Origin of the sequence: [Clostridium] ammoniilyticum, assembly GCF_025566905.1 — a bacterium.
Lineage (GTDB): Bacteria > Bacillota_I > Bacilli_A > Erysipelotrichales > Coprobacillaceae > Faecalibacillus > Faecalibacillus intestinalis.
Genome location: NZ_JAOQJR010000015.1, coordinates 1 through 56,243 on the forward strand (window position 1 = coordinate 1; position 56,243 = coordinate 56,243).

Annotated in this window: 55 protein-coding genes, 10 tRNA genes and 3 pseudogenes; 14 read left to right on the forward strand and 54 right to left on the reverse strand. The window is 33.0% G+C overall.

The window, feature by feature from the left end; all coding sequences use genetic code 11:
• Nucleotides 1–3 precede the first annotated feature (3 nt).
• Nucleotides 4–79, reverse strand: a tRNA-Val gene (locus OCV55_RS11750).
• A gap of 185 nt (nt 80–264) precedes the next feature.
• On the opposite strand from OCV55_RS11750, the gene galE reads away from it, so the two are divergent.
• A complete protein-coding gene (gene galE / locus OCV55_RS11755; RefSeq protein WP_032089669.1) occupies nt 265–1,266 on the forward strand; it encodes a UDP-glucose 4-epimerase GalE in 1,002 nt (333 codons plus the stop codon).
• Between the two features lie 74 nt (nt 1,267–1,340).
• Nucleotides 1,341–1,760 carry a hypothetical protein gene (locus OCV55_RS11760; protein ID WP_032089668.1) on the forward strand — a complete coding sequence of 140 codons (420 nt, stop codon included), beginning with the start codon at nt 1,341–1,343 and terminating at the stop codon, nt 1,758–1,760.
• Nucleotides 1,761–1,788: 28 nt separating this feature from the next.
• Here the strand turns inward: OCV55_RS11760 and alr are convergent, their stop codons facing one another.
• Nucleotides 1,789–2,889: an alanine racemase gene (gene alr, locus OCV55_RS11765; protein ID WP_147580715.1), complete on the reverse strand. Its 1,101-nt coding sequence runs from the start codon at nt 2,887–2,889 to the stop codon at nt 1,789–1,791.
• A gap of 60 nt (nt 2,890–2,949) precedes the next feature.
• Nucleotides 2,950–3,930, reverse strand: coding sequence for a LolA family protein (locus OCV55_RS11770; RefSeq protein WP_147580716.1), 981 nt, complete (start codon nt 3,928–3,930; stop codon nt 2,950–2,952).
• A gap of 94 nt (nt 3,931–4,024) precedes the next feature.
• On the opposite strand from OCV55_RS11770, the gene OCV55_RS11775 reads away from it, so the two are divergent.
• Nucleotides 4,025–4,228, forward strand: a complete 204-nt coding sequence (locus OCV55_RS11775; RefSeq protein WP_032089665.1) for a DUF378 domain-containing protein — start codon at nt 4,025–4,027, stop codon at nt 4,226–4,228.
• Between the two features lie 5 nt (nt 4,229–4,233).
• On the opposite strand, the gene OCV55_RS11780 is transcribed toward OCV55_RS11775, so the two are convergent.
• The 3 genes from OCV55_RS11780 to OCV55_RS11790 all read right to left on the reverse strand — a co-directional run bounded on the left by OCV55_RS11780 (nt 4,234) and on the right by OCV55_RS11790 (nt 6,082).
• Nucleotides 4,234–4,854 carry an HAD family hydrolase gene (locus OCV55_RS11780; RefSeq protein ID WP_147580717.1) on the reverse strand — a complete coding sequence of 207 codons (621 nt, stop codon included), beginning with the start codon at nt 4,852–4,854 and terminating at the stop codon, nt 4,234–4,236.
• Complete coding sequence (deoD, locus tag OCV55_RS11785) at nt 4,855–5,553, reverse strand: purine-nucleoside phosphorylase (RefSeq protein WP_032089663.1); 699 nt, start codon at nt 5,551–5,553, stop codon at nt 4,855–4,857.
• Between the two features lie 64 nt (nt 5,554–5,617).
• Nucleotides 5,618–6,082: a hypothetical protein gene (locus OCV55_RS11790; RefSeq protein WP_032089662.1), complete on the reverse strand. Its 465-nt coding sequence runs from the start codon at nt 6,080–6,082 to the stop codon at nt 5,618–5,620.
• Nucleotides 6,083–6,246: 164 nt separating this feature from the next.
• On the opposite strand from OCV55_RS11790, the gene OCV55_RS11795 reads away from it, so the two are divergent.
• The 4 genes from OCV55_RS11795 to asnB all read left to right on the forward strand — a co-directional run bounded on the left by OCV55_RS11795 (nt 6,247) and on the right by asnB (nt 9,865).
• Nucleotides 6,247–6,612, forward strand: coding sequence for a hypothetical protein (locus OCV55_RS11795; protein ID WP_022002286.1), 366 nt, complete (start codon nt 6,247–6,249; stop codon nt 6,610–6,612).
• A gap of 14 nt (nt 6,613–6,626) precedes the next feature.
• Nucleotides 6,627–7,055, forward strand: coding sequence for an NfeD family protein (locus tag OCV55_RS11800; protein ID WP_022002287.1), 429 nt, complete (start codon nt 6,627–6,629; stop codon nt 7,053–7,055).
• A 12-nt stretch (nt 7,056–7,067) separates the two neighbouring features.
• Complete coding sequence (locus tag OCV55_RS11805) at nt 7,068–7,979, forward strand: SPFH domain-containing protein (protein WP_032089661.1); 912 nt, start codon at nt 7,068–7,070, stop codon at nt 7,977–7,979.
• Nucleotides 7,980–8,050: 71 nt separating this feature from the next.
• Nucleotides 8,051–9,865 carry an asparagine synthase (glutamine-hydrolyzing) gene (gene asnB / locus OCV55_RS11810; protein ID WP_032089660.1) on the forward strand — a complete coding sequence of 605 codons (1,815 nt, stop codon included), beginning with the start codon at nt 8,051–8,053 and terminating at the stop codon, nt 9,863–9,865.
• Here asnB and OCV55_RS11815 read toward each other — a convergent pair.
• The 12 genes from OCV55_RS11815 to OCV55_RS11870 form a co-directional block, all read right to left on the reverse strand.
• Entirely contained in the window at nt 9,862–10,236 is a 375-nt protein-coding gene (locus OCV55_RS11815) for a hypothetical protein (RefSeq protein ID WP_147580718.1), read from the reverse strand. The genes asnB and OCV55_RS11815 overlap by 4 nt on opposite strands.
• A gap of 40 nt (nt 10,237–10,276) precedes the next feature.
• Complete coding sequence (aroD, locus tag OCV55_RS11820) at nt 10,277–11,044, reverse strand: type I 3-dehydroquinate dehydratase (RefSeq protein WP_032089658.1); 768 nt, start codon at nt 11,042–11,044, stop codon at nt 10,277–10,279.
• A 107-nt stretch (nt 11,045–11,151) separates the two neighbouring features.
• Entirely contained in the window at nt 11,152–11,760 is a 609-nt protein-coding gene (locus OCV55_RS11825; RefSeq protein WP_022002292.1) for a V-type ATP synthase subunit D, read from the reverse strand.
• A gap of 2 nt (nt 11,761–11,762) precedes the next feature.
• A complete protein-coding gene (locus OCV55_RS11830) occupies nt 11,763–13,205 on the reverse strand; it encodes a V-type ATP synthase subunit B (protein WP_117850885.1) in 1,443 nt (480 codons plus the stop codon).
• Between the two features lie 12 nt (nt 13,206–13,217).
• Nucleotides 13,218–14,969, reverse strand: a complete 1,752-nt coding sequence (locus OCV55_RS11835) for a V-type ATP synthase subunit A (RefSeq protein ID WP_147580719.1) — start codon at nt 14,967–14,969, stop codon at nt 13,218–13,220.
• Nucleotides 14,970–14,980: 11 nt separating this feature from the next.
• Complete coding sequence (locus OCV55_RS11840) at nt 14,981–15,577, reverse strand: V-type ATP synthase subunit E (protein WP_022002295.1); 597 nt, start codon at nt 15,575–15,577, stop codon at nt 14,981–14,983.
• Between the two features lie 11 nt (nt 15,578–15,588).
• Nucleotides 15,589–15,897 (reverse strand): V-type ATP synthase subunit F, encoded by a 309-nt coding sequence (locus OCV55_RS11845; protein WP_022002296.1) that lies wholly within the window; start codon nt 15,895–15,897, stop codon nt 15,589–15,591.
• An 18-nt stretch (nt 15,898–15,915) separates the two neighbouring features.
• The gene (locus OCV55_RS11850) at nt 15,916–16,350 is read right to left on the reverse strand and encodes an ATP synthase subunit C (RefSeq protein ID WP_022002297.1); all 435 of its coding nucleotides are present in this window, start codon (nt 16,348–16,350) and stop codon (nt 15,916–15,918) included.
• A gap of 20 nt (nt 16,351–16,370) precedes the next feature.
• On the reverse strand, nt 16,371–18,278 hold the full coding sequence (locus OCV55_RS11855; protein WP_147580720.1) for a V-type ATP synthase subunit I: 1,908 nt from the start codon (nt 18,276–18,278) through the stop codon (nt 16,371–16,373).
• Nucleotides 18,269–19,633 (reverse strand): V-type ATP synthase subunit I domain-containing protein, encoded by a 1,365-nt coding sequence (locus tag OCV55_RS11860; protein ID WP_147580721.1) that lies wholly within the window; start codon nt 19,631–19,633, stop codon nt 18,269–18,271. The genes OCV55_RS11855 and OCV55_RS11860 overlap by 10 nt, the downstream gene beginning before the upstream one ends.
• A gap of 11 nt (nt 19,634–19,644) precedes the next feature.
• Nucleotides 19,645–20,676: a V0D/AC39 family V-type ATPase subunit gene (locus OCV55_RS11865; RefSeq protein WP_048924892.1), complete on the reverse strand. Its 1,032-nt coding sequence runs from the start codon at nt 20,674–20,676 to the stop codon at nt 19,645–19,647.
• Between the two features lie 11 nt (nt 20,677–20,687).
• Complete coding sequence (locus OCV55_RS11870) at nt 20,688–20,996, reverse strand: hypothetical protein (protein ID WP_022002301.1); 309 nt, start codon at nt 20,994–20,996, stop codon at nt 20,688–20,690.
• Nucleotides 20,997–21,415: 419 nt separating this feature from the next.
• Here OCV55_RS11870 and OCV55_RS11875 point away from each other — a divergent pair, with 419 nt between their 5' ends.
• Together OCV55_RS11875 and OCV55_RS11880 are read left to right on the forward strand one after the other, a co-directional pair.
• Nucleotides 21,416–23,158 (forward strand): M24B family metallopeptidase, encoded by a 1,743-nt coding sequence (locus tag OCV55_RS11875; RefSeq protein WP_147580722.1) that lies wholly within the window; start codon nt 21,416–21,418, stop codon nt 23,156–23,158.
• A gap of 127 nt (nt 23,159–23,285) precedes the next feature.
• Nucleotides 23,286–24,392, forward strand: coding sequence for a 5-methyltetrahydropteroyltriglutamate--homocysteine S-methyltransferase (locus OCV55_RS11880; protein WP_147580723.1), 1,107 nt, complete (start codon nt 23,286–23,288; stop codon nt 24,390–24,392).
• Between the two features lie 25 nt (nt 24,393–24,417).
• On the opposite strand, the gene OCV55_RS11885 is transcribed toward OCV55_RS11880, so the two are convergent.
• Genes OCV55_RS11885 through OCV55_RS11910 form a run of 6 tightly spaced genes read right to left on the reverse strand, consistent with a single transcriptional unit; the run spans nt 24,418 to nt 30,183 of the window.
• The gene (locus OCV55_RS11885; protein ID WP_022002304.1) at nt 24,418–24,936 is read right to left on the reverse strand and encodes an ATP cone domain-containing protein; all 519 of its coding nucleotides are present in this window, start codon (nt 24,934–24,936) and stop codon (nt 24,418–24,420) included.
• Between the two features lie 50 nt (nt 24,937–24,986).
• The gene (locus tag OCV55_RS11890; protein ID WP_147580724.1) at nt 24,987–26,609 is read right to left on the reverse strand and encodes a B12-binding domain-containing radical SAM protein; all 1,623 of its coding nucleotides are present in this window, start codon (nt 26,607–26,609) and stop codon (nt 24,987–24,989) included.
• A gap of 39 nt (nt 26,610–26,648) precedes the next feature.
• Entirely contained in the window at nt 26,649–27,905 is a 1,257-nt protein-coding gene (locus OCV55_RS11895) for a M15 family metallopeptidase (RefSeq protein WP_147580725.1), read from the reverse strand.
• A gap of 50 nt (nt 27,906–27,955) precedes the next feature.
• Nucleotides 27,956–28,513 carry a Fe-S-containing hydro-lyase gene (locus OCV55_RS11900; protein WP_022002307.1) on the reverse strand — a complete coding sequence of 186 codons (558 nt, stop codon included), beginning with the start codon at nt 28,511–28,513 and terminating at the stop codon, nt 27,956–27,958.
• Nucleotides 28,510–29,355 carry a fumarate hydratase gene (locus OCV55_RS11905; protein WP_032089649.1) on the reverse strand — a complete coding sequence of 282 codons (846 nt, stop codon included), beginning with the start codon at nt 29,353–29,355 and terminating at the stop codon, nt 28,510–28,512. The genes OCV55_RS11900 and OCV55_RS11905 overlap by 4 nt, the downstream gene beginning before the upstream one ends.
• A gap of 9 nt (nt 29,356–29,364) precedes the next feature.
• Nucleotides 29,365–30,183 carry a MurR/RpiR family transcriptional regulator gene (locus OCV55_RS11910; protein ID WP_147580726.1) on the reverse strand — a complete coding sequence of 273 codons (819 nt, stop codon included), beginning with the start codon at nt 30,181–30,183 and terminating at the stop codon, nt 29,365–29,367.
• 277 nt (nt 30,184–30,460) lie between these two features.
• Between OCV55_RS11910 and mscL the strand changes: the two genes are divergently transcribed.
• The gene (gene mscL / locus OCV55_RS11915; protein WP_147580727.1) at nt 30,461–30,904 is read left to right on the forward strand and encodes a large conductance mechanosensitive channel protein MscL; all 444 of its coding nucleotides are present in this window, start codon (nt 30,461–30,463) and stop codon (nt 30,902–30,904) included.
• Nucleotides 30,905–30,952: 48 nt separating this feature from the next.
• On the opposite strand, the gene OCV55_RS11920 is transcribed toward mscL, so the two are convergent.
• The 7 genes from OCV55_RS11920 to OCV55_RS11950 all read right to left on the reverse strand — a co-directional run bounded on the left by OCV55_RS11920 (nt 30,953) and on the right by OCV55_RS11950 (nt 31,970).
• Nucleotides 30,953–31,390 (reverse strand): hypothetical protein, encoded by a 438-nt coding sequence (locus tag OCV55_RS11920; RefSeq protein ID WP_147580728.1) that lies wholly within the window; start codon nt 31,388–31,390, stop codon nt 30,953–30,955.
• Nucleotides 31,391–31,474: 84 nt separating this feature from the next.
• Nucleotides 31,475–31,558: transfer RNA gene (locus OCV55_RS11925), tRNA-Leu, on the reverse strand.
• Between the two features lie 7 nt (nt 31,559–31,565).
• Nucleotides 31,566–31,641 (reverse strand) — tRNA-Lys (locus OCV55_RS11930).
• A 6-nt stretch (nt 31,642–31,647) separates the two neighbouring features.
• Nucleotides 31,648–31,723, reverse strand: a tRNA-Thr gene (locus OCV55_RS11935).
• Nucleotides 31,724–31,734: 11 nt separating this feature from the next.
• Nucleotides 31,735–31,810 (reverse strand) — tRNA-Val (locus tag OCV55_RS11940).
• Between the two features lie 5 nt (nt 31,811–31,815).
• Nucleotides 31,816–31,891, reverse strand: a tRNA-Glu gene (locus OCV55_RS11945).
• A gap of 3 nt (nt 31,892–31,894) precedes the next feature.
• Nucleotides 31,895–31,970, reverse strand: a tRNA-Asn gene (locus tag OCV55_RS11950).
• Nucleotides 31,971–32,147: 177 nt separating this feature from the next.
• Here OCV55_RS11950 and OCV55_RS11955 point away from each other — a divergent pair.
• The 4 genes from OCV55_RS11955 to OCV55_RS11970 all read left to right on the forward strand — a co-directional run bounded on the left by OCV55_RS11955 (nt 32,148) and on the right by OCV55_RS11970 (nt 37,538).
• On the forward strand, nt 32,148–32,402 hold the full coding sequence (locus tag OCV55_RS11955; RefSeq protein WP_147580729.1) for a hypothetical protein: 255 nt from the start codon (nt 32,148–32,150) through the stop codon (nt 32,400–32,402).
• An 11-nt stretch (nt 32,403–32,413) separates the two neighbouring features.
• Complete coding sequence (locus OCV55_RS11960) at nt 32,414–33,268, forward strand: DegV family protein (protein ID WP_147580730.1); 855 nt, start codon at nt 32,414–32,416, stop codon at nt 33,266–33,268.
• A gap of 13 nt (nt 33,269–33,281) precedes the next feature.
• The gene (locus tag OCV55_RS11965; protein ID WP_147580739.1) at nt 33,282–34,268 is read left to right on the forward strand and encodes a dipeptidase; all 987 of its coding nucleotides are present in this window, start codon (nt 33,282–33,284) and stop codon (nt 34,266–34,268) included.
• Between the two features lie 102 nt (nt 34,269–34,370).
• Nucleotides 34,371–37,538 carry a DEAD/DEAH box helicase gene (locus OCV55_RS11970; protein ID WP_147580731.1) on the forward strand — a complete coding sequence of 1,056 codons (3,168 nt, stop codon included), beginning with the start codon at nt 34,371–34,373 and terminating at the stop codon, nt 37,536–37,538.
• Nucleotides 37,539–37,550: 12 nt separating this feature from the next.
• On the opposite strand, the gene OCV55_RS11975 is transcribed toward OCV55_RS11970, so the two are convergent.
• From OCV55_RS11975 to OCV55_RS12085, 23 genes and pseudogenes are all read right to left on the reverse strand, one after another.
• Nucleotides 37,551–38,555, reverse strand: a complete 1,005-nt coding sequence (locus OCV55_RS11975) for a PTS transporter subunit IIC (RefSeq protein ID WP_147580732.1) — start codon at nt 38,553–38,555, stop codon at nt 37,551–37,553.
• 80 nt (nt 38,556–38,635) lie between these two features.
• Nucleotides 38,636–38,711 (reverse strand) — tRNA-Ala (locus OCV55_RS11980).
• Between the two features lie 40 nt (nt 38,712–38,751).
• A tRNA-Ile gene (locus OCV55_RS11985) sits at nt 38,752–38,828 on the reverse strand.
• 25 nt (nt 38,829–38,853) lie between these two features.
• Nucleotides 38,854–38,930 (reverse strand) — tRNA-Ile (locus OCV55_RS11990).
• 116 nt (nt 38,931–39,046) lie between these two features.
• Nucleotides 39,047–39,646 carry an N-acetylmuramoyl-L-alanine amidase family protein gene (locus OCV55_RS11995; RefSeq protein WP_267309930.1) on the reverse strand — a complete coding sequence of 200 codons (600 nt, stop codon included), beginning with the start codon at nt 39,644–39,646 and terminating at the stop codon, nt 39,047–39,049.
• A gap of 51 nt (nt 39,647–39,697) precedes the next feature.
• The gene (locus OCV55_RS12000) at nt 39,698–41,326 is read right to left on the reverse strand and encodes a recombinase family protein (RefSeq protein WP_147580734.1); all 1,629 of its coding nucleotides are present in this window, start codon (nt 41,324–41,326) and stop codon (nt 39,698–39,700) included.
• A 79-nt stretch (nt 41,327–41,405) separates the two neighbouring features.
• Nucleotides 41,406–41,528: a hypothetical protein gene (locus OCV55_RS12005; protein WP_267309931.1), complete on the reverse strand. Its 123-nt coding sequence runs from the start codon at nt 41,526–41,528 to the stop codon at nt 41,406–41,408.
• 421 nt (nt 41,529–41,949) lie between these two features.
• Complete coding sequence (locus OCV55_RS12010) at nt 41,950–42,192, reverse strand: helix-turn-helix domain-containing protein (protein WP_082426297.1); 243 nt, start codon at nt 42,190–42,192, stop codon at nt 41,950–41,952.
• On the reverse strand, nt 42,182–42,460 hold the full coding sequence (locus OCV55_RS12015) for a sigma factor-like helix-turn-helix DNA-binding protein (RefSeq protein WP_437127971.1): 279 nt from the start codon (nt 42,458–42,460) through the stop codon (nt 42,182–42,184). The genes OCV55_RS12010 and OCV55_RS12015 overlap by 11 nt, the downstream gene beginning before the upstream one ends.
• A gap of 85 nt (nt 42,461–42,545) precedes the next feature.
• A pseudogene (locus OCV55_RS12020) lies at nt 42,546–44,042 on the reverse strand (CD3337/EF1877 family mobilome membrane protein); the annotation flags it as partial.
• On the reverse strand, nt 44,042–46,492 hold the full coding sequence (tcpF, locus tag OCV55_RS12025; protein ID WP_055268451.1) for a conjugal transfer ATPase TcpF: 2,451 nt from the start codon (nt 46,490–46,492) through the stop codon (nt 44,042–44,044). The pseudogene OCV55_RS12020 and the gene tcpF, both read right to left, overlap by 1 nt.
• The gene (locus OCV55_RS12030) at nt 46,470–46,868 is read right to left on the reverse strand and encodes a conjugal transfer protein (protein WP_147580736.1); all 399 of its coding nucleotides are present in this window, start codon (nt 46,866–46,868) and stop codon (nt 46,470–46,472) included. The genes tcpF and OCV55_RS12030 overlap by 23 nt, the downstream gene beginning before the upstream one ends.
• 109 nt (nt 46,869–46,977) lie before the next feature.
• The gene (locus OCV55_RS12035; protein ID WP_021379649.1) at nt 46,978–47,481 is read right to left on the reverse strand and encodes an antirestriction protein ArdA; all 504 of its coding nucleotides are present in this window, start codon (nt 47,479–47,481) and stop codon (nt 46,978–46,980) included.
• Nucleotides 47,482–47,498: 17 nt separating this feature from the next.
• Nucleotides 47,499–47,744, reverse strand: a pseudogene (locus OCV55_RS12040) (antirestriction protein ArdA); the annotation flags it as partial.
• A pseudogene (locus tag OCV55_RS12045) lies at nt 47,744–48,628 on the reverse strand (replication initiation factor domain-containing protein); the annotation flags it as partial. The pseudogenes OCV55_RS12040 and OCV55_RS12045, both read right to left, overlap by 1 nt.
• A gap of 183 nt (nt 48,629–48,811) precedes the next feature.
• Nucleotides 48,812–50,206 carry an FtsK/SpoIIIE domain-containing protein gene (locus tag OCV55_RS12050; RefSeq protein ID WP_055268345.1) on the reverse strand — a complete coding sequence of 465 codons (1,395 nt, stop codon included), beginning with the start codon at nt 50,204–50,206 and terminating at the stop codon, nt 48,812–48,814.
• 68 nt (nt 50,207–50,274) lie between these two features.
• On the reverse strand, nt 50,275–50,478 hold the full coding sequence (locus tag OCV55_RS12055) for a helix-turn-helix transcriptional regulator (protein WP_008787613.1): 204 nt from the start codon (nt 50,476–50,478) through the stop codon (nt 50,275–50,277).
• A 3-nt stretch (nt 50,479–50,481) separates the two neighbouring features.
• Nucleotides 50,482–51,123, reverse strand: a complete 642-nt coding sequence (locus OCV55_RS12060; RefSeq protein ID WP_055171228.1) for a DUF3796 domain-containing protein — start codon at nt 51,121–51,123, stop codon at nt 50,482–50,484.
• Between the two features lie 102 nt (nt 51,124–51,225).
• Entirely contained in the window at nt 51,226–51,609 is a 384-nt protein-coding gene (locus OCV55_RS12065) for a YdcP family protein (RefSeq protein WP_027089108.1), read from the reverse strand.
• A 15-nt stretch (nt 51,610–51,624) separates the two neighbouring features.
• Nucleotides 51,625–51,951, reverse strand: coding sequence for a YdcP family protein (locus OCV55_RS12070; RefSeq protein ID WP_027089109.1), 327 nt, complete (start codon nt 51,949–51,951; stop codon nt 51,625–51,627).
• 238 nt (nt 51,952–52,189) lie between these two features.
• Nucleotides 52,190–55,234, reverse strand: coding sequence for an SrtB-anchored collagen-binding adhesin (locus OCV55_RS12075; RefSeq protein WP_055171230.1), 3,045 nt, complete (start codon nt 55,232–55,234; stop codon nt 52,190–52,192).
• 154 nt (nt 55,235–55,388) lie between these two features.
• Entirely contained in the window at nt 55,389–55,517 is a 129-nt protein-coding gene (locus OCV55_RS12080; RefSeq protein WP_267309932.1) for a hypothetical protein, read from the reverse strand.
• A gap of 55 nt (nt 55,518–55,572) precedes the next feature.
• Nucleotides 55,573–56,243: LytR/AlgR family response regulator transcription factor (locus OCV55_RS12085; RefSeq protein ID WP_267309933.1), on the reverse strand; the 671-nt coding region annotated here is incomplete at its 5' end.

A 56,243-nucleotide genomic window follows, 5' to 3' on the forward strand; every position in this document is an offset into this window, starting at 1 on the left:
TAATGGTGGAGGCTAACGGGCTCGAACCGCTGACCCTCTGCTTGTAAGGCAGATGCTCTCCCAACTGAGCTAAGCCTCCTTGACTAGTGCCCATTTATAATAACATCTCTATACCTTTACGTCAACAGTTTTTTGTAATTTTTTTTATTTTTTTGTTAAATTTATTTTTTTACCTATTCTATTTTCTTTTTTCACCTTTTTATTATGTTATTATTTGTTATAATAGAATCGTAAAATAAGCAAGATGCTATGGAGGATATAAAAATGAAAGTACTCGTTGCTGGTGGTGCTGGTTATATTGGTAGCCACATTTGTGTAGAGTTATTACAAGCAAATCACGAAGTTGTAGTGATTGATGATTTCTCTAACTCAAAACCAGAAGTCTTAGGATATATTAAAGATATTACTGGAAAAGAAGTAAAGTTTTATGAATTCAATATTTTAGATGAAAAGAAAACAGAAGAAGTTTTTAAAGAAAATGATTTAGATGCTGTTATTCACTGTGCTGCTTTTAAAGCAGTTGGAGAATCTGTTGAAAAACCTATTGAATATTATACAAACAATTTAACAACAACTTTAATTGTTGCTAAAATGATGAAAAAATATCATGTCAACAATATTGTTTTTTCATCAAGTGCTACAGTTTATGGAGATCCTGAAGTGGTTCCTCTTACTGAAGATTGTAAATTAGGTGAAACAACAAATCCATATGGAGCAAGTAAAGCAATGATGGAAAGAATTTTAACAGATGTACAACATGCTTGTCCTGAAATGTCAGTTACTTTATTACGCTACTTCAATCCAATTGGTGCCCATGAATCTGGATTACTTGGAGAAGATCCAAAAGGTATTCCAAATAACTTAATGCCTTATATTATGAAAGTAGCTGCTGGAGAGCTTCCTTGTTTAGGTGTCTTTGGTGATGATTATGATACACCTGATGGTACAGGTGTACGTGATTATATCCATGTTGTTGACCTTGCTAAAGGACATGTTCTAGCAATTGAAAAATACAACAAACCTGGATTACATATTTGTAACTTAGGAACTGGTCAAGGATATAGTGTTTTAGAACTTGTTCATGCTTTTGAAAGAGTAAATGGTGTTAAAGTAAAATACGAAATCAAACCTCGTCGTGCCGGAGACATTGCTACATGTTATGCAGATCCTACAAGAGCTAAAGAAGAACTTGGTTGGGTTGCTACTAGAGGCATTGATGAAATGTGTAGAGATACATGGAACTTTGCTAAAACAAGAATGAAATAGCCTCTGGCTATTTTTTTTATTGTTTATATAGGTGAAATTTGATATTATAGAAAAGTATAAAAGGAGGAACTTCTATGGATTTTTTTAAAAAAATCGGGAAAGAAGTGAGCGTCTTTGGGCTTGTATTTGTAGTTTTTATTGCATTATTTGCTTATAGACAAGCAACACATGTTGAACTTTCAACAATTTCCCAAGATAAATTAGAAGAAAAAATCAAAGATAAAGATAGTTTTGTAGTCGTTGTAGGTAGTGATAAGGATAATACGACATTAAACTACAAAAATGTTTGCTTAAAATATTTAGAAAAAAATCATAGTGATAAAATTTATTATGTAAATTTAGCTAAAGAAAATAATGCAACAACATACATTCAAAAAACTTTTAAAACAGATGACGGAACAATTCCTTCAACATTCGTTATGAAAAACGGAAAAGTAAAAGTTCAAAAATCTGGTTCTTTATCATATTATAGAATTGCTGAATTATTTAAATAAAAAGCGAACTCATATTTGAGTTCGTTTTTTATAACAATTCTTTTACTTGTCCATCTTGAACATAGACCCTTGGTACACGTTTAGAAATCAAACATAAAACTTCATAAGAAATCGTATCTAGATCTTTCGCCATACTTTCAAGAGAAATATGTTCACCAAAAATTTCCACTCGATCTCCTATTTTTACATGTTCATCTACTCTAACCATCATTTGATCCATACATACACGTCCTACAATTTCATAATACTTACCATTGATATATACTTTACGCCCTTGATTTTTTCTAATAAAACCATCTGCATAACCAATTGGTAATGTTGCAATGTATTCATCTTCTTTAGCCGTATATGTTAAACCATATCCCACTTGATCTCCTGCTGGTATTTTTTTAATCATTGCTACTTTTGTATAAAGTGACATTACTTGTTTGAATTTTGTTTCTTCTTCACCATTTGGTGAACATCCATACATAGTAATTCCTAATCTTCCCATATTTGATTTTTCATCATGATGATAGGTCATTGCTGCTGAATTACAACAATGAATATATTTGAATTTACAATTACCTATCATTTCATAAAATAAACTTCTTTGTTTTTCAAAAGCAACATCATCTCCATCAGCTGTCGCAAAGTGTGTAAAGATTCCTTCTACATTAAATTTATCAGGATCAACTAGTTTTAATAAAGTTGATAATTCTTCTTTAGACATTAAACCAATACGATGCATTCCTGTATCTAATTTAATATGCACTTTTAATGTTTGTCCCTTATCAATTAAATGATCCAATAATTTTAAATAAGCAACTGAAACCATTGTTAAAGAAATATCATATTTAATAGCTAAATCAATATCTTCTTTACTTGTTGGAATAGCTCCTAAAATCAATATCCCTTTATTAATTCCTAATTCTCTTAACTCAATTGCTTCTTGAAGTGTTGCAACAGCAAACATTTCAATATAATCAATATCCTTTAAAAAACTAGCAACTTCTTTATACCCATGACCATAAGCATCCGCTTTAATCACAGCCATCAACGGTCTTTTAAATTCACTATGTGCTAATTCAACATTATATTTTAAATGGTCTAAATCTACAATTGCATACGTGTCACGCTTTAAATTCATAAAGACACCTCCAAACAATAGTATAATCCAACCCATTTCATAATTCAATTTGAAATCTCTTTATTTTGTCGATGAAGTTTGCATACTTGTCATGACTGAAAGCATTTCTTCTTTCGTTAAATCTTGTGAATATAAAGAACACATCATTCCATGATACATCATCGATAATTTTCCAGGTTGATAATATGCAAACCCATCTATTAAATCGATCACTTCATCATTAGAAAACTGCATTACTTGTTGATCATTTACTTGTGTTTCTACCATTGTAAAACTTTTATCACCACTAAATTTTAAAATATGATTTTTATCCCCTTCTATTGAAGACACTGTTTCACTTTCTAATTTAGCTCCTAATAGAGAAACTGGATATAAAACATCATTATTTGCGGATGTTTTGACATCCCTTTTTGATTCTTTCAATGCTTGATTTTGATTAAAATGTTTCTCTTTAAAATTTTTATTTTTATGAAATTCATTTACTTTACAAGTAACAATTTCTGTCTCATCTTGATCTAGACATAAAACAATCAATGGTTTTAATTTTTTATCAAAAATAACTTCTTGTTTAACAATTCTTGTATCATTAGGGTATTTCACCTTTGCTTCTACTTGATATCCTTTTTCAATCTTTTTAACTTTATTATTTTCTAATAATTGAATTAAATAATGATAAATATATGGTTTTGGACTATTTTCAGGCCAATCACTTTGAAATTTAAACATTTGATTAAGTGTTGGTGTTAAAACATAGACTCCTTTTTTATTTTTTATAATGATTTGTGATTGATTTAAACTTTTATCATAAAGTTCTACTCGATAATATTTTTGTTTATCTTTTTTTAAATAATCTACTTTTACTTCATAACTTTTAAGTTCATCATTTTGTGTCATTTCCATATCACATACAAGTTGATAAGAATTCATACTTTTAGCTTCTTTTAACGTTTCATCCAATGAATTATTTTTAAATTTAAAAAAAACAACAATACCTATTGCACAAATGACTAAACCTATAATGACAATATATAATTTTTTCAAATCTATCCCTCCATTATAAAAATATTCTTTATTTATTTTTATATGTATAAAATACAAATTTACGGGATAGACTCTATTTAAGGAGGTTAAGAAAATGAATGCATTACAAAAAACAGCACTTGTTTTTACTGTGATTGGTGCTATTAATTGGGGTCTTATTGGCTTATTTAATTTTAATTTGGTAGATAGTTTATTTGGTCAAAATAGTTTTTTATCAATGCTCATTTATATTGTTGTAGGAATAGCTGGACTCATTAATATTATGCTTTTCTTTACGGACTTAAATATAAAAGAGTAGCTAAGCTACTCTATTTCAAATGTGGACATATGTCCATCTTTAGTATCAATTTTAATACGATTTTTTACCATTTTTAACATTGGAATATCATGTAAAGAATCCGAATAGGCATAAGATAAGTCATAATCTATTTCTAGATTATGATTTTTTATCACTTCTTGGATTCTTTTTACCTTTTCTTCATTTTTACAATTTTTTCCAATCATTTGACTTGTATATTTACCATCTTTAATGTCTGTTTTAGTTCCTAAAATTTCATCTACTGGTAACTTACAAAAACGAAGATAAGCTTCTACAGAAGCACTACATATATAAATCGTATACCCTTCTGCCTTTTTCTTTTTTAATTCTTCAATGACATTTAAATAATAACAAGGTTCTAATACTTCTTGATAAAACTTTTCAATCTCTTGATCAGACATCTTATCTAATGGATATAACCATGCTGATTTTGCTTTATTAAAGGGTTCTATCTTTAATAGATATAAAGCATAATGATAAACCACTTTTAATAATTTAAAAACAGATAGTGGATGTTTTTTTAAATAATACTTTAAAAGTTTTCCACCAGAATCTCCATGAATCAAAGTATCATCAAAATCAAAAAATGCAAATTTAGTTAACACCTATGCAATCTCCAAAGCAACTTCCATCATTGCTGTGAAAGTTTTTTCTCTTTCTTCTGCAGTTGTTTCTTCATTTGTTACTAATGAATCTGAAACAGTTAATAAAGTTAATGCTTTTTTACCAGCGTAAGCTGCATTTGCAAATAAAGCATAAGATTCCATTTCTGTAGCAAGGCATCCCATTTTAATCCATTTATCTGCTTTATTGTCTGCATGATAGAACAAATCAGAAGATAGGACATTTCCTACATGATAAGTTAAATTCTTTTCTTTTGCTTTTTCTACAGCTTTTTCTAATAAACTATAATCAGAAATAGCTGAATAAGTTCCTGGTAATTCATATTGATGTGCATAATTTGAATCTGTACAAGCACCTTGTACAATAATGATATCTCTTAAATGAACATCTTCTTTAAATGATCCACAAGAACCAATACGAATAATATTTTCTACATCATAAAAATGAAACAATTCATAACTATAAATCCCAATACTAGGCATTCCCATACCCGAACCCATAATAGAAACTTCTTTTCCTTTATACGTTCCTGTATAGCCAAACATGCTTCTTGTCGCATTAAATTGTTTAACATTTTCTAAATACGTTTCTGCTAAATATTTTGCACGTAAAGGATCTCCTGGCATTAAGACAGTTTTTGCGATATCTCCTTTATTTGCTTGATTATGTGGTGTTGACATAAACACTTCCTCCTTTATTTTCTCCTTAAAGTTTAACATATTCTTTTTCAATTGATAATAACTTTTAAGAATTTTGTACTTTTCCATCCTTTAAATAATAATATGTTTCAATTTCAGAAGCCTCATTCAATTCTTTTCCTTGTATAGCTCTAACAAGATGTTCAACATAATCATCTTCATTACCTGCACCTAAAATAGCCATATACCCTTCTAAAAAGACCATTGGTCCATAACCGTAATCATCTTCGTTAAAATCAATGATTTGATCAATATGATTTTGATAACTTTCTTTCATTTCATCAAGCGTTTGTTCATCATCCATATCGTAAGCTTTTATTTTCATATGTTTACCAAACTCTTTTTTTATTGCTGGAAGAACATTCTTTTTAAAATGTTGACAATTTGAACAATCTTTTAAATAAAAATAAGTTAATTGATATGTCTCTTTCCATTCATTTTTTTGATTTTGACAACCAACTAATGGTACTAATAATAAAATAATTAATAGAATCTTTTTTAATTTTTTCATTGTTTCACCTTTTCTATTTATAATGTTTTCTTTTTATTTTTTAATTATACATCAATTATTTTTGAATGGAAAGTGATGTGATGAGGGATAAATAATATTAATAATAATATATATTGAATAAAAATAATATATATAATATAATACAAGTAGAAAGGATGATAGCTATGGCATTTGTATGGTCAACAAATGAAATTTCAAAGAAAACAGTTACTATTTATAGTACAAATCTCACTTTAAACACAGCTGCTTGTAAACATTTTGAAAATGTTCAATATGTATTATTAGGAGTTGATAAAGAGAACAATTTATTAGGAATCAAGCCAGTTGATAAAACAGCAATAGATGAAGGAATTTATCCAAGTGATCAATTGCATCGTATTTCAATTGGTAAAAGTTATGGACGTGTTTCTAATAAAAATTTTATTGAAAACCTTGCTAGAGAATATCATTTAGATTTAAGTGATAAACAAGGTCTAAAGTATCCTGCAAATTTTGATGTTGTTCACCAAATATTAACAGTTAATCTATAAGGGAGGGATAGATCATGATGTTATGGATATGGCTAGGCGTTATCATTGTAACTGCTATTATTGAATTAGTTACAATCGATTTAGTAAGCATCTGGTTTACACTTGGTGGAATCGGTGCCTTAATTGCCTATGCATTAGGTTTAAATCAAACCATTCAAATTATTATCTTTATCATTTTAAGTGTTATTTGTATTGGAATCAGCAGACCTCTTGCTAAGAAATACTTAAGAACACAAACAGTCAGTACAAACTATGATCGTGTTATTGGTCAACATGGACTTGTTTTAAAAAGAATTGATGCTGATACAAGAGGAGAAGTTAAGGTGCTTTCTATGGAATGGTCCGCTTCTAGTGTAGATAATTCTACTTTAGAAGAAGGAGATTATTGTGAAATTCTTGCTGTAGAAGGTGCTCATCTTGTGGTTAAAAAAATTAATAAATAAAGGAGAAAGAAAATGAGTATTATTGGTTTAATTTTAATTATCATTGTTTTAATTATTATTGTCAGTGTTATTGCATTTGCAATTCGTATTGTTCCTCAATCAAAAGCTTATGTTGTAGAAAGAATCGGTGCTTATAATCGTACTTGTAGTGTTGGACTTCATATTTTAGTTCCATTTTTAGATCGTGTTGCTAATAAGGTTTCTTTAAAGGAACAAGTTGTAGACTTTGCGCCTCAACCTGTTATTACTAAAGATAATGTTACAATGCAAATTGATACAGTTGTTTATTATCAAATTACAGATCCTCGTTTATTCACATATGGTGTCGATCGTCCTATTAATGCCATTGAAAACTTAACAGCAACAACTCTTCGTAATATTATTGGGGATTTGGAATTAGATGAAACTTTAACATCTCGTGATATTATTAACTCACGTATGAGAAGTATCCTTGATGAAGCAACTGATCCTTGGGGAATTAAAGTTCACCGTGTTGAAGTTAAAAATATCATTCCACCTCGTGATATCCAAGAAGCTATGGAAAAACAAATGCGTGCTGAACGTGAAAGACGTGAAGCTATTTTACAAGCTGAAGGTAAGAAAACAGCTGCTATCTTAAATGCTGAAGGGGATAAACAATCAACGATCTTAAGAGCGGAAGCTGAAAAAGAAGCAGCCATCGCTAAAGCTGAAGGTCAAGCAGAAGCATTACGTTTAGTTTACGAAGCACAAGCAAAAGGTATTACTTATATCAACGATGCACATCCAGATCAAGCTTATGTCACTTTACAAGGTTTTAAAGCTTTAGAAAACTTATCTAAAGGTGATGCTACTAAGATTATTATTCCAAGTGAATTACAAGGAATTGCAGGATTAGCAACTACTTTAAAAGAAGTTGTAACTGAAAAGAAAGATAAGGAATAGTTAAAAACAGTCTTCGGACTGTTTTTTCATATTCTTTTTTTTATGTCATATAGTGTATAGGGTGAATAATGATGTGTGGAATTTTATGTTTATATAATCAACAAAGAAATGTCTTAGATGATTGTGGAAAATTTAATAAAATGCTCCATTTATTAGACCATCGCGGTCCTGATGATATGCGAACTTATTTTGATCAACATGTTTTATTAGGTCATTGCCGTCTTTCAATTATTGATTTAAAAGGAGGTATGCAACCTTTAGAATATACTTATCAAGATATTACTTATCGCATTATTTTTAATGGTGAAATTTATAATATGAATGAGTTAAAGAAACATCTTATTGATTTAGGTTTCCATTTTTATAGTCAAAGTGATAGTGAGGTTTTACTTGTCAGTTTTATTGCTTATAAAGAAAAATGTTTAAATATGTTAGATGGTATCTTTTCATTTGTTATATCTTATGAAAATAAAATCTTTGCTTGTCGTGATCATTTAGGTGTAAAGCCTCTCTTTTATTATTTAAAAGATGATGATTTAGTCATTTCAAGTGAAATTAAAGCTATTTTAATGTACATTGGAAAATGTGTTGTTGATAAAACAGGAATTAAAGAATTACTAGGTTTAGGTCCTAGTTTATCACCAGGAAGTACACTTTATAAAGATATTTATAGTTTAAGACCTGCTCATTATTTATGGTTTGATGGTGAGCATTTAATGATTGAAAGATATTGGTCTTTACAAAAAAAAGCACATCTAAAAAGTTATGAAGAAACTGTTCAAGATGTACGCTTCCTTGTAAATAAAAGTATTCAAAGACAATTATTAAGTGATGTACCTATTTCTTGTATGTTATCTGGTGGTTTAGATTCGAGTATTATTACAGCTATAAGCAGTCAATACGTCAATCATATTTCAACCTATAGTATTGATTACTTAGACCAAGATAAATATTTCCAACCCTATGATTATCAACTTACAAAAGATAGTGATTATATTGATTTAATGGTCAATCGTTATCATAGTCACCACAATAATGTCGTTTTATCACAAAAGAATTTAATTATTTTTTTAAAACAAAGTTTAATGGCTAGAGACGCTCCAGGAATGGCTGATATTGATTCTAGTTTTCTATTATTTTGTAAAGAAATTAAAAGAAATCATAAAGTGGTTTTATCTGGTGAATGTGCAGATGAAATTTTTGGAGGTTATCCTTGGTTTTATAAAAAAGAACTTTATAGTCTAGATTCATTTCCATGGATTAGAGATATTGATCAAAGATTAGAACTTCTTAATGAAAATATAAAAAAATTGAACATTAAAGAATATGTTCAAAGTAAATATTATCAATCACTTAATGAAATAGACTACCTCGATCAAAGCTTTTATGATACCAATAAAAGAAAGATGATTTATTTAAACATTGAATGGTTTATGCAAACACTCTTAACACGGAGTGATAGCCAATCTATGTATAACGCTGTAGAGCTTCGTGTACCCTTCGCTTCAAAAGAAATCGTTGAATATATGTACAATGTCCCTTGGACCTATATGTTTAAAGATCAACAAGAAAAAGCTGTTTTACGTGATGCTTTCAAAGACTTCCTTCCTCAAGAAATCTATAATCGTAAGAAAAATCCTTACCCTAAAACTCATTCTCCATTTTTCCTTACTTACATTAAAAATCTTCTCTTAGAAACACTTAACGATAAAAATAACATTCTTTATCAACTTTTTGATATTAAAAAACTTAAACACTTTATTGAAAACAGCGAAAGCATTGAAGTTCCTTGGTTTGGTCAACTCATGATGGGACCACAACTCCTTGCCTATTTTTATCAAATTTATATGTGGGGTAAAATATATCATGTAGAATTAGAGCTTTAATAAAGCTCTAATTCTATTTCTTGACTATTTAAACGAATGTCTTGTAGATATTCGTTTTTTACTCTTATTTGTGTATTATTCACAGATACTTGAGGAATGTCTTTAACCCATTCTTGTAACATTTTAGCATAGTTAAGCTTTAAAAAACCATAACGTATACTTCCTTGACTATCAATAATAATATCATCATTAACATAGGGTCTTGCATCTATGTGTATTTTAGTTTCAATTCCTTTATAGACTAAAACCATTCTTATTTGAATATACTGATCTATTTTTATTTGGATATCTTTTAGCTTTCCTTTTTCTATAAAGAATCGTTTATAAATGATCCAAACAAGTTTTTCTAAAGTTTTTACATCAATTTTCATAATCTCACCACTTTATTATATGTATAAAAAATCAAGAAGCTTAAGCTTCTTGAATATTTTTATGAATAATATCTAACATTTGATTCAATTCTTGATAATCAATTTGTCCTGGAGCACTTGCTTTTCCTACAGAAGCAAAAGTAATTGCACTACCGAATTGTTCACCTACTAAACGTGAAGTAAGTCCAATAGATGACATTGACATTGTCACAATTGGTTTTTGAGCATATTCATGTTTAGCTTGAACTGTAAATGAAAGTAGATTTAATAAATCTTGATAATCTTCTGGCATAACTGCTACCTTCATAATATCTGCTTCTAAAGAATCCATTGATCTAAATTTTTGCATCAATGAATCAACTTCTGGTGTTCTATCAAAGTTATGACTTGACATCAACATATATTTACCAGCATCATGAATAAGTGTTCTTAATTCAATTGCCATATTTGTTCCTAACGCTAATTCAACATCGTAAATATCAAATGCATTTGCTTCAACTGCTAATTTATAAACATTGAAATAATCTTTAGGATCAATTTCAACTTCTCCACCTTCTGCAGCTGTACGAATTGTTAGAATAACTGGTTTTTGTATTTGTAAGGCAGCAATGTTTAAAAATAAATTTCTTAATGCATCTTCTTGATGAATATTTTCATAAAAATCTATTCTTAATTCGATCATATCTACTTCTAATTCATTAAATTCTTTTAATTTATTTAGAATTGCTTCATCATGGCTTTCTACGATAGGAACACATACTTTAGGTTTTCCCTCTCCAATGATGACTCCTTTAATTTCAATACTCATATTTACACCTTCTTTGATTATTTAATAATTCAACAGCATAATAATATCATATTTTTTTATTAGAGTGTTAATTTTTTTATAATTTGCAAAAAAAGCATTAAAATTAATTAATGCTTTTGATTTTTTATAACTTTTTGTCTTGAAAATTCTTCACGTTCTTTTTCTTCAAGAGATTCACTAATAAATTTAATTGTTTCTTCAAAACGTGGAATTGAAATATTTTTTAAGGCATTCGCACGTTTTTGTGTTTTTCTAATGGTATTTGCTAGACGATAAACTGAGTTTTCAACTTCTGCTAAAACAACAGTCAATTCTTTAACACGATAGAAACATTCATAAGCATAGTCTACTTTTGAATTAGAACGATCCATGTTATAACTACATACCATTGGTTGTTTATGGTAAGTAATTTTAGGAATTTCTACACCCATAACACTTCGATAAGCAATACTGATTCCATAATCAATAGGTGTTGCTGTAACTAAGTCACTAATCAACCCTAAAGAGATATTTGCTTCTTGTAAAGCATCGTAAGCGTTTTGATAAGCTTCCGTAATTTCATCTCTGACCATTTTAACATCATCTAATAATGACATCATTTCTTTAATAAGAACATTTCTTTTCTTATCTAATAAATCATATCCAAGAACAGCTAATTGTAATTGTTTCTTTGTAGAAATTAAATTTCCTTTTGTTGGAACAACTTTTAAAGCCATAATTAATCACCTGCTTCTTGTAATTCTTTGATGATTGATTTTTCTTTAATATGGAAACGTTTTACAGCACGATCATGATCATAATGCTCATCTAATAATTTGTTATCTAGACGATCAAGTGCTTCTCTTGGTAAAACAGAAACTAAATCCCATCCTAAATCTAATGTTTCTTCAATTGATCTATTGGCATCGAAACCTTGATTTAAGAAATGTTGTTCAAATAGTTTACCAAATGATAAATATTGTTTATCTAATGGAGATAATTCATCTTCACCGATAACTGATGTTAATGATTTAACATCTTGTACGTGAGCGTAACATGCAAATAATTGGTTAGCAATGTCTTGGTGATCGCCACGTGTGTATCCTTCACCGATACCATCTTTCATTAAACGTGAAAGTGATGGTAAAACATCAACTGGTGGATAAATACCTGCTGAGTTTAATTCAGGTGACAAAGTAATTTGTCCTTCAGTGATATATCCAGTTAAGTCAGGAACTGGATGAGTAATATCATTGTTAGGCATTGTTAAAATAGGGATTTGTGTTACAGAACCTTCTGCCCCTTTAATAATACCAGCTCTTTCATATAAAGAAGCTAAGTCAGAATATAAGTAACCTGGATAACCTTTACGTCCAGGAATTTCTCCTTTACTTGAAGAGAATTCACGTAACGCTTCACAATAGGAAGTAATATCTGTATAGATAACTAATACGTGCATATTTTGTTTATAAGCTAAATATTCAGCAGCAGTTAAAGCACAACGTGGAGTTAATGTACGTTCAATGATTGGATCATTTGATAAGTTTAAGAACATAACAACTCTTTCCATAACTCCTGCTTCTTTAAAGCTACGTTTAAAGTAGTTTGCAACGTCATTTGTAACACCCATTGCCGCAAAGACAATGGCGAAACCTTTTCCTGATTCATCAGCAACTTTTGCTTGTTTAACGATTTGTACAGCTAAACGGTCATGTGGTAAACCTGAACCAGAGAAGATTGGTAATTTTTGTCCACGAATTAATGTAGCAAGACAGTCAATTGATGAAATACCTGTATTGATATAGTTACGCGGATAAACACGGCTTACTGGATTTAATGGTAAACCATTGATATCCATCATTTCTTCTGCATAAATTTCACCTAAACCATCGATTGGTCTACCAGCACCATTGAAGACACGTCCTAAAATTTCTTTAGAAACAGGTAATTCCATTGGTCTACCTAATAATTTTGTCTTTGTATTTTCTAGTGATAAATCATTTGTTCCTTCAAATACTTGGACAACGATTTTTTCACCTTCAATTTGGACAACACGTCCAGAACGTGTTGTACCATCTTTTAATTGAATTTCAACCATTTCGTCGTAAGAGGCACCTTTTACGTGATCTAAAACGACTAATGATCCATTGATTTCATTTAATCCTACATATTGTAGTGCCATTTTTATTTCCTCCTACGCTACAGATTTTAATGCATTATCAATATCTTGATAATAAGTATCTAATTTTTCAATATGATCATTTGGAATATCATATTTCATTTTAATTAATTGTTCAAAAATACCAGTTTCACTAATTGCTCGAACAACTTTACCTTGAGCAACAGCTTCTTGACATTTTTTATTTAAATATAAGATAACATCCATCATCTTTAATTGTTTAGCAAGTGGTACGTATGTATCATCCTTATGGAAGGCATTTTGTTGTAAATAACCAACACGAACCACTTTTGCGATTTCCATCACTAATTTTTGATCTTCTGGTAAAACATCAGGTCCCATTAAGTTAACAATTTCATTTAATCTTGATTCTTCAGCAAGAATGAATGAAAGTTGTTGACGATCACTGACGAAATCAGAACCAACATTTTGGTCATACCATTTTTCAAGATCATAAACATAATCACTATAAGATTGTGTCCAGTTAATTGCGAAATAATGACGAGCATAAGCCAAGGCTTTATCTAAGGCCCAGAAACATCTTACGAAACGTTTTGTATTTTGTGTAACTGGTTCTGAGAAGTCTGCTCCTTGTGGTGATACGGCACCGATGATTGAAACAGAACCTTCTTGTCCATTTAAAGTTTTCATGTATCCAGCACGTTCATAGAATTGTGATAAACGTGATGGTAAGTAAGCTGGGAATCCTTCTTCAGCTGGCATTTCTTCTAGACGACCAGAAATTTCACGTAACGCTTCTGCCCAACGTGAAGTTGAATCGGCCATGATTGCACAGTGATATCCCATATCACGATAATATTCAGCTAAAGTAATTCCTGTATAAATACTTGCTTCACGTGCGGCAACTGGCATGTTTGAAGTATTAGCAATTAAGACAGTTCTATCAGTTAATGGTTTACCACTCTTAGGGTCAATTAACTCACTAAATTCTTCAAGAACTTGTGTCATTTCGTTTCCACGTTCTCCACAACCAACATAAATGATAATGTCGGCATCACACCATTTAGCAATTTGGTGTTGTGTCATTGTTTTACCAGTACCGAAACCACCTGGAATAGCAGCAGTTCCACCTTTAGCGATTGGGAATAATGTATCGATAACACGTTGTCCTGTTACTAAAGGAATAGAAATTGGTAAACGTTCTAGAGTTGGACGTGCTTGTTTAATTGGCCATTTTTGACATAATGTACATTCATGAATTTGACCATGTTCATCTTCAATTTTCATTACGACATCATTGATTTTATATTGACCATTTTCTTTTACTTCAACAACTTTACCACTTAAAAGTGGTGAAAGCATACATCTGTGTTCAATTAAATCTGTTTCAGGACATTTTGCATAGATGTCTCCACCTTTTAAAACATCTCCTACTTTTACTTTCATTGTAACGTCCCATAATTTTTCAACATCAAGTGAATCAACATCGCTTCCGGCTTCAATAAAAGCACCTGATTGTTCAGCGATGGCTTTTAATGGACGTTCAATCCCATCAAAGATATTTCTTAAAATACCAGGACCTAATGTAACACAAATTGGTGATCCTGTAGAAATAACAGGTTCTCCTGGTTTTAAACCAGTTGTTGTTTCATATACTTGGATAGTTGTTAAATCTTTAGAAATTGAGATAACTTCACCCATTAATTTAGCATGACCAACATAAACCATTTCTAACATTGAAAAGTCTTTGGCATTTTTTACTTTAACAACGGGACCATTAATAGAATAAATTACATTTTCACTCATCTTTAATCCCCCTATTTAATCATCAATCCAGAAGTCTTATAGAACCAATCTTTTTGAGCTTCTAAATTTGAGTCTAATGATTCATCTACGACAACATTTGTTGTTTTATTTTCAATAATGAATCCACCTAATTGAATTTGTTGACCTTCTTCAACTTCAATTGGTAAAGCATATGCTTTCTTTAAATCATCAGCATATTTTAAATCTTCTTTTCTTACACATAAAACACAATCAGTCATTTGATATTCATCACTTACTGCTTTTACATGACTTGTAAGATATTCAAGATAATTAGAACTATTTACAAATTCAACAAGTTTATTTTTTACTTCTGTAAAAATTGTATTAACATATTCTTCTCTTTTTTCAACTAATTTTTTTAGTCTTTCTTCTAATTGAGCTGAAGCTTCAATACTTGCTTTAGAAGAAATTTCTGCTAATTCTTTATCTAATTGATGCTTAGCATCAATTTCAGCTTCACCTCTTAATTGGTTATAAGCTTCTTGTTCAATTGCTTTTGCTTCATCTAAAATTTCTTTTTCTTCAGCAGATGAAATTTTTTCAATTTCATCTTTGATATAAAGAAAGACTTGATCTTTTTTTTGCATAGCACTTTCTCCTATAACTTAACTCCAATTGCTTCTGAAACATATCTATCAATCGTTTCACCAATTTTAGAATTTCCATGTCTATCTGGAATTTCTACAAGCAATGGTTTTTGTTGTTTTAATTTTATTTCAGAAATAACATCAGGAGCTAATTCAATTAATTTCGTTGTAATTAAAATCACACCTATGGATCTATCTTTCATTTTTGTTTCCAAAACTTCAAGAAAATCACGTCTTTTATGAACAACTTCTCCTTCAATACCAACAAGTCTTAAACCCATCTCAGTATCGACATTGTCACTTATTAAATAAAATTTCATAAAAAATCACTCTCTAAATTAGATTTTGTTGATAATTAAGATAGAGATTAATAAACCATAGATTGCAACCCCTTCACCTAAGGCAACGAAGATTAATGATTTACCAAAGTTCTTTTCATTTTCAGAGAAAGCTCCGATAGCTGCTGGAGCTGCTGCTGCAACGGCAATACCTGCACCTAAAGCAGAGAAACCAGTTGATAAAGATGCTGCTAAGAATCCTAAACCTTGAGCAATTGTACCAGTGATTGTAGCAACTTCACCTGCTGCAAATACACTTGAATTTGACATAGCAACTAATAAGCATAAAACAACGGCACCAGCGAAACCACTGATATGAACACCTAATCTTCTTTTAGCGCTTTGAGCTGATACTTTTCCTGTAAATACTTTAATTAATGGTAATGTTAATAAAACTACTGCAACTAATGGTAATAAAATTTCTAATACTGTCATAATAAATTTCCTCCTTGAATTTAATCTTCCTTAATAGTTTTAAATGGAATTCCATTTCCTTCATAATAACGTGAAAACATTTCATAGAATTCAAGACGTAATACTTGAATACCAACAATCAATCCTTCAAGACACATTACAAAAACGTTTCCTAAAATCAAGACGATGATTTCACCAAATCCTCCTACCATTTCAGCAAGAGTATAAACAACAAGCATCATACCAGCATGCGATAAAACGAATCCCCCAACACGCAAGAATGACATTGTGTTTGTAATAAATGATAAGACTACTTCAAATAATTCGAAGAATCCTTCAACAAAGAATGCTCCAAAACCATTTGGGAACATTTCACCATGTTCTTCTAATTTTCTAATTAACGGTTCTTTTAAGAACATTAAGATAAGTGGTAATACAATTAAAATTAAAATATAGAAAATATTTACAAAATGTTGTCCTGTAAGCATTCCAAGTGCTGCAACAATAACAGCAACATAGAATGTAACCCCACATAAACCATTTTGACTTAAAATCGCTTCACCGATATTTTTCTTTTTAAAGTTCAAAACAATATTGAATGTCATTGAAATAAGAATTAAGACAATACCAAGTCCAATGGCAGCCATTAATAATGTCATTGTATTTTCTGGTGACATTGCATTAAAGAATGAGAAACCTTTGAAATAATCAGATAAGATTTCTTCATTTCCAAAGAATGAACCAAAGAATACACCGAAGATTGCACTGGAAATACCTAAACGAACTCCCACGCCACCTAATTTTAAATTAAATTTTTTTTCAGCAACAAGGCCTACTAAAGAAAGAATAATACCTTGTCCTAAGTCACCAAACATAATACCAAATAATAAAGTATATGAAATAGCAACTAATAATGTTGGATCTACATCATTGTAACGAGGTACACCATACATTTCGACGAACATTCTAAATGGTCTTGCAAACCATGAATTTTTAAGTCTTGTTGGTGGTTCTAGACGTACATCTGATGTAGCAGGTAAAACTTCAAGTTTAACACCATCGATACTTTCAAAAGTGTTTTTGAAATTATCTAAATCATTCTTAGGGACAAATCCATGAACATTTAATTTATCACCTAATTTAACAATATATTTTTGCATTGCATAAACTGAATTTAATTTTTTAGCAACACTATAAATACGTGTTAATTCTTCCATATTTTCTGAAATTGTTTTATCAATTCTATTTTGTAAATCTTGGCTGTATTGTTTAGCTGAATCAGATTCATTTTGAATTTCTTTTTCAGCTAATTCACATGAACCATGAACGAATTCAGGAATATGGATTTTTTCAAAATAAAGTGATGTAAAAACATTATCCACTTCAGGAGCATCTGTAGGTGTCGTCATATACATACACCATACATATTTATCATCTCTTTGAAATGCTTTATAAACAAATGGTAATGTTTCATAATACTCTAACTTTCCTTCATTATTGAGAGGAAGTTTACCGAATCTTATTTTTAAATATTGTGTTCCAAATAATTGATCAAAGTCAATATTAGAACCTTCAACATGATTCAAAGTAATGATAGCTTCATCATTTTCTTCAATCATCTTTGTCAATTCTTTTTTAACAGCATCAATACGGTCAATATCTAAAAATAAATCATCTAAAAATTCTTTAGCTCTAAATACATTAAGTTGCGAATCTGTTTCAACTTCAGGAACTTCAAAATGATATTTTGTTTTCATTTCTTCAATTCTTGATAACAATTCTTCATAAAGATTGTCATTGTTGTAAGCTGAAAGACCAGCAACACTATCCGTAAACTTGCTTGCTAGCTCGGGATGAAAATCATCTCTTTGATAAAGCTCAAGTAACACATCATTACAATTGTCTTTATCAAAATCAAGGCTAATCAAGTTTAATTTCGCTATTGCCATGACAGTCCCCCTTTACTCTTTGTTGATCTTTTTGTCACTTTTTTCACTAAGCTACAAACTAATAATAACGCAATGTTTATAACAAAGAATAATCCAATTTGCATTGCATAGTTTGTACCTACAACAAAGATTGAATTATAAAGTGACATACTATAGAAGACTGTTCCACTTAATAGTCCTCCTATTGTAACAGCAGCTCCTACACGTTGTAGTAACTTACTGATGTTACCTTTAATAATAAATGATAATAGAATAGCTAAAACACCTACTCCTAAATCACCAAGTAAAACAAGTGCTGAAAGCATCATAACCACACCAGCAATCACTGTTGGATCAAATTTTTCACCAGGTTTAAATGTGAATAAGCATTCAAATGGTTGGAAAAGTGTGTTGTTTTCAACATAAACAGGACCTTCAATTCCTTGATCTTGATATGTATCAATAGGAAGTTCATGAATAGTAATTCCAGGAACATTTACAATATCTTCTAATTCATTTTTATTAAATGAACTAAATGCATAAACTGCAGCTTTAGTTTTTAAATCAACTACATATTTACCTTTCTTGTATAACTCTTTCAAACGATATGTTTTCCAAAAGTCACCAAGTAATTGTTCTTCATTTTCTTCTTTCACTTTTTCAATACGTTGATCAAGTTCTTGAAGATACGCTTCCATTGTTTTATCTTCTGCTTTTAATTCAGCAACTGCTTCTTCCATTTTACCATGGGCAAATTTTGGAAGTTTTACTTCTTCAAAGTTCATTGAAGAGAAAATGTTATCAATTTCACCAATACTATGTTCAACGCCACCATAAACAATCCAAGCAAATTGATCTGTATGTGATAATTCTTGATAAACAAATGGATAACTGTCAAAATATTTAATTTTTTCAATTTGTGATAATGGTAATTTACCAAATCTTAAAGCAACATATTTTAATTCATGAATATCATCGATAGAAATACGATCACGATTTAAGCATGAAATCAATTCAATTGCTTCTTGATTTTCATAATAATCTTTTTTAATTCCTCTTTTAATTTCATTAATATCATCTAACTTTTGATGAATTTCTGAAATATAATCTAAAATTTCACGAACATTTAAAAATGCACTTTGAACGGGTCTATCTACTCTTTCAATATGTAAGACATCCATCACATTATAAAGTTCGTCTAATACTTCGTTATATGGATTTCTATCTTCCATAGAAGTTGCATGATCTAAATTAGAAATCACTTTCTTCGCTTTAACTGGATAAATAGAATCTTGATGATTTTCAAGTTTCATCAAAACTTCCATATAATCATCTCTAGAGAAAACAATGTTATATAAATGTGTATTCTTAATCATTTTTTCCCCTCCTATGCATAGATCAATGTATTTTCAATTTTTGAAACAGGTTGATTATAACGAATACCTTCAACAATATGCTTCAAGTTATCTATTTCAATTCTTTGTAAAATACTATAAGTCATATAAACAAGTGGTGCACTGTTTGAAAAACGCATGTATCTTTTTGCGATATTATATTGAATACTATCTGCATAATATTCGATATAGGCAAATTCTTTATCATCCATATAGAAGTTATATTTAGAAGTTGATAATAAAGATAATACTTCTTTAGGACCGCTTGCACTAATTAAACGATTCATCATATCTTTTGGCAATCTTGAATATTGTAAAAAGAGTGAACTTCTGATTGAATCTTCTGATTCATGGAAATATTGTTTATAACGATAGATTTTTGAAATATTCTTTAATTCAATAGAAGTATAGAGAATATTTAATAAATCTTTTTGAACACTTCCTTTGAAGTGTTTTTTAATTGTTTCAACAATGTTTTCATAATAAAGTGATTGTAAGCACATATGAACTTCTTTAACATCAAATGGGACAGAGAAATCAATTTCTTTAAGAACTTTATAATATCTTGTTTTTGAAAGATATTGTAAAAGATCTTTGAATGATTCAATGTTTACTAATCCATCAATATTAAAACTTGTCTTTTTCGCTAAATAAGTAGGAATTGATAAATTAAAGCTATATTGTTCCTTTGCTTGTAAAGAAACAAGTTTATCCATAATTAAATTAATTTCTACTCCAATAATTTCAAATAGATAAAAATCTTCATCAGACTTAGGTGAATATTTCATCAACTTCGCACAACGATGATAATATTCTTGATTTAAACAATCTTCTATTTGACCACGATGAACATGTCTAATATTAATATCTTTTAAAGCATCTGCATAACTTGTTTGAGATTTTAAATAAGAAACAACTTCTCCAATTGTTTGTTTTCTTGTTAAATCAAGATAAACATTCTTATTTAAACGCCCACCATACATTGCTTTAGCTTTTGCACATAAGGCATTTGAAGATAAAGACATCTTTACACCTTCTATTTAGTACATCTCGTAAAGATTTCATCTACCCACTTATCTTTATTTTGAGTAAATAAATCTTCCATATTTTTCATTGATTTATGAAATTCATTTTCTTGTAATTGTGCTTCTTCTTTATTCTTATTCAATAGATCTTGTTTATGCTTTTCAACTTGATCTTGTTGACTATCAATATACTCACTATAAATTGTAGATTTTTGCGACATCATACTTGATTGAGCTTCCGCTTTTTTCTTTTTCGCAAGTTCTACTTTTTCTACGCATTGGCGATCGAATTCTATCAACTTTTGAATAATATCATCCATCTTATTTTCCCCCTTCTTCTTGTCGAGGATTATTGTACTCTCATTCTTTTAAAATTCAACAGATATAGCTTTCAAAAGCACTTTTTATGATAAATTTATGACGAATTTATAAGAATTTATCAAAAATCCTCTTTAAAGAATATATGTAAAAACAAAAGCACCTCCCCTATTTTTGTGTTGTTCATGTCACTTCCTAGAGATGTGGCGCTTGCAATACATACCTTATTCTTTATTTCGCACGTTATTCTACTCCCACTTTTCAATATTTGTCAATAGACAAATTTTCACATTTGCATAAATCCGCCAAAACCTTAGCGTCATGCCACTTTCAGCAAGATTCCTTCCTAATTTTTTATTCATCTCTAAGTCTTTTCATTCTTGAAGGTAAATGTTAAAATGAAAGAACTTAGGAGGTCATTATGATAAATCAAAGAATTACAAAATTAAGACAACTTATGAAAGAAAGAGGAATCGATCTTTATATCATTCCAACCAGCGATTTTCACCAAAGTGAATACGTAGGAAGTTACTTTGAAGCTCGTCATTATATGTCTGGATTTAGCGGTTCAGCTGGAACTCTTATCGTAAGAGAAGATGAAGCTTATTTATGGACAGACGGTCGTTATTTTATTCAAGCAGAAAAAGAACTTGCCGGTAGTTGTATCCAATTAATGAAAATGCGTACACCGGGTGTTCCTACTATTAAAGAATATATTGAAAAATATCCAGAAGCAACCATTGGTTTTGATGGACGCGTGATGCCTTATAATCAATGTCTTTTCACAAATACCATTCAAGCCAATGAAGATCTTGTAGATCTTATTTGGCAAGAGCGTCCTGAACTTTCCCATGAAGAAATTTATTTATATGATACAAAATATTGTGGTGTTTCTAGAAAAGAAAAATTAGAAATCATTAGAGAAAAAATGAAAGATGCGAAATATCATTTAGTGACAACTTTAGATGATATTGCTTGGATCTTTAATATTCGCGGTAATGATGTTTTATGCAACCCTGTTGCTTTAGCTTATGCTTTAATTGAAAAAGAAAAAGCAAATCTTTATTTAAGAAAAGAAGCGGTAAGTCAAGAAGTCATTGATGAATTATTAAAAGACCAAATTGAAGTTAAAGATTATTTTGATATTTATGAAGATATTAAACATATTGAAGGAAAAGTATTATTAGATACTAAATCTGTTAACTATGCTTTAGTAAGTCATATTCATCAAGAAAATATCATTGATCAAACAAACCCAAGTCAATTACTTAAATCAATTAAAAACGAAACAGAAATCAAAGCAACTAAAGATGCTCATTTACATGATGGTATTGCTGTTACTAAATTTATGTATTGGTTAAAAACAAATATAGGAAAGATGGAAATGGATGAACTTTCTATTTCGAATAAACTTTTAGAATATCGCAAACAACAACCAAATTTCAAAGATATTTCCTTTACAACAATCTGTGCTTATCGTGAAAATGCTGCTTTAATGCATTATCATCCAACAGAAAAACAATATTCTAAAGTAGAAGCTTCACATCTATTATTAATTGATAGTGGTGGACAATATCTTACAGGAACAACAGATATCACTAGAACATTCGTTTTAGGTGAAATGACTCCAGAAGAAAGAAAAGATTTCACAATTGCTTTAAAAGCAATGTTCAGATTACAAAATGCTCATTTTATCCAAGATGTTACAACAGGAGCAAACCTAGACATCCTTGCTCGTGGTGTGATTTATGACTATGATTTAGATTATCGTTGTGGAACAGGGCATGGTGTTGGTCATTTCTTAAATGTTCATGAAGGACCTAATGGACTTCGTCCAAAAAGCTTATATGGTCATGAAGCATGTATCGTTCCAGGAATGATTACAACAGATGAACCAGGTGTTTATGTAGAAGGTAGTCATGGTATTAGACATGAAAATGAACTTTTATGTGTAAAACATACTGAAAATGAATATGGTACTTTCTTAAAATTTGAACCGATCACTTATGTTCCATTTGATATTGAAGGTTTAGATTTAAATTATTTATCAAACCATGAAATTGCTTCTATTAATGAATATCAACAATATGCCTTCGATCATATTAAAGATGCCTTAACTCAAGAAGAAAAAGATTGGTACTTAAATAACTTATTTATTAAATAACAAGAGAAATCTTGTTATTTTTTTAAAGCCGATATAGCTTTAAGCTATATCAAACAGTGAAAAATATGTATTTTACAATATCACTTATGTTTTTTATACTTTTAGTAACAACAAGGAGGAAGTAAAAATGAACGCACCTTATAAATATGATATTGTTGGAAGTTTTTTAAGAGATAAAGAAATTAAACAAGCAAGAGAAGATTTTTCCTTAGGAAAAATCAATCAAAGTCAATTAGAAGAAATTGAAAATAAATCAATTGAAAATCTTGTTAATGAAGAAAAAGCTGTTGGTTTAAAAGCTGTTACTGATGGTGAATTTCGAAGAGCTTTTTGGCATTTAGATTTTCTATGGGATTTAAAAGGCGTAGAAAAAGTAGCCGTCGAACATTTTTCAATTGCCTTTAAAGGACATCAACCAAAAAGTCAAACTTTAGAAATTGTGGATAAAATCGATTTTCCCGAAGATCACCCATTTTTAAAACATTTTAAATTCATGCAAAGAGTATCTAGAGAAACAGAAGTTAAACAATGTATCCCTTCTCCTTCAATGCTTCATTTAATTTGTTGTATTAGAGAAGAAAATTATCAACCTATTGAAAGATATCAAGATGATGATGTTTTATTAAAAGATATCGCCTATGCTTATCAAAAAGCAATCAAAGCTTTTTATAATGCTGGATGCCGTTATCTTCAATTAGATGATACTTCATGGGGAGAATTTTGTTCAAAAGAAAAAAGAGAAGCTTACAAAGCAAGAGGAATTGATGTAGATGAACTTGCTAAAAAATATGTTGATATGATCAATCTCGCATTAGAAGCTAAACCTGATGATATGGTTATTACAATGCATATTTGTAGAGGTAACTTTAGATCAACATGGTTTACTTCAGGGGGATATGAACCAGTTGCAAAAACTTTATTTGGGAATTGTCATGTTGATGGTTTCTTCTTAGAATATGATAGTGAACGTGCTGGTGGATTTGAACCTCTTCGCTATATTCAAAATCAAAAAGTTGTCTTAGGTCTTGTGACTTCTAAAGATGCTAAACTTGAAAACAAAGATGAAATTATTAAACGTATTCGTGAAGCAGAAAAATATGTTCCATTAAATCAATTAGCACTGTCTCCACAATGTGGTTTTGCTTCAACAGAAGAAGGAAACTTACTTACTAAAGAAGAACAATGGAATAAAGTCAAACTTGTTAAAGAAATCGCTGAAGAAGTTTGGCAATAATAAAAGGAACTTTTCGTTCCTTTTATTATTTTATAACTGATTTTAATGTTTCATCTGTCATTGCAAAAGTTTCTGATACTTTTTGATAGATGATTTCTTCATCAATATTCAATTCTTTTAAAAGCTTAAAAACCTTTTTTAAATCCTCTTTTCTTGTTTTATCCATTGCATCATTCATTAAGTTTTCAAAAACATCAAACAAATTAATATCATCACTGGATTCATTTTCAATACTTTCTAACAAAATCGATTTCATATCACGAGAACGACTTCTTTTATCACGATATAAAATATAAGCCTTTGCTACTCTTACATAGCCTTCTTCAATTAAAATTTCTTCAACTGTATCTTGAACAAGTTCTACTGTTGGTAAAGTACTTTCTTTTTCTTCTAATCTTTTTTCTACATCATGAGCAATAGCATATACTTTCTTTAATTCTACTTTATCAAAACATGCACTAAAGGCTTTATAAAGCGCTCCAGCAATCTTGTCTACTTCAAAGTCAACTAAACGCCCATCTCTTTTTCTAATACTTTTAATCATACAAAGCCTCCTATCTATCTATAGTATAATGAAATTTTTATTTAATTTCATTAGATATGATATTTTTCTACATGGACTTGATAATTTTTATAAATTACTAAAATATAATCTTCTTTTAATTTTTCAACAATCCCATATCTAAAGACATCTTCTTGATTTAATTGATACTTTTCTATTAATCGATGTTTGATTTCTTTTTCGTTATCAATTCTTGTCTTCCACCATTTTTTAGGTTTGACTTTAGATAATCTTAAATAGTCTTCTATTAATTCATCTTCATATTGTTCTTTTAAATAAAGATTGATATATTGGAATAATTCATCTAATTGAAAACCAAAGAATTTAAACTGTTGAGCTTGGTAAAATTCACCCAAATCTAAAAAGAAATAAAATGGTGACTTACATTGTCTTAAGACTTTATTCATTGTTATTGGCATTTTTCCTGAATTCCAATATTTTTGTAACATATCTTCAGCTAAATGTATTTTTTCAATATCTTCTTTAGATAAATCATGACTCTCTATTAATTCATAAGGAGCATGTTTTTCATAAATATAACCATATTTATTAGCTTCTTTTCTTAAACTTGTTCCTCTTAAAAGTTTTAAGAACCCTAATTGTAATTCCTTAGGATATAATCTAAAAACATCATCAAATGATTTTGAGAATCTTTGTAAGTTCTCTAGTGGCAATCCTGCAATTAAATCTAAATGAAAATCTATTTTATGATTTTGTTGGAGTTGTCGAATAACATCACATAGACGTTCAAAGTTTTGATATCTTTGAACAACTTTATTTGTTGGTTCATAAGTTGATTGGATACCGATTTCAAATCTAAGTAAACCATCAGGTGCTTCTTCATTAATAAAATCAATAATTCTTTGATCTAAAACATCCCCATTAATTTCAAATTGTAATTGTACTCCTGGATGGCAGTTTTTAAAAACAAAGTCTAATATTTCTAAAGCATGTTCTGTTTTAGCGTTAAACGAGCGATCTAAAAGCTTAATTACTTTGACATCTGTATTTAAGATTGCTTTTAATTGTTGTTTTAAATAATCCATTGAAAAGAATCTTAATCCTTTTTCTAATGAAGATAAACAATATTGACATTGATAAGGACATCCTCTACTTGTTTCAAAATATAAGATCCTATTTTTCATATCTTTCATGTCTCTTTCTAATAAATAAGGAGACTCTAACGTTTCTAAATAACTTAAATCAACTGGTGGAATCAAGCGTGGATCTCGATGTTCTTTCATACTAATACCTTGAAGCTTGACTTCTTCATTATTTTCCAAAGCTGTCAATAATTGATTTAAAGCAACTTCCCCTTCACCTGCCATAATATAGTCAATTTCAAACTCATCTAAAAAATGATCAATTTCATAAGTTACTTCAGGTCCACCAATAATAATCTTTAACTCAGGTTTTCTTTCTTTTAATAAATGACATAATTTTTGAATATGATCTACATTCCAAATATAGACACTTAAACAAAGAATATCTAAATCCATTGATAAAAGATCATCTACGATATGATTTAAATCATCTTTAATGGTATATTCTTTAAAATCAATATCATGATCATCTTTACAAGCTACATAAAGAAGTCTTAACGCTAATGATTTATGGATAAATTTTGAATTTAATGTTGTGATTAATGTTTTCATAATAACTCTATATAAAAATCTAGAGAAAACTCTAGATTTTTAATCTTTCTTAAATTTTGGAATAACGTTTTTATATAAACAATACTCTTCTAACGTCCAGTTTTGATCTTTAATTTCCTTAGCCACTTTTTTACCTACATAACGTAAATGCCATGGTTCATGAGAAATTCCTGTAATACCATCCGTTCCTTCTGTAAAACGAACAATAAATCCATATTTTGCACAGTTTTCAACAACCCATTTATATTCTGTTGTATCCCCAAAGACAAGTCTTTGTTTATCAACGACACTTTGAGAAGTCATATCAATACCAAGTCCTGTTTGATGTTCACTTGCTCCTGGAGTAGCTACATATTCAGCAGCATAAGCACCACCATATTTTTGTTCAGTTTCTTGATAGATTTTTTCTTGTTCTTCATATGAACGATAACCACTATTTAATAATAAATACATACCTTCTTTTTTAGCATCTTTGATCATTTTAACTAAAGCTTCGGCTGCAACTTTTCTAAGTTGTGGATGATCGCATGTCGGCGCTACATATTCACTATCTAATTCTACTAAATCTTTTGGTTCATAATCATTTAAATAGAATCCTTTTTTTACAAGAGTTAAATAATCATCTGGATTGGCAATATTATATTTAGCTTTTGTTTGACCATTACTTGAAACAATAAATGGATAATTAACAATATTAACGGCATAATTATAATCTTTAACAGTATTATATTGTGTCATATAATCATTGATTTTCTTTAAATCATATCCTTTTACTTTTCTAAAAGGAGCTGTTTGACTATTTGTAAGTTTATTGTCTATTAAAAATTGAAGATCACTTTTACCAGCACCATCTTTTAACATTGACCAAATTGTTTTTTCACTATAACCCATTGATTTTAATGAAGGCACTTGATTTTCAAAAATATAATTAACAACATCAACGATATCTTCATAATTCATATCTTTATGTAAAGAATAGAATTGTTCATATTCATCATAAAGAGCTACCTTATTTGAATTATCGATCCATTTTAAAATATGTTTCATCTCATCATGTGATAACAATTCTTTTTCTTCATCATTATCAAATGAGCTCACTAACTCACTTGTTGTTGACCAAGAGTAACCTTTCATCAAAAATTGAATTCTATTAAAATTAAAATAAATAATAATTCCTAAAATAACAACCACTGCTGCAATTACAGCAATCACAGTACGTCCTACTTTTAAACGTCTTCTTGAACTACTATAAGAACTGTAATAACTATAATCTGTTTTTTTCTTAAATAATCCCATTTCTTTTTTTCACCTCTATTAATGTATCGCTATTATAGAAAATATAGATACTACTTACAATCCTTTTTTAAATAGTTTTTTCTACCAATTTCATATAAATCATTTCCTAAATGATCAATCACTACAACTAATGGCATATTTTTAACTTTTAACTTACGAATTGCTTCCGGTCCTAAATCGTCAAAAGCAATCACTTCACATTCTTCTATACATGAAGACATCATCGCTCCAGCACCACCAATAGCACCAAAATAAACGCCATGATAGTCAACAATGGCTTTTTTAACTGCATCACTTCGATACCCTTTACCAATCATCGCATGTAAGCCAAGTTTAATAAGTCTAGGTGAATAAGCATCCATTCTTCCTGAAGTGGTTGGTCCACCACTGCCAAATACTTGACCTGGTTTTGAAGGTGTTGGGCCAACATAAAAAATCGTTTGATCTTGGATATTGAAAGGCAGTTCTTTTCCTTCATCCAATAATTGAATCAATCTTTTATGAGCAGCATCTCTTCCTGTATAAATCGTTCCACTTAAAAAAACTTCATCTCCAGCTTTTAGCTGTTTAATTTTATCAACTGTTAATGGTGTTTCTAAATAAATCATAGTGAAACCTCCTTATGACGTGAAACATGACAACAAATACTAACAGCGACTGGCATCCCTGCAATATGTGTAGGGAAAGTTTCAATATTTAAAGAAAGAGCTGTTGTCTTTCCTCCATAACCAGCAGGACCAATTCCTGTTTCATTGATCATTTGTAATAATTCATCTTCTAAAGAAGCATATCTTTGATCTGGATGATGACTTCCAATTTCACGAATCATGGCCTTTTTAGCAAGCATTGCCACTTTATCAAAAGAACCTCCAATACCTACACCAATAACCATTGGTGGGCAGGCATTTGGTCCTGCGTCATTGACAACTTTCATCACAAAATCCTTAATACCTTGAAGTCCATCACTTGGTTTTAACATCTTAATTTGGCTCATATTTTCTGAACCAAATCCTTTAGGCGCTAAAGTAATATGAAAAGTATCCCCCTCAACAATATCATAATAAATAATTGCTGGAGTATTATCTTTTGTATTAGTACGTTCAAACAAAGGATCTTTAACAACTGATTTTCTTAAATACCCTTCTGTATATCCTTGTCTTACTCCTTCTTGAATTGCTTCATTTAAACTGCCACCTGTAATATGTACTTCTTGTCCCATTGTCACATAAACAAAAGCCATTCCTGTATCTTGACAAATAGGCATTTGTTTTTCTTGTGCCAACTTTGCATTATCCATTAATACTTGTAATGTTTTTTTGGCAAGTGCACTATCTTCTTCATCATGTTTTTGTGATAATGCTTTTTCAACATCTTGAGGTAAAATAGTTGCTGCTTCTATACACATTTTTTTAATTGCATCTGTAATTGTTGAACATGTTATCTCTCTCATATGTATCTCCTATTCAATAATATTATCTTTTACATCAGGATAATAAATAGAATAATATCTAAGTGACATTAATTCCATTGTTGTAAGTAAATTATGTTTACCTGTTTTTTTATATTTTGAATCACCTATTTCAATAATATAATTTGGTTCAAAACCAAAATCAAAGCTCTTATCATTGGTAATCACAACAACTTTCGCATTTGATTTTTTAATATATGAAATCATCTTTTGACTCCCATTAAAAATATGACCACTTACTGTTAAAATAATAGCTACACTATTTTCATCTAACTCCTTAGCACATTGAAGCTGACTTGTTTGTTCCATATAAGCCATTGTGAACTTCTCTAACATCAATAAATCAGTTTGAAAATGTAAAGCAACTGAATGTGAAAACTGTGTTCCAAAAAAAGCTACGTTATCACTATCATGAATCAGTTTTAAAACCTCATCGATTACATTCCAATCTAAATAAGAAGAAAGTTGACTTAAAGATGTACAAATTTGTTGACTATAATAAGTTGTACTTTCTTCTGGATGATCTTTCATCATATCTAAAGGAACATTAATTAAATTATTAAACTTTCTTGATGTTGAACTAAACCACGCACACTCTTGTTTTAAATGAGCATAATTTTCATAACCAAGTGTTCTACAAAAACGAGAAATGGTTGCTGGAGACACAAAACATTCGCTCGCAAGTTTAGAAATTCCCATATGAGCTACTTCTGAAATATGATGTGCCATATACCAGGCAATGTTATAATTTGTATCTGTTTCATTGGCGCTATCTAAATATATTAATAATCTATAAAATAAATTTTTCATGTCATCCTCCCCTATTCTACAATATTATACACTAAATTCATCTTTATGCTTATATAAATTTGTGATAACAAATCACATATTTTTTTACATTTGTAACTTTTTTTAACTGTTTTTTATTTATATATTAAATCTGTAGAAAGAAAATAGATTTTACTATTCATATTCCCTCTATTATCTTTCTATATTATTCTTATCCTCCCAAATAAGAATAACATAAAAGGCATCTTGATGTCTTTTTTTCTTTTTCTTATAATAAAGAAAAAGGAGATCAATAATAATGTTAAAAGAATTCAAAGAATTTGCCTTAAAAGGCAACATGATTGATTTAGCTGTTGGGGTTATTATCGGTGGTGCTTTTAATTCATTAGTCACTTCTCTTGTAGAAAACATCATTATGCCTATTTTAAGTTTAGTTACAGGTAAGATTGATTTTTCTAATCTATTTATTGCTTTAGATGGAAATACATACAAAACATTAGCTGCTGCTCAAGCAGCAGGAGCATCTACTGTTAATTATGGTTTATTTATTACTGGTTTACTTAATTTTCTTATCATGGCTTTTGTTATCTTTATGATTGTTAAAACGATGAACAAATTAAGAACTAAAACAGAAAAAACTGTAGAAGAAAAACCAACAAAGAAGATTTGTCCTTATTGTCAAAGTGAAATCTCTATCAAAGCATCTCGTTGCCCACACTGTACAAGCCAATTAGAAAACTAAAATAGCTTTCTGTAATGTCGTTCATTACAAAAAGCTATTTTTTTATTATTATTTAATTTTAGCATTTATCGCAAAATCAAGTTTTGTTTCAATATCATAATTTTCTTCTTTGCCTGCAAATGTCGTGGCTTTTCCATAATAGTGCATGATTGTTTTTCCATTTTTTACAGATAAATCAAGTTGAATATCACTGCTTTGATAAGCTTCTTTTAAAAGTGAACATATTCCTTCATGTTGAAACTGAATTTCCACAATTTGTAATTCTATTTCAGGAGCCATTTCAATACCATGTCGTGTAGTATAAATTATTTGTGGTGCTTCTATTTTTAAATTATTCCCGGCTGTGCTTTCACTTACCTGAATATTGATTTCAGGATGACTAGCACACCATTTATAATAGCCAAAACCACAAAGAGTAATCACTAAAACAAATAAAAGGATATAAAGGTAAATCTTTTTGATTTTAAACGTTACATATTGTTTCATTGTTTCACCTACCTATTTATTTGATTATAGCATAGATGTTCTATATAAAACAAAAAACATCGATTACTCGATGTCTCTTACATTTGGTGCGGGCGACAGGAATCGAACCTGCACGCCGAAGGCGCTAGATCCTAAGTCTAGTGCGTCTGCCAGTTCCGCCACGCCCGCATTGAAATGGTGACCCGCAGGCGACTCGAACGCCTGACCCTCTGATTAAAAGTCAGATGCTCTACCAACTGAGCTAGCGGGTCAAAATATGGTGCCGGCTAAAGGACTTGAACCCTCAACCTACTGATTACAAGTCAGTTGCTCTACCAATTGAGCTAAGCCGGCATTTAAAAAAATGGTGGAGGTTAACGGGCTCGAACCGCTGACCCTCTGCTTGTAAGGCAGATGCTCTCCCAACTGAGCTAAACCTCCAAAAATGGTGACTCGTACGGGATTCGAACCCGTGAATGCATGCGTGAAAGGCATGTGAGTTAACCGTTTCTCCAACGAGCCACATGGCGCTTGAAGTAGGACTCGAACCTACGACCGATCGGTTAACAGCCGATTGCTCTACCAACTGAGCTATTCAAGCAACTTAACAGTGCTCATTTATATTAGCATCCTTTTTCTAATAAATCAACCCTTTTTTATAATTTTTTTAAAAAAATTTCATTTTATCTCAAAAATCGCTTCTTCTTGTAATATTATATATCATTCTATATTTGATTAATGGTATAATTATATAAACATATAATATAAGGAGGATCCTATGGACCAACAAAGAGAACAAGCAAGTCAAATCGCACATGAATTTATTATTTATCAAGAAAGTGAACAAGCAGATATTGATGCAAAAGATCATCAATTCGATGCTTTATGGCAAAGTATATATGATGTATGTAAACTTATTAAATTTGGAATAATAGAAGATATTACTGAAGAAGAATTTGAGGAAGCCTACGCTTGGTTAAAAACCACTCAATCTCTTACAGAAGATTATCAAGAATTCGAATTAGAATTTTAAGGAGATCAAAAATGGAAAAATATTTAATTGTGACAGACACAACAAGTGCAATGGATCAAGAAATTGCACAAAAAAACGGAATCGAACTTATTTCATTAAGTGTCATCGTTGATGGCCATGAATATAAAGATCAAGTCGATATTTCAACTAAACAACTTTATGACTATTTAAGAGATGGTAAAATTCCTTCAACAAGTCAGCCAAATACAGGTTATCTTGTTGAACAAATGGAAAAATGGCAAGAAGAAGATTATGAAGCAATCATTATTATTACCTGCTCTGCAGATTTATCAGGAACAAACAACGGTTTCCATCTTGCTAAAGATACCATTGGTTTAGATAATGTTTATATTTATGATAGTCGCCAAGTAGGTGCTCCTGTTATGGATATGGCTATTTGTGCAAAACAACTTGCAGATGAAGGAAAAACTGTTGATGAAATTTTTGCTGCTTTAGAAGAAAAAACAAATCATTCTTTTTCGTTCCTTTATCCAGATAACTTTAAACAACTTTCACGTAGTGGAAGATTATCACCGATGGCAGCCAGAATGGCATCGATGTTAAAAATCAAAGCTTTGCTTTGTTTAGATGAACAAGGTAAAGCCGTTGATAAATATACAATGTCTAGAACTGAAGTAAAAATTTTAAAATCGATTGTTGATAAATTCCATGAATTAGGTGTTAACGCTAAACAACACAAGATTTATATTTCACACGCTGATAATGAAATTTTTGCTAAAAAAGCAAAATTATTATTTCAAACAACCTTCCATGGTATTGATGTAGAAATCAATTATTTGCCTGCTGTTTTAACATGCCATGGTGGTCTTGCTTGTTGTGCAATTCATGCTACATATAAAATTTAAGGAGTGATTAATGATGAAAGTTGTTGATATGCATTGTGACACCATTTTAAAACTTTATGATGATTTACATCACGGTAAAGAAGGTTCTTTATTAGAAAATGACGGTCATATTGATTTAAAGAAAATGCAAAAAGGAGATTATTTACTTCAAAACTTTGCGATGTTTGTCGATTTAAGTGAAAATCCTCAACCTTTTTTAAAAGCAAATCAACTCATTAACTATTATTATCATGAAATAGAAAAATATCCTGAACTCATTAAACCTGTCTTTTGTTATCAAGATATTATTGATCATCAACAAGCAGGTATCATGTCTTCTCTTCTAACATTAGAAGAAGGTGCTGTTGTAGAAAATGATTTATCACTACTTGAACATTATTATAGATTAGGCGTTAGAATGATTACTTTGACATGGAATCATGTAAATGGCATTGGACACCCTAACCTTTCTAATATTTCTTGTTATGAAGATATGTTTAAAATCAATGATCACGATGGTTTAACACCTTTTGGTTTACAATATATTAAAGAAATGGAACGTTTAGGAATCATTATTGACGTTTCTCATTTAAGTGATGCTGGATTTTATGATGTTTATCATCATACAACAAAACCTTTCGTTGCCTCTCATAGTAACGCTCGTCAAGTATGTGGTGTCGCTAGAAATATGTCAGATGACATGATTTTAAAACTTGCTAGTCGTGGAGGTGTTATGGGAATCAACTTCTGTAGTGATTTTTTAACTACCGAAGGTACTCATCAAACAAGTTATGTTAAGGATATGGTTCAACATATTTTATATATCAAAAATCTTGCAGGTATTGATTGTATTGGTTTAGGAAGTGACTTTGATGGTATTGGATCCAAGCTTGAAATGAAGGATGCAAGTGGTTATCAAATGTTATATGGTGCTTTAATTGAAGCTGGATTATCTATTGAAGAAATTGAAAAGATTTTTTATAAAAATGTCTTACGTGTTTATAAAGCAGTTTTGAAATAGGATTGGAAACAATCCTATTTTTAAAAAAACAAAAAAATGCGTATCTCTATCTCATCATTTTAGAAAAATAATGTTATAATAGCTAAATGGGAGGGACTACTTATGTATATTAAAGATGATGAAATTAATAAGTATTTTAATGAGCCCAATTGGAAAGTAGCTCATAACTTATTTCAACATAATACAATATCTAACATGTCTGTTATTAAAGATGGTCAAATTTACCAAATCGTAGGAAGTACTAATGTTAATGGTAAAATTGATACTGCTACAATTCAAGTTGATACAGGAGGACATATCCTCGAATTTAACTGTGATTGTAATCACTGTAAGCCTAATGAACTGGCATGTGGACATATAGGTGCTATTTTATTAAAATTTTACGGTCTTGAAGCAAGTGATTTACCTTATTCTTTCAATCAAAAAGGAAATTACGCTGATCAATTACAAGCACTTCAAGCAAAAAAAGAAGCCGCACATTTAAAAGAACAAGCTAATTTAACTTTTTCATTAATTGAACAATATAAAAATCAACATCGTTTACATCAATTACAACTTAATCAACACATTCATTTAATACCACAAGTAAAAAGTACTTTTAATCGATTAAGTTTATCTTATAAGATTGCTAGCGATAGAAGTTATACAATTAAAAATTTAAATACTTTTATTCAAAATGTAAAAGCAAACGAAATTGTTGAATATGGAAATGCTTTAGTTACCGATCATAACTCTAAAGCCTTTGATAGTTCTTCATTAAAACAAATTCGTTTTATTAAAGAATATTTTCATTTAAAAGATGATGATCGTAGTATTAGAATCACATCAGACAATATTGATGATTTTTTTCTAACACATTATGATAATTTAGATATCAACATTAACTTTACAACAATTGATTTACAAAACTTCATTTTAGAAATCCAAAAAGATGAAGATTACACAACTATCAAATACAAAGAACCTGATGGTATTACTATCATCGGTCATCAATATATCTATTATTTCGATCACTATACCCTTAATAGATATTCAAAAGAATGTAGTGATGCGCTAAGACCTTTACTTACACATTTAGAAAATAATTCACTTACAATTCCAAATAACGAATTACCACGTTTTTCTAAATATATCATTGATTCTGTTGTTCCTTATGTCGAATTTACAGGAGATGATATCGATGAATATCTACCTATGGATATTTCTTTATTAATTTATGTCGATTTAAATAACAACAACGAATTATCTGTTACATTAGATTATCGAGATGATCAAGGAAATACAATCTTAGAAAACCCTAAAGATCTAGTACTTCCATTAAAATTAGATGGCGTTATTCAAACACTACAAAAATACCTAGAATATGATGAAATCACACAAATGTATTATCTTTATAATGAAGAAGATATTTATGATTTCATTACTCGTGTTTTACCTTCACTTAATAATGATTGTGAAATTTATATTAGTGAAGAAATCAAACAAATGAATAAACCTAAAAATATGAAATTAAATATCGGTGTTCGTTTACAAAATGATTTATTAAAAATCGATATTAATAGTATCAACGTTGATAAAGAAGAAATTAAAGATATTTTATATGCTTATCAACACAAAAAGAATTATCATCGTTTAAAAAATGGGGAATTTATTAATTTAGATGATGATAGTATCAAAGATTTAGATTTATTGTTTAATGATTTAAATATTGAATATAACGATTTAAAAGATGGTGAAGTTGAAGTTGATAAATATCATTCACTTTATTTAGAAAACTTTATGAACAGTTCATCATTACATTTCAACAGAGATCAACATTTCCAAGACTTGATTTCTCATATTGAAGAAAAAGATCCTGAAGATATTCAAGTTCCACAAAATTATTCTAAGATTTTAAGAGACTATCAAGTTCAAGGATTTAAATGGTTAAAAACAATGTCAGAATATGGCTTCGGTGGTATCTTAGCTGATGATATGGGGCTTGGTAAAACATTACAAGTCATGACATTGATTGAAGATGGTATCGGTGAAAATCATGTCAGTCTCGTTGTTGCTCCTGCAACCTTGATTTATAACTGGCAAGATGAAATCAAAAAATTCTCAAAGAAATTGAAAACAGTTTGTATTACTGGAAATATTGCTCAAAGAAAGAAATTAATTGAAAGCATTCCAGAATATGATGTTGTTATTACTTCATATGATTATATTCGTAGAGATTATGAATTATATAAAGATTATCAATTCTATTATTTTATTTTAGATGAAGCTCAATATATCAAAAATCAAAGTACAAAGAATGCCCAAACTGTTAAATTAATTAATGGTAAATATCGTTTCGCTTTAACAGGTACTCCAATTGAAAATAGTTTAGCAGAATTATGGTCAATCTTTGATTTCTTGATGCCTCAATATTTATATAATTATCATCATTTCAAAGAAACTTACGAAATACCAATCATAAAAAATGAAGACCAACAAAAACAAGCAAAACTTAAGCAATTAGTTGAACCATTTATTTTAAGAAGAACAAAGAAAGATGTTTTAACAGAATTACCAGACAAGATTGAAAACAATGTCATTATTCCTTTTACACCAGAGGAAGAAAAAGTATATCTTGCTAACTTATCAACAATTAATAGTGAATTACAAAGTGCTATTCAGGTAAATCATATTGATAAGATCCAAATCCTTGCAATGATGACAAGACTTCGTCAATTATGTTGTGATCAACGTATTTTATATAAAGATATTATTGAACCAAGTTCTAAACTTAAAGCTTGTATGGATATTATTGAAACAGCAAAAGAAAATAATCAAAAAGTCTTACTATTCTCTTCTTTTACTAAATCATTAGATTTAATCGAAGCTGAATTACGTAAAAAAGATATTTCTTATTATGTTTTAACTGGTTCAACAACAAAAATCAAAAGGCATCAACTTGTTAATGCCTTCCAAAACGATCAAACAACTGTCTTTTTAATCAGTTTAAAAGCAGGTGGTACTGGTCTTAACTTAACAAGTGCTTCTACCGTTATTCACTATGATCCATGGTGGAATATGTCTGCACAAAATCAAGCAACAGATAGAGCTTATCGTATTGGACAAACAAATAATGTTCAAGTTTATAAATTGATTATGAAAAATTCAATTGAAGAAAAGATTCAAAAACTTCAAGAACAAAAACAAGATTTATCGAATATGTTTATTGAAAACAATAATGGTTCTATTACCCAAATGTCTACTGCAGATATTATTGATTTATTTAAATAAAGAAAAAGGAGATTAAAGACGTTCAATCTTTAAATCTCCTTTTCTTATGTAATTCAATTTTCTAAAAGCTTTGTAAAAACTAAATGTTAAAATTGCTGGAGCAATCACATCTATCAAAATAAGTGGTATCCAATACTGATTTCCCATTACTTGAATCGCATCCAATAAACCTACAAGTCCTGCTGTTCCCATTCCTGAGCCAATTGCACTGCAACGAATATGAAGTAAGACCGTTGAAATAGGTGCTGTAATAATCGTTGTTAAAATTGTAGGTAACCAAATAACCGGTCTTCTAATAATATTTTTAAACTGTAACATACTTGTTCCAATTCCAATAGCAATAACATCACCAATATCATTGTCTTCAATAGACATCATCGCAAAACCAATCATTTGTGCGCAACACCCTGCAAGTGCTGCCCCTGCCGCTAAACCATCAAGTCCTAACATAATACCAATAGCAGCTGAAGAAATTGGTGCCGTTAATGCCATTCCCATTAACACCCCTACAACAATTGACATAAATAAAGGTTGTAAAGAAACCCCATCATTAATAACGCTTCCAATCCAAGTAATCATTTGTGTAAGATAAGGTCCTACAAATTGCGTTACCAAACCTGCTATACAGATAGAAACAAAAGGAACAAGTAAAATATCAATCGGTGTTTTCCCTTGAATAAGTCTTGTTACCTCAATAGCCGCTAAAACTGCTACATAAGTTGAAATTGGATTACCCGCTTGAACACCATTATTAAATGTTCCAGCTCCTATTGCTCCTGCAATAACCGCAGAAATCAAATTAAGTCCTTTTGCATCAATTGCATAGCCCATACCAATTCCAATGGCCGGTCCCATTAAATAACCTGCTACTGTCCCCCAGGTTACAAGTTGTTCAACATGAACTAATGTTCCTAATTGTTTTAATATTGTTCCAATAATCAAACTTGCAAAAAAGCCATAAGCCATTCCATTAAAAGTATTGATTACATAATTTCCTTTTCCTCTACTTTGTGCCATATTTTACCCCCTCAATTGGATTATAGAGTATATTTATTTTTTTACAACAAAAAAACTGCCGAAGCAGTTAGTTTATTTATTGGTGGAGCCAAGCGGGATCGAACCGCTGACCCCCTGCGTGCAAGGCAGGTGCTCTCCCAGCTGAGCTATGGCCCCAATTTAATATTTACTTTTTCCACCATTTCATTTGTTAAAATGGTGGGCCTGAATGGATTTGAACCATCGACCTCACCCTTATCAGGGGTGCGCTCTAACCAACTGAGCTACAGGCCCACATCTATATAAAACAATTAATTAATGGTGGGCCTGAATGGATTTGAACCATCGACCTCACCCTTATCAGGGGTGCGCTCTAACCAACTGAGCTACAGGCCCATCAATCAACTGCCCATATAATATACCATGCATACAAGAATACGTCAACAGTTTTTCGTATATTTTTTTACATTTTTTTAAAAAAATAAAAATACATTGATAAAATCAACGCTTTTTTATTGTAAAATTTTTGCTGTTTTTTTCTTTTTTTGAGTCATTATTCTTAAATGATATTTAATGAGCCCTTCTTTTACCTTTTGACATAGTTTTTTTTGATAATTTTTGCTTCTTAGTTGCCCACATTCATTATAATTTGATAAAAAGCCACACTCAATTAGAACTCCTAATGTCTTAGTAGCTCTTAAAACTCTAAAACCACATCCACTAATTGGTTTTCTACTATTTGTTAACTGTTTTAAACTTTGATCAATATCAAAAGCTAATGCTTTTCCTTGTTTGCTTCTATAATAATAAAAAACTTGTGACCCCCATGCACTTCTATTACCAGAAGCATTTTGGTGAATACTTAATAAATAATCACATTTATAGCTATCTATCTTCTTGACCCTTAAATACATATCATCTTGTTTAGAATAATGATGATTTCTTTTCGTCATATCATAATCACCATCTCTTGTTAAATAGACTTTAGCTCCACTTTTTTCTAATTCATCTTTCATTTTCAAAGCAATTTCTAAATTAATATTATCTTCATAATAACCATATTCAATAGCTCCATTATCAAAACCACCATGTGCTGGTTGTAGTTTACGCAAATTGTGATATGTATTCCCCAGTATATATGGGGAGTTAGAAATGTATTGAGATTAGATAGCCTTTTTCTCCAAGTCCTCACAGTAAACGCTTGAAAATAAATGTTCCAGTTCATTTCCGAAGTTGTATGAGATTTTAAGTTTGCGGTTTTCATAAACTGTTATATGGTCTATCATTTCCACAATAATATCTCTGTCTAATTCTTCAATGTCTTTCAGTTCCAACAACCGCCTTAACCACGGTGTTTCAAAAACATCTTCTGTTACACTTTCCTTTTTCTTTTCTTCCAGCATTTCAATCTGTTTGGAGTAAAGCGTTTCTTTTTGTTGATAGTCCTCTCGATAAGAAAGAAATTCTTCTTTAGAAATCAGTTCGTCTTTGTAATCTTCATAAATTGACTTTTTCAGCTTCTTCACTCTTTCAAGCTCTGCTTTTAACTTTGTCAGTTCTATGTCTGTTGATTTTCTGATCTTTGTTGCTGTGAAAGATTGTGATTTTACAAGTTCCTGCAAGTTCTCTACATTGCGGATAATCTGCTTTAAATCTCCCAGCACAATATCATTCAATACTTGAAACGGGAGCGTGTGCGGAGTGCAATAATCTTTTCCACTTCTTTTGTAAGTTCCACAATAGAATGAATAGGACTTACTTCCGTCAGCACGTCGCCAGAAATTTTTCATCATTGCCCGACCACAATCGCCACACTTGATAAAACCTGCAAAGATATTTTTATTTGTTTCTAAATCAATATCCCTATGCTTTTTCGTCAGCAGTTTTTGTACCTTATCCCACAGTTGACGGTCTATAATCGGTTCATGTGTATTTTCAACCCTTATCCAGTTTTCTTTCTCAACTGGACGCTGTTTGCTTCTCATACGTTGATGTTTCTTTCCTTGCACCATGTTTCCAATATAAAGCTCATTTTGTAACATCACTTTAATCGTGGAATACGTCCAATAAGAAGTTTTCTCTAAACGATTGCAATTTTTGTAATTTTCGCCGTTGAGCTTTTTATATTCCGACGGACAAAGGATACCCTCTGCATTTAGTATTTTTGCAATGCTTTGTTTTCCTATTCCTTGTGCATACATAGTAAATACTCTTTTTACAACTTCGGACGCATATTCATCAATCACAAGTTTATTTTTATTTGCAGGAGATTTCTTATAACCATAACTTGTAAAAGCTCCGATAAATTCTCCTGCTTTCTGCTTTGATTTTACAGTCGCTTGAATTTTATTAGAAATATCTCTGGCATACTGTTCGTTGAATATATTTTTAATAGGAAGTAACATATCGTATGCCTGCTTCATACTATCAATATTATCTGTTACAGAAATAAAACGAACATTAAGCTCTGGAAATATTCTTTCCAAATATCGCCCCGTATCAATGTAATCTCGTCCGAAACGGGAAAGGTCTTTTACAACAACACAATTTACCTTGTTATCTTCAATGTCAGCAATCATTCTATGAAAGTCTGGTCTATTAAAATTCGTTCCCGTAAAACCGTCATCAATATAAACATCATATAAGATAAAGTCATCATGCTTGTTCACATATTCTGTTAAAAGTTTTCTCTGATTTCCTACACTATCGCTTTCTTCCTTATCTCCGTCCTCTCGTGATAATCTGATATAAATAGCCACGTTAAATAAGTTTGAACCTTTTTGATAAATCATTTTTCCACCTATTCAACTGCCGTACCTATGATAATATTATACCATAAAGTACGGCTTCTTTCCATTGTTTTCAAGGGTTTTACCCTCTTGATATTCCTTTTTTTACATGAGATTTCACGATACGGACAAGCAATTCCTCTACGGAAAATTTACCTAAAAATTCCCGTTCTACGATATATTGTGCAGGTTCTTTTTTAGCCAAGTTATCAGCCCCCTTAGTCAGCTATCTATTCTCAACATACGCACATAGGCTTATCCAATATGCGTATTTTTCACAATGTTACAGAAGCAGACAGACGGCTTTGGAAAGCTCCATTAGTATCTCAACTATTCCCATTCTTGTGGGCAGAACCGCACCATGCGGACGTATCATTATCCTGTGAGGATAGGTCGTGGCAAAACGACTTTTCCAACAGTCGCTCTCGGATCACTGCGTGGGTCGCTCGCTTTCTTTTGAAAAGGTCGTGGCGTACAGTCCCCGTGGCTCGCTATCTCACAAACGTATCTGTCTGCTTTATTCAGTTGTCAAAGAGCTGTGGCGAAAGCGTGTTGCTTTCATGTAAAAGCAGGGGCAGAGCAGGAAAGAGGGGATTGAACAAATCATGCTCTGCGGTTACTGCTTGTTATTCTTCGGTTTCTAAAGAAATATCAAAGTCCAAAATCATTTTGATAAGTGCTTCTCTGATACGTCCCTTTAATTCCATGTCTACGACTATGCAGACATTACCATATCTGTCATAGAATGGACGCAAACAACATTTTGATATGTACGGGTCATAAAATGCCAGTATCTTTTCAATCGAATTTACGTTGCCGTCCACAGCCGACGAGATAAGGTAAAATGACGGGCGTGTGTTATTCATCATTCATGTTCTCCTTTAACTTTTTCTTGATTTCTTCAAGTGAGTTCTTCCTACTGCGGAACGACGTTGAACGGTTAATCTTTAATCTGTCGCCGATTTCTGTATCGCTCATGCCTAAGAAGAAATACATCAACAAGATTTCTCTATCTTTTTCAGACAGATACTTAATCGCTTCTGCTAAATCATCATCAAGGACACGAACCTCAATACCACATACATCAAAGGCGGTATAATCGCTTTCGTATTCGTCCCAGACTGCCAGCTTTTCCACGACGATTTCTGGAAGTTCACAATAGGAAATTTCCTTATTTCTTCGTCGCTTTAATTCTTTGCGATAATTACGGACAATGCCTTTTGCCCCGACTGTCTTTTGTGGCTGTGTTCCTTGTCGGTTTTCTGTTTGAAATCGTGCTACCTGCCACCGCACCAGCAACACCGCCAGCAGTAACCGCACCAGCAAGCCGTCTTTCCATACGCCTAGCTCTATGTCGCATAAACAGATATGGTCTGCGGAATATCCTGCGTCCCATATTTTGACTGTCGCCAGCATTAAGTGAGAACATACTCATTAAGTCGCCCAGCTTGATAAAGATACCTGCAAAACACACTATCTGTAAGAACGCCACCATAAAAAACGGGTACTCTTTGGAGATGTTATAAAACATACTGGAAATACTGAACGCCACCGTTACAATGAGCGTTATTCCTGCCCGTGTCATTATGGTATTAAACACCCTCACGATTGCCTGCTTTGCCAGATTTTCCTGACTAGGTATCATGGAAAGAAGAAAACTGATAGGTAAAAACATAGCGAAGATAATAAAAAGTATCTGGCTTAACATCATTATCCCCGTCAGTAAAAATACAAAGATTGTGATACCTATATTAAAAATGAATAGGAAGAACACCATACCTAAACGGTTCACGACCTGCGGTATCGTCAGATTGTTGTTGTCATTGTCCTCAATTTCCGTTTTTACGACTTCTTCTCTGGTTTTCCCGTCCTCGTCCTCTGGGTTTGCCGATACGAGAGCGTCCACACGGTCTGTTCCGATTTCTTCTACGTTGCTGTTACCGAATTGAAGTAAGAGCCACGGCTGTTCCACTTGAATAGAAAATAAGCTGTCCCGTATCAAGTCCACGCTGTCCTTGCCCTCGCTGTCAGAGTTTGGGAGCATGATTTTTGTTCCCAAGTCAAGTGAAGCGGTACTGATGTCTGATGAAAATTCATTTATCTTCTTGATGTAGTCGGGAGCGTAAGCAATAAAGGAAGCGGACAGTACGAACACCACAAGAAAATTGATAACCGCTTGAACCGCTTTGCTGGTTTCTCTTTTTATCAGTCCCGTATAGGCAACATAAATACCAATGATTAAAATTATCAGTAATAGAGAACCTACATAAAACCCCGTACTCCCAAAGCCATTCTCGGTAACGCCTGCAAGGGTCTGTATGCTTTTTCCGATACTGTCTGCCATATCGTTAATAAAATCAAGTTTATAGGCTTCCTGCACCACATAACCCGTGGCATTGCTTAAATAAAGGCTTATCGTCCAGACAAAGTTGGTAATGCAGTAAAGCCCGTACTGTACTGATTTTCCGATACCGTCCAGCCAGTTCCACGGCAACCACGACCAGCTATTATCTACATAAAAATCAAGCTGGTAGTTGGAAAGCGGATATTTGGAATACAGATTTTCTGCGTTTATGGTATCGTCCACAAGCCCCGTCGCATGAGCCACCGTCCCCAGAAGTGAAAGCAGGATAAGGGAAAGTGCCACCACGAACAGAGCCATTTTGAGAAAGTGAAAAATCTTCTTTTTTGTGAACGCACCTTTTATCCTTTCTTTCATCACTCCACCTCATTTCTCTGTACGGGCGGTCTGGTATCAAAGGCGTGTAGCAATTCTTCAAAAACTGGGTGTATCTGCACCACACCGACACGCCCGTATAAGTCCTGCAATAAGCATTGTCCGTTCTCTAAATCACGAAGCCGTTTCTGGTTGTTCTCGTCGTCCTTGTCGATACCGAAAAATTCTAAGGTCTGTTTTATCTCGCCCAAGTCGGTACTTCTAAAGGCAAACTTCAAACCGATATTGTTTTTCAGACTTTCCTTTGACACGTCGCCAGAAGATTGTGTAACGAAATAAACGCCTGCCTGCATAGCTCGTCCAGCACGAACCAGCTTATTTGATAAGGTTTCGCCTTGTGCCACATTTAAGAACGCCCACGCTTCGTCAAGGTCTACAATCTTAAAAATACTTCTGTCCGAATGGATAAAATCAAGGGCAAAGGTACTAATCACAATCAGCATGGACACCGACAATAATTCAATAGTCGTGTATTCCTCAAAGGTCGTGTCCTTATCTGGCAGTACAAGGTCAGCTACTTGAATGATATTGAGCTGGTTATCCAGACTGATAGCATTTTCTACCGTACCGTCTGAAAACAGCAGGTGTGCAAAATCGTAGTCCGTGAAGCTGTCGATATGGTCTGCGATATTTCTTGATATAGGCGTATCTTCACGGCGAAGCTCGTCTATCACATGGAGCAAGCCCCGACTGTCGCTCTGGGTAACGGAACGAACCGCTTTACGAAGTACGGGGAATTTTTCGCCGTCCCTAGAGGAAATACCCGTAAGGAATGTTAAGATGTCGATTGCCAGACTTTCAGCGTCTTTTACGTTCTTCATAATCACAAACGGGTCAAGAAGTCCTGCATTTTCTTTTTCGCTTGTGAGATTGACAATGTTTATCTCATGGGCTATCTCTGGGAGCGTTTCTTTCCAGTTTCCACGCTCACTTTTAGGGTCTAAGATAACCGCTTGTCCCCCAAAGAGAACAGAGTAGTACACAAGAAGATTGTTGCAGAACGACTTCCCTCCGCCAAGCGAACCAACAAAAGCAGACGCAAGAGCGTTGGTAACTGTGCCTTTTACGCCCTGCGAAGCTAAAGACGGTTGCAGGTACACATTTCTTCCCGTATCAACGGAATAGCCCATATAGATACCCGTAGTTTCTCCTAACTGCTGGGTCGCTCCAAAGCCAAGCCCAGCTAAAAAATCTGATTTTACATACTGCACATAGTCATTGATATATCGCTTGCTGGCAGGTAAAAATTCAGAATGAAGCCCCAGCATATCCCCAGCAGGACGCACCAGCTTTACATTGAGGTCGTCGTAAAAGTCCTTGACTTCATCACAACGGCGTTTCAGCTCGTCAAGATCGGGTGCAGACACCCGTATGACGTAGCTTAACTTATACATACTTTCTTTGCTCTGGTCTAAGTCTGTTTCCAGCTCGTCCACGCTGTCTAATGCGTCCACCACATTTGAGCTGGTTTCACTTCCTGCTTGATAGGCGTGATTGTCAAGGTCTTTTAATTCCTTTTTCTTGTTGCGGACGGTTGTTAATGCTTTTCGATTTTCCACGATTTCTACATTCATAGAAGTATCAACGGGGAATGTGAATTGCTGTTGCTGGAAATAGAAGATTTCAGACGACGGGAAATCAAGCTCGCCGACAATCGCATTGACGGTAAAATAGGACACATAACTTTCCTTGTCCTCATGTTCCAAGCGTAAATACCGCTGGCTTTCTTCAATCACACACCTTGTCGGACGGATAAGGTCGTAGTATTTTATCAGCGTTTCTTTGTTCAATTTTTTCTTTGGTAGCTGGTACTCATAATCTTCATAGGCGATACCGTCCCTGCCGTAAAGATGTTCCATGAGATACCCAAAATCATTGATTTCCAAGCGACGCACCTTGAAACGACGTGAGATTTTATTTTCCAGTAACTTTTCCATTTTCATGTAGCGGTTGATTTCATCATTCGGCATGGAAACAAAATCATTCATCAGCGTGTGGTTCACTTCATGGAGAAATTCCGTGAACGTCAGCCACGCCGATTTTTTGATGTTCTTCAGATTGAGCTGTTCTTCCGTAACCATGAGCTTAAAGCCAAGAAAAAAGCGGTAGTCCACTTGATTGTCCCCAATCATAGATACTAACGCTTCGGTCTGTTCGTCTATTTTCTGGTAAGCAACTTCCTTTAATTTTCCAGTTACCAGTTTCTTTGACTGTTCCTGCATACTGCGAATTGAGCTTTCCGTGGCTATCTGCAAGGCATGAATTTTTCCCTCACGGGACTGTGCGATAAGCTGTCGAAAGCTGTCATGCACGATAAATTTCTGCTCTGCGGATAGGAAAGAATAATTATACGGTATCAGCTCATAGTAAGCGAACACCTCATTGTCCTTGTTCCAGACAAGGTTATTGTCAATATATTTTATCGGGAACATAGTTCACACTCCTTACTGCCGTGATTGTTTCATTCAAGGTCTGCTTATGCAGTTTTACGGCTTTTCCTGCATAAGTGATTTTAGGTCGCAGGGCATAAGTTATCTGTGATTTCAAAAAGCTGTACGGCTTCTTTCCGTCAAAGGTTTTCTGCGACATAAACCAAGTGAGAGCAACGGGAATACCGAAGTATTTGAGAACTGCTCCCTCAATCATGGAAAGTGGGGGAATATCCCCAAACAGAATGATGATAAATTCCGTAATCACAAACCATGTAATCTGTGTAAAGGTAACGGGAAAGGGCAAGTTAAAGTCATTGATTGCATACAAGACTTTTTCCACGTTCCAGATACCCGTATAAGATTTAATCTTTTTCAAGTTCTTTCAGCTCCTTTCAAAATAGAAAAGGACAGCCATGTTTCAGACTGTCCCTTAAAAGAGAAATACGCTGTCAGTAGCAACAATGCTTGTCGCTGATCTTCCAGCGTTAATATGGTATCTCACACATACCTCGGCTTGTTTCAATGAAGCAACCGCCCATATCCAAATCTCGCCCGTAGGCTTCATAGTCAATGTAGTTCTGCAAGCTGGGTGGAATATCCCCAAGTGCCTGCAATTCGTCTATGTAGTAGTAGGCAACGTCTGTCATGGTTTCACAGTCGGGATAATAATAAATATCGTCCTTGTGTTCCACGACTTCTTCCAGCGTCCCAAAGTGGCTGATAAATTCGTCCAGACACTCTACGATATAGTCGGGAAGTTCCTCTATCATTTCATACATCTCGTTGAGTTCTTCAATGGAAACATACTCGCCAATCGCAATAGGAAAGTTGTCGGTATCATGGATAGCGTATTCCTCATACTGTTCATTCAAGCCGATTTTTTCTTTTACATCTTCCTCGTCAATAGGAAATGTGAACCATGCACCGACTAAATAGCCCTCATTGTATTTGCCAAGATTAGCAATGTAAACCGCCATATCATCAATCATAAGCACCACCTCATTTCCTACTCTGGCAGTTCAAAAATACCGTGTTCTGTTACTAAAAATTTCCCGTGTTCCTGCAAGTGAGAAGCATAGGCTTCAAAGTCGAAGTAGTATTCTTGACAGTCCTCGGATAAATGTTTGAACGTCGGGTCGTTCATCAGCTTTTGCCTTGCAACATCTATCATGCTTTTGCAGTCGGGATAAACCGTAATCACGTTCCTGCAAATATAAAGTGCTTCTAAATTCTCAAACACCGTAAGTAGTGATACTGGTTGATGATAGAAAAGGCGGTCTGCTCTGCGTCATAATAAGTCAGCAAATCTCGTACTGCATAATAGGCACGTTCATTGCGAAGCCGTATCTCAAAACGGTTGATAATGTCGGCTTCTTCCAGAGGTGTCCCCAACTTGACGTACTGCTCATAGTCCTTTTCATAGATACAGAAATACACATCAGATTTCAGCGAACCAAGATAAAGGGTACGCCCCATATATTCTCTGTCGTCCTCTCTGTGCTTGATAAGCTCGCCCGACTGGTAGAACTTATAACTTCTGGACTTTCCAATATATTCCCGTTTCCTGCATTTTTCTGCAAGCTCTGGAATATCCAAAATGCCCGTATGGTCGTTGATAGCAAGGTCGATACGCTTCATCACGCCCCCGTCTACGAGTGCGTCCATGAGGAAGTCATACCAGCTTCTTTGCTGTGCCAGCAGGTAACTTTCAAACTGTCTGCAACCACGCCCCTTTAACTCTAAAAGGACACCTTTTTCTTCGTCAGCCGACGTATAGATAAAGATGTCCCCTAAAGAATAATGCTCCGTATAACTGTAATGTCCGTAATCTTCATGGAGCATATAATTGATATTCAGTTTTAATATGTCTTTGATGATATGCTGTATATCCAGCGTGGGAAAACGAATTTTTACATAATCAAACAGCATGGTAAGCGGTGCTTCTGGATTGAACCTTGCCAGTTCTTTATGTAGAGTTTCCAAAAGCTCCTTTGACGGCTTCATTTTTCCACTTTCTATCTTGTTGAGATATTCCCTTGTGATACCAGAAGCCACCGCCAGCCTGCCTTGTGAGATACCGTAAGCAATCCGTTTCTCCCGTAATTCTTTTATCCATTGTTCTTCATTCAGAACCATACCCCCAATCTGTAAAGTGTGAAGTTTTTTAAGGCGACTTCACAGCCGATTTTTACTAGGAAACCATGCCAGAAGCCTTATGTTTCCTATGTTTTTTGTCTATTGTCTATTTGCAAACGTACCCCTCTGTTAGATACCGAGGGGTTTTACCTGCTGGCGTGGCTGACGCCACTCCAGCAACGGCTAGTCCGTGCCGTCGCCTTTCGCTTCGCACGTCGCCGTCCCGTCCTGCCTTGCTTGTGCAAGAGAGCCGATAGTCTGTAAAAAATCATGTCCTTTTGGGACTAAAGGCGTGTAAAATTCGCTGATAACGCTTGTTCCCACATCACAATAGCCACGCCCTTTGATACGCTTCTGGAAAAACTGCTTTTTCACATCTGAACCAAACAGCATACCGTAACCTAATTCGCTGATACGTCCAAGTCCCACACGGAAATTGAAGTTATCTCTAATACCGTCCGAGAAATACTTTGCGTCTGGACGCTGGCAGGCGACGATAAGGAAATAACCTGCTTGTCGCCCTAACATAACGATTTTCTTTAACTGGCTAAGTAAACTCACGCTTTCTTTTGTCCCCAGCATTTCAAAAAATGCCACATATTCATCAAAGATAAGAAAGCAGGGTGGCAATCCCAGATAGGCGTAGTTTTCACCCGTCTTATAGTTCGGGTGTTGCTTCATTTCCTCACTTCGCTGTACCATGCCCTCATAAAAGGCATTGACGCAATCTATCATTTCTTCTTTGGTATGATGCACATTTCCCATAACTGTCCCCAAGTCTGCTAAGTCCGCATTTTTCGGGTCTAAGATGTAAAGGACAGCGTTGGTATGCAGTAGAGCTTCAATGAGTGTCAGCAGAAAATAAGTTTTACCACCACCAGTCCCACCAGCAATCAGAGCGTGAGGGAGTGTGTCATATTCCCAGACAAGATTTTTCATCAATCTAAGACAACCGTTTTCTGCCCGTACTTCATCAATGGTAATGCGGTTCGCTATCATATCATAAAGCAGGGTATATTCGATATAGCCGTCATGCAGGGTTTTGTCGGTCAGCTCACAATACAAGCCACTTTCCAATTTATCCTCTAACCGTAAAAGCTGGTCTTGATATTTTCCCAGCGTAATTTCACAGCGGATATGAAGCAGTCCCTTTTCCATTTGATAATAAATCTTTGGAAACCAGACGATTTTTTCTCTTGATCTGCTTTGCAGGTCAGTAAAAAAACCGCTGTCTTGTACGGTATCGGCTTCATACCACTTATTTTCCAGTATCATTCGTGCCAGCTTTTGACGGTGCAGGAGCTTCTTGAAACTGTCATAACAGAAGCGGTAATACAGAAAAGCGACCAATGCACAAACACCAGTCGCTATCAGTATGGTTATGAAGTTGTAAGGGGAAAGCGTCAAGCCGTTCTCTAACAAGCTGAAATGCTCCCAATCGGTACACATGAGCTGTTTCATATTCAGTAACAGGAGAACCGTCACGAATATAAACAGAAGCGTTCCTATGGAAAAGTGGTAGACAAGGTGCTTGTCGCTGGCTCTGATACGGTGTCCTTTGTTCCATATCTTACGCATAAATCAATCACTCCTTTCTGGGTACGAAAAAAGCAGTCAATCCTAAGACTAACTGCTTTAAACTGTCTTTATTCAAAAATAAATATATCTTCTATCGGAGCTTTTACAGCTCTTGAAATATCTATTGCCAATTTAAGTGACGGATTATATTGTGCTTTTTCTAATCTCATAATAGTTTCACGACGAACACCTACAATGTCAGCGAGTTGTTCTTGTGTTAATTCTTGTGCTACACGATATTTTTTTAAATTACATACAAACTTTGCTTCCATAATTTATTCCCTTTTTTCATAACGATATAATAAATAGTTGCTAAGAAAAAGAACAAGAGCATAGATAAGTGAAACAGAAATCAGCATAAATATTGCACACCACTCAACATTACGGGAAAACATACCTATTGCCATAAGCCAGATAACTACAAATAATAGTTTAAAACCTATCTTGTAGGCTTCTAATTGTGCCTTACGTTTATTTTCTTGAAAAAGCTCATCTTCTAAGATATGAGAAAGTTTACCTTCAAAGAAAAAACTGAAAAAACCAAAAAATATGAAAAAAGCAAAAGGAAATATTTCTCCAAATTTATAGTATGTCCAAAATCCGCCAAACCCCAGAAAACCAAACATTCCACAAAATCCCCAGTAAGGAGAAATTGTTCTTGAATATCGTTTTTCCCTGCTGTTTTTTGAAAAGACATTTTTAAAGCAGATAATTACTATATAGGTAGCATATAGTGCTATTAAAGCTCCAATTACTAACATAGGAATATCCTTGTAAGAAAATACATATTCCGACATATCCATATTTTTGACCCAGCGTCCATCATTGTATAATAGGGAGTAGATTGTACCAACAATAAGCAATAAAGCACACCCTACCCCCATAAAAATAATTTTTTTAATTTGTTTCTTTGACATATTTATCTCTCCTTTCAAATGAGATGTTTTTGTATCTTTATGAGATAAATATATCACTCCGCATTGTTCGTGTCAATCAAAATTAAGACAAATACATCACTTTTATTTCTTCGGCTGTCCCTGCGGTGTAGGGTTCTGTGGGCTACCTGCGTTCTGGTTGCCTTTATTCTTCAACACAATATCCTCTGCCTTTACATACCAGTCCACATCTGCACCCGTATAGGTTTTTCTTGATACCGTATCGGCTACTGGATTGACAAGCTCCACAACTGCATTGTAAGGAAATTCCCTTAACGGTACTTCTGGCGGTACAGACACGGGGATAATTCCACCGTGCAGACTGCACTTCAAATCATAGATACGCTTTTTAAGCTGGGTACTCGGTGTCCCGTCCTCATTCTGCAAGAACACATCACGTACCGCTGTAAACTTTAATTCTCCAAATGTTTTCTCTTTGTCAATAACAAACCCGTTTGATAATCTCATAAATTCTTCACTCCTTTACTTTTCTTCAACTGCTACAATATCATCAGCAACTAATACATAATCGGTATGTCCCATATCCCCGATTGCGTAACCTCTGCCGTATAACTTCGGATTGACAAGTTTTACTTTCTGTTCATACTTGAAATGCTTTTCGCCAGCCTGCACAGGAATTTCCACCACAACATTTTCGCCTTTCTGTATGTCAGAATAAAGGTTATAGCTTCGTCTGGCTAAGACCCTGCGGTTATTTTTATCTCTTTCAAAGACTGGCTCGCTTTCGCCTGCAAATTCAAGAGTTCCAAAAGACTGTGTCATATCTGGCACGACATATTTCATTTCCATATTGTTTTACCTCGTTTCTTTCTATATTTGATAAGTTTTTTAATTGTGATTTCTTATTCTGGCGGTTTGGGAAGTACCAGCAATCCCCCAGATAGTAAAGGGTAAAATCAATGCTTACGCACCCTTGACTATCCGTGTTCTTGCAGGTTGTAGGCAGACAAGCCAGAATAAGCAAAAACCTGCCGTTTGACAGCTTCGGCGGAGAGCGTGATTTTTCTTTCCTCATACCGTTACCGCCTTATGATTTCTTCATTTTACGGCGTTTGTAAAGATATGTTCCAGCCAGTCCACCAGCAGACGCAAGCAACATCACGATAAATGCCATTACATTTGTACTGTCGCCCGTTTTGGGACTGTCGCTAGGTCTGTTAGGCTTTTCCGGTGTCGGTGGTGTTTCGGGTTTCTCTGGTTCTTCTGGCTTTTCCTTAAAAGTAATCGTCTGTCCCTTATCCTCAATATCCTTATGCTCGGTAACTTTCTTCGGCTCGTCTGGATTGCTTAAATCGTATAATTCCTCAAAAGTTACAAGCTGTTTGCCGTCAAGAGAAGTAGCGTCAAACGTAAAAGCAACTTCCACTTTCATAGTTTCGCTGTCAGCAATAAAAGTGTAATCACTTTCCACACGTTTTCCATTGATAAGAAGTTCTGCATTTTCTTCTTTCAACATCTGCCAGCCCACAAGTTTGTACTGTGTACCGACTTCTAAGCCCTCTAAGGTTACGGTATCAATGATTGTAACGTCTTTTCCTGCTTTAAGCTCTTTATTGCCGTCCTTATCGGTAGCGGTAGTATGTATCTTGATGATACGCTCTGTGATAAGTACTGTTTGCCCGTCGTCCTCAATGTCTTTGTGTTCTGCAACTTTTACGGGTTCGTCTGAATTGCTGAAATCATATAATTCTTCAAAGGTAACAAGGTTTTTGCCACCTAAAGCAGACGCATTGAATGTATAGGAAATTTCCACTTTCATTTCTTCATCATCAGCGACAAAGGTATAATCGTTTTCTACACGTTTCCCGTCAATGATAAGCTCGGCGTTTTCTTCCTTTAACATCTGCCAGCCTTTCAACTGATACTTTGTGCCTTTTGTAAGTCCGTCTAATTTGACCGTATCAACGATTGTAACCTCTTTTCCTGCAAGGATAGTCTTTTCGCCGTCTTTGCTGGTCGCTGTGGTATGAATAGAGATTTCTTTTTCGTATTCATCAGTTAGCGTTCCTAAATCAATCACAAGGTTATTTCTTGATACCACGATTTCAAAAGGTGGGATAAGTTCAAAGCCTTTGTTACTATCAGAGCGTAATTCTTCAATGATATAGGTATCATAAGGTAATGCCCCCTTGCTGTCGTCTGGTTCAGAAGTCCCAAACCACACACCGTCCTCACTGGTCTTGCCTGCGTTTGTATTGTGCTTATGAGAAGCCCAGTCAGCAGAAGTGGAAAACTGCCCGTTATCATCAGTTACCACAACATGATTTTCGCCCGTTGTCTTGCTTGTGATCCTAAAAGGAACATCAGCAAGACGCTTATGTGTGCCTGCACCGATTTTTACACCCTCAATATCTCCACGCTTAATCTGATTGTAGATAGAATGAGCTTCGTCGGTTAAGTCCACGATTTTTCCATTTTCTGTGATTGTAAAATCAATCGTTTTTGCACCGTCAGTTAAGTAACCGTCGGGAGCTTCACTTTCAACGATACGGAATTTTCCATAAGGTAAGAGGTCAGCAGAAGTAGAAGCGACACCCTCAATATCTGTACGAATAGTTTTTACGACTTCATTTTTCTTATATAGCTTGCCCTCAACTAAAACAGAATTATCATTTAAGGAAATGATGTCAAAGGCAGTATCTTTCAAGGTAGCACTTCCTTGTGGCTTTGTATCGCCCGTTTCTAAATCTCGTTTCTGAATTTTGACACCGCCACGGATAACCTTGTCTGATACGGAAAACTGGTTACTTCCAGATAGTACGGCAAGGTCGCCGTCCTCGGTAATCTGTGTTACATATAAGCCCTTAATCTGTTCGGACTTATCGCCAGCCTGCATATATGCACCGTCTAACAAGTAGCCGTTTGGAGCTCTTGTTTCTTCAACGGTTAGTGTCCCAAGTGGAAGAACCGCTTTACCGTCCTGCATATAGAAGCTGTCGCCAGATACCTTGTATGCGTCCGCTAATTTTGTGATGTAGTGGGTTGTCCCGTCGCTGTCTGTTTCAGCGATTGTCTTTGTAACCCATGTACGAGTAGTTTCGGCAGGAAGATTGTCTTTGTTATAGAAGCCTGCATAATATTTCCATGTAAATTCCGCACCTGCTAAAGAAGCGTTCCCCTGCGGATTGTCTTTCTGTGTTTCCATATCAATCTTGAAGAGTTCAATCAAAGTGTCTGTTACCTTTGGTGTATCTGATACGTTCAAGGTCGCTGTCCTTCCAGCTTCAACCTTTAAGGAATATATATTTGTATCAACCTTATATCCTGCTGGTGCGGATAATTCCTTGATATAGACTGTGTCAGCCTTTACCTCTACGACATCTGTATTTCCGTTTTCATCAGTCGTAAGGGTGGCAAGCTGTTTCGTGCAGTCCTTATCAGCAAAGACACCGTATGTCGCACCAGCGATAGAGTAATTCCCGTTACCGTCTGTAATGCTGGTATTACTGGAAGTCTTTTGAAGTTTCGCATTTCCAACATTGAGTTTCGCCCAGAATTGTCCCAATTCCTGCCCCTCGCCAGAGTAGATATAACCGCCACATTCATAGCGTCCTTTATTCTCTTTGACAAAGGCTCTTGCACCAGAGAAAACTTCGTCCTGCGTTGCCTTTGGAATTTCATCATAAGAAGCTCGCACGTTGTCGCATTGCCAGCCAAGATATACGCTCAATCTCTGCCAGACTACACATTGTTCCAACAGATAGACTTGTTTGTAGTTCAGTTCCTTGTGAGCTTCGCCATACTGTTTGACATACTCTAAGGATAACGCCACATCTGAAATCTGGTCAGCACTCATGCGTGAGCTTGCGTCAGCTCTGGTCTTGTAACCGTTCTTAAAGTTTGTGTTAATGTCGATACAATAGGCAGTTTCGCCCTCGACTTTCATATAGCCCTCATTGAATGTCGAACCGATAGAACCGTCATTCATTACTTTTTCAATGATACCGACACGCTCTGCACTTTCCGTCCAGTATTGCTTACTTTCTGCATGGACGGGTGTAGTCGGTAAAGCAGTAACGACAGTTGCAAGAGCTAAGAAGCCCGTACACAATCGTTTTAACATCTTTTTCATAAAATCTAATGTTCCTTTCATTTTGGGTATAAAAATAGACGCTCATTTCTGAACGTCTACATTACTGAAAGGCTTGTCCTCTCACACATATTCTATTTTAATAGGTACAACAGTTGCCTTTCTCCTTGTATTTTCGTTGTTTTCATCACTTGCGTTATCTACAACCCCCATGTCCTGCATCAATCACCACTTTTACATTTTTTAAAGATTTTTCATAAGCATCTACAGGAACCTCAAAGAAACACACGCCAAAAGCAATCATTATAAGAAAAATTCTTTTCATAACATCACCGTTGTATTATATGTCAAAAAAAAGATATCATGATTTTTCATGATATCTAAAATTTATCCACCAAGTAGTTTCTAAAGGCCTCATTAACTTCTTTTTTATATTTTCTACCAATTTCTAATTCATTTTTACTTTCTTCATTAACCATATTAATATGATTTTTATCTATACGATAAATATATTTCATATTAATTGCATAACTTCTATGTATTTGAATAAAACAATGTGCTTGTTTTACTTGTTCCATAAATTTCTTCAAAGTCATTTTAACAGCATATTCATGTTCATATGTATGGATAATCAATTCATGAGCATAACATTCTGCATAGATAATATCATCACTCATTAATGTTATATATGCCATTTGATTTTTATTCATTCCCTTATTCAGTTCAAAAATCAATTTCATTTCATTTTTACATTCTTCATCGTAAAGTTGTTTAAAAACTTTAAAGTCATTATCAAGATGATTCTTTCTAATAAAGCATAACGCCTTTAATCCTTGGGTTTTAAAAATCAAACTACTTTTACTTGAAACAAAAACAATTTGTGAATCAAACTTTTCTTTAAACTTTTTCGCATAATCCACACCTGTCCCATTTTCAAATATCACATCTAAAAATAAAATATCGGGTACATGTTTTATCTGATCTAAATCAATCATTCCATGATAAACATCTACAACAGCATGGTATTCACTTTCTAATTTATTTTTTAAAG

What these genes read in the sequence shown, in the direction of transcription:
- OCV55_RS11920 (WP_147580728.1), bottom strand. Translation starts at nt 31,390, where the DNA reads ATGAAACAATATGTAACGTTTAAAATCAAAAAGATTTACCTTTATATC.
- OCV55_RS11760 (WP_032089668.1), top strand. Translation starts at nt 1,341, where the DNA reads ATGGATTTTTTTAAAAAAATCGGGAAAGAAGTGAGCGTCTTTGGGCTT.
- OCV55_RS11825 (WP_022002292.1), bottom strand. Translation starts at nt 11,760, where the DNA reads ATGGCTTTAAAAGTTGTTCCAACAAAAGGAAATTTAATTTCTACAAAG.
- OCV55_RS11835 (WP_147580719.1), bottom strand. Translation starts at nt 14,969, where the DNA reads ATGAGTGAAAATGTAATTTATTCTATTAATGGTCCCGTTGTTAAAGTA.
- OCV55_RS12060 (WP_055171228.1), bottom strand. Translation starts at nt 51,123, where the DNA reads ATGTCAAAGAAACAAATTAAAAAAATTATTTTTATGGGGGTAGGGTGT.
- OCV55_RS12035 (WP_021379649.1), bottom strand. Translation starts at nt 47,481, where the DNA reads ATGATTGATGATATGGCGGTTTACATTGCTAATCTTGGCAAATACAAT.
- OCV55_RS11865 (WP_048924892.1), bottom strand. Translation starts at nt 20,676, where the DNA reads ATGTCTTTATCTTCAAATGCCTTATGTGCAAAAGCTAAAGCAATGTAT.
- OCV55_RS11795 (WP_022002286.1), top strand. Translation starts at nt 6,247, where the DNA reads ATGGCATTTGTATGGTCAACAAATGAAATTTCAAAGAAAACAGTTACT.
- OCV55_RS11955 (WP_147580729.1), top strand. Translation starts at nt 32,148, where the DNA reads ATGGACCAACAAAGAGAACAAGCAAGTCAAATCGCACATGAATTTATT.
- OCV55_RS11830 (WP_117850885.1), bottom strand. Translation starts at nt 13,205, where the DNA reads ATGGCACTACAATATGTAGGATTAAATGAAATCAATGGATCATTAGTC.
- OCV55_RS11790 (WP_032089662.1), bottom strand. Translation starts at nt 6,082, where the DNA reads ATGAAAAAATTAAAAAAGATTCTATTAATTATTTTATTATTAGTACCA.
- OCV55_RS11880 (WP_147580723.1), top strand. Translation starts at nt 23,286, where the DNA reads ATGAACGCACCTTATAAATATGATATTGTTGGAAGTTTTTTAAGAGAT.
- OCV55_RS12075 (WP_055171230.1), bottom strand. Translation starts at nt 55,234, where the DNA reads ATGAAAAAGATGTTAAAACGATTGTGTACGGGCTTCTTAGCTCTTGCA.
- alr (WP_147580715.1), bottom strand. Translation starts at nt 2,889, where the DNA reads ATGAATTTAAAGCGTGACACGTATGCAATTGTAGATTTAGACCATTTA.
- mscL (WP_147580727.1), top strand. Translation starts at nt 30,461, where the DNA reads ATGTTAAAAGAATTCAAAGAATTTGCCTTAAAAGGCAACATGATTGAT.
- OCV55_RS12000 (WP_147580734.1), bottom strand. Translation starts at nt 41,326, where the DNA reads ATGATTTATCAAAAAGGTTCAAACTTATTTAACGTGGCTATTTATATC.
- OCV55_RS12070 (WP_027089109.1), bottom strand. Translation starts at nt 51,951, where the DNA reads ATGGAAATGAAATATGTCGTGCCAGATATGACACAGTCTTTTGGAACT.
- OCV55_RS11870 (WP_022002301.1), bottom strand. Translation starts at nt 20,996, where the DNA reads ATGGATGATATTATTCAAAAGTTGATAGAATTCGATCGCCAATGCGTA.
- OCV55_RS11840 (WP_022002295.1), bottom strand. Translation starts at nt 15,577, where the DNA reads ATGCAAAAAAAAGATCAAGTCTTTCTTTATATCAAAGATGAAATTGAA.
- OCV55_RS11805 (WP_032089661.1), top strand. Translation starts at nt 7,068, where the DNA reads ATGAGTATTATTGGTTTAATTTTAATTATCATTGTTTTAATTATTATT.
- tcpF (WP_055268451.1), bottom strand. Translation starts at nt 46,492, where the DNA reads ATGTTCCCGATAAAATATATTGACAATAACCTTGTCTGGAACAAGGAC.
- OCV55_RS12065 (WP_027089108.1), bottom strand. Translation starts at nt 51,609, where the DNA reads ATGAGATTATCAAACGGGTTTGTTATTGACAAAGAGAAAACATTTGGA.
- OCV55_RS11965 (WP_147580739.1), top strand. Translation starts at nt 33,282, where the DNA reads ATGAAAGTTGTTGATATGCATTGTGACACCATTTTAAAACTTTATGAT.
- asnB (WP_032089660.1), top strand. Translation starts at nt 8,051, where the DNA reads ATGTGTGGAATTTTATGTTTATATAATCAACAAAGAAATGTCTTAGAT.
- OCV55_RS12050 (WP_055268345.1), bottom strand. Translation starts at nt 50,206, where the DNA reads ATGCGTAAGATATGGAACAAAGGACACCGTATCAGAGCCAGCGACAAG.
- aroD (WP_032089658.1), bottom strand. Translation starts at nt 11,044, where the DNA reads ATGAGTATTGAAATTAAAGGAGTCATCATTGGAGAGGGAAAACCTAAA.
- OCV55_RS11860 (WP_147580721.1), bottom strand. Translation starts at nt 19,633, where the DNA reads ATGATTAAGAATACACATTTATATAACATTGTTTTCTCTAGAGATGAT.
- OCV55_RS11975 (WP_147580732.1), bottom strand. Translation starts at nt 38,555, where the DNA reads ATGGCACAAAGTAGAGGAAAAGGAAATTATGTAATCAATACTTTTAAT.
- OCV55_RS11900 (WP_022002307.1), bottom strand. Translation starts at nt 28,513, where the DNA reads ATGATTTATTTAGAAACACCATTAACAGTTGATAAAATTAAACAGCTA.
- OCV55_RS11970 (WP_147580731.1), top strand. Translation starts at nt 34,371, where the DNA reads ATGTATATTAAAGATGATGAAATTAATAAGTATTTTAATGAGCCCAAT.
- OCV55_RS11910 (WP_147580726.1), bottom strand. Translation starts at nt 30,183, where the DNA reads ATGAAAAATTTATTTTATAGATTATTAATATATTTAGATAGCGCCAAT.
- OCV55_RS12055 (WP_008787613.1), bottom strand. Translation starts at nt 50,478, where the DNA reads ATGGAAGCAAAGTTTGTATGTAATTTAAAAAAATATCGTGTAGCACAA.
- galE (WP_032089669.1), top strand. Translation starts at nt 265, where the DNA reads ATGAAAGTACTCGTTGCTGGTGGTGCTGGTTATATTGGTAGCCACATT.
- OCV55_RS12010 (WP_082426297.1), bottom strand. Translation starts at nt 42,192, where the DNA reads ATGATGAATAACACACGCCCGTCATTTTACCTTATCTCGTCGGCTGTG.
- OCV55_RS11850 (WP_022002297.1), bottom strand. Translation starts at nt 16,350, where the DNA reads ATGACAGTATTAGAAATTTTATTACCATTAGTTGCAGTAGTTTTATTA.
- deoD (WP_032089663.1), bottom strand. Translation starts at nt 5,553, where the DNA reads ATGTCAACACCACATAATCAAGCAAATAAAGGAGATATCGCAAAAACT.
- OCV55_RS11845 (WP_022002296.1), bottom strand. Translation starts at nt 15,897, where the DNA reads ATGAAATTTTATTTAATAAGTGACAATGTCGATACTGAGATGGGTTTA.
- OCV55_RS11855 (WP_147580720.1), bottom strand. Translation starts at nt 18,278, where the DNA reads ATGGCAATAGCGAAATTAAACTTGATTAGCCTTGATTTTGATAAAGAC.
- OCV55_RS11875 (WP_147580722.1), top strand. Translation starts at nt 21,416, where the DNA reads ATGATAAATCAAAGAATTACAAAATTAAGACAACTTATGAAAGAAAGA.
- OCV55_RS11885 (WP_022002304.1), bottom strand. Translation starts at nt 24,936, where the DNA reads ATGATTAAAAGTATTAGAAAAAGAGATGGGCGTTTAGTTGACTTTGAA.
- OCV55_RS11775 (WP_032089665.1), top strand. Translation starts at nt 4,025, where the DNA reads ATGAATGCATTACAAAAAACAGCACTTGTTTTTACTGTGATTGGTGCT.
- OCV55_RS11895 (WP_147580725.1), bottom strand. Translation starts at nt 27,905, where the DNA reads ATGGGATTATTTAAGAAAAAAACAGATTATAGTTATTACAGTTCTTAT.
- OCV55_RS11960 (WP_147580730.1), top strand. Translation starts at nt 32,414, where the DNA reads ATGGAAAAATATTTAATTGTGACAGACACAACAAGTGCAATGGATCAA.
- OCV55_RS11890 (WP_147580724.1), bottom strand. Translation starts at nt 26,609, where the DNA reads ATGAAAACATTAATCACAACATTAAATTCAAAATTTATCCATAAATCA.
- OCV55_RS11815 (WP_147580718.1), bottom strand. Translation starts at nt 10,236, where the DNA reads ATGAAAATTGATGTAAAAACTTTAGAAAAACTTGTTTGGATCATTTAT.
- OCV55_RS11905 (WP_032089649.1), bottom strand. Translation starts at nt 29,355, where the DNA reads ATGAGAGAGATAACATGTTCAACAATTACAGATGCAATTAAAAAAATG.
- OCV55_RS11800 (WP_022002287.1), top strand. Translation starts at nt 6,627, where the DNA reads ATGATGTTATGGATATGGCTAGGCGTTATCATTGTAACTGCTATTATT.
- OCV55_RS12080 (WP_267309932.1), bottom strand. Translation starts at nt 55,517, where the DNA reads ATGAAAAGAATTTTTCTTATAATGATTGCTTTTGGCGTGTGTTTCTTT.